The sequence below is a fragment of the Desulfonatronovibrio magnus genome, assembly GCF_000934755.1.
GTDB lineage: Bacteria > Desulfobacterota > Desulfovibrionia > Desulfovibrionales > Desulfonatronovibrionaceae > Desulfonatronovibrio > Desulfonatronovibrio magnus.
The window spans coordinates 92489-150159 of record NZ_KN882178.1 but is presented as its reverse complement, the minus strand read 5'-3'; the positions used below and the strand labels follow the sequence as shown (position 1 = coordinate 150159).

Below are 57671 nucleotides of genomic sequence, written 5' to 3'. Positions count from 1 at the left end.
GGGTACTCCAGCCATCGCCAGGTGGATAGAAATTCCCTGGCAATGGTAAAGTTCTGCCGAAGCCAATGGCAATCAACAAAGACATGGCCCAGCCACCTGACCAGGCACGATACTCCAGAGGCTGCTTGTAAAACCAGGAAAGCATGCGCATCCCAATTTCCCGAGCTGCCAGCAGAGTACTTGTGCCTGCAAGAAAGGCGACTGCGATAAGAACTGTTGGTACAGAAGAGCTGCCGGAAAGAATAATTCCGCCACCTAAGGAGAACGCCAGTACCCCAAGAAAAGTGTTCAGGAAAACAGCGCAAAATCTTCTTATCCAAGGGCGAACCCTTTCATTCTGGCCCCTGAAAACCCAGAGAAAATGGCCGGGATCGACAGCAAAGCCGGTTCTAATCCAGAGCCAAATCATATCGACTGGATTCCAGCGCTTCAGCTGTTGCCATAGTGAAAGGCGCCGATAATCCGCACCAAAAAAAACATTTGCAGACCCTGAATTGTATCCTTCCACATCTGTGACAATATCATCGCATTTTTGAGCTCGTAGCTGGGCTGTACTGGCTTTGACTAATTTCCCGGCTAACCCTCGTCTGCGATAGTCTGGATGAGTCATTAACCAGGCAATAAAACCAGTTCTGCGACCACTTGGCAAATCGATTATGCGTAACAGAGAGACTGCCGCGAGGTTTCCATTGATGGTGACAACCTTGCCGCCAGCCTCGCCTGGGACGACGAATCTGGACTGGGAAACGGGAAAAGAAATCCTGGCAAGGGCAGTTATGGCTCCATAATCCTCATTCCTCAGATCCCTGAGCTCTTCAGTTTCCGAGTTGCTTATTTCAATTTCTGTCATTACCAGTCCTCAATGAGCCCAACTTTTAAACTCAACCTCATGCAATAAAGAGCAGCTGAACTGCCGTCCGGTAGTACGTATTGGGGTAGCCGATTTGAGCTTTGAGCTGTTGTTTTCTGTGCTCACCGATTTGATCCCAATGCTTGTCAATCAAAGCCCCTTCAAACGAATGCAGATTGTCCCAACTTACAAATATGGGACTGTTCTTTTATAGCCTGCAAGATGCAGGCTTCACTTATCAAGGCAGTTACTCACAGGTTCGGTTCCACCCCCCGTGTGAGGAGAATTATCTTTACAATGCTGCCTGAAGAAAACTCATCAACAGACTTTATTGCTCTATCCTGAATGAAAACTATAAAAAATCTAATTAAATAAAAACTTTTAGAGTTTGATAAACAACAGTTGAAAATGCAAAGGCAAAAACTGTATTAAAAACCATTGCAAAACATGCCCACTTCCAGGAACCAGACTCTCTTGCAATGGCCACAACCGCTACAAAGCAAGGAGCATATAGTAGAACAAAAATAATAAGACTGATCGCCCGCTTGGCATCCCAGTCGGGATCCTGTTCAATTCGTCCTGCAAGGGATGATGGATCATCTTCATCCACTGCTCCAAGGGAATATGCCGTGCCCAAAGTGGAAATTATAACTTCTTTCGCTGCAAAGCCGCCTACAAGAGATATATTGATTCTCCAGTCAAAACCAGCCCACTTTGTTACTGGTTCTAAAAATGTCCCGATTCGTCCAGCGTAAGAATATGCCAACTGTTCTTCAGCGAGGGAAAATTCTACCTGTTCTTCAAAGGAAATTTCATGACCTGCTCCTGGTCCAATATAAAGATCGTCTTCAAACCCTTGATCAATGCTTTCCACTTTCATGGAGAGGGATTCATAGTATGCAAGACGCTCTTCAGGTAATTGCGGAAAAGTCATGGCTGCCCATATAATTATCGAAATGGCCAGAATGATGGTTCCGGCTTTTTTGATATACTGCCAGGTACGCTCCCAGGTATGAATTAGAAGACCGCGCATGGTTGGAAGTCTGTAGGGTGGAAGCTCCATGACAAAGGGTGTGGCAGGCCCCCTGATTATAGTTGAACGTAAAAGCTTGGATACAAGAAGAGCAGAGGCCCAGGCCAGAACTGTTATAAGAAACAAGGCAAGAGCCTGGTTAGCAGGGAAGAATATTGCAGCAAGAAGCAGAAAAACTGGAAGCTTTGCTCCGCAAGTCATGAAAGGAGCAGTAAGTATGGTAGCTAATTTTTCTCTGGGGCTTCTCAGGGTTCTGGCGGCCATGATCCCCGGTACAGCGCAACCCCCTGCAATCCCGCCTGAAACAATAAACGGCATGATGGAGCAACCATGCAGGCCAAAATATCTGAAAACACGATCAAGCATATAAGCCACTCTGGCCATATACCCTGAATCTTCCAGAAAGGCTATGCAAAAAAAGATAATCATTAACAGGGGAACAAAACTAAGTACAGCACCTACTCCATCAATTATGCCAGATGCAATAAGCGATTGAAGAAGTCCATCAGGCATGACAGCCCTTACATTATTTCCAAGCCACCCAAAAAAGTCCTCAATGAGTCCAAGGGGGACGTCCCCCACTAGAAAGGTCAGAGTATAGACCATATATAATACAAAGACCATAAATAAAGGCCCTAAAAGCCTGTGCGTGAGAAATTTGTCCATGTGATCTGACATTTCTATTCGCTGACGCTGCTCATCTCTGGAAACTACATCTTTGAGAAGTGAAGAAATAAAGCCATACCTGTAGTCAGCAATTACTGCTTCAGGATATGTTTTCAGAGTCTTTAGACAATGATCAGCTACATCATGCACTGCCTGCTCAATTTTTTCAGAAATATCCTTAGATTTTTTTCTTCCTTCTGCCAGTATCTCCTCATCCATCTCCAAATACTTAAGGGCTATCCATCTTGCAGGATAAGTATCAGTCAGAAAAGAACTGCTCTCAATAATGGCAGTCATTTCTTCAATGACAGGGTCAAGGTCAGGCCCATAAGATATCTTGAGAGGGGATTTAAAGGCTTCAGTCTGCTCACTCATCTCAATAATGGTATCAATAAGTTCCTGTTTTCCCTTCCCCTGACGAGCCACTGTTTCCACAACCCTGCAATCCATTCTCTGTTCAAGAAGCTCTGTGTTGAGGGTTATGCCTTTTTTTCTGACTTCATCCATCATGTTCAAGGCCAGAATAAGTGGTGCACCAAGCTCCAGAATCTGAACAGCCAGATACAGATTACGCTCTAGAGAGGAAGCATTAACCACATCCACCACAAGATCAGGTCCTTCCTGTATCATATAGTTTCTGGCCACCAGCTCTTCCTGAGAATAGGCTGTCAGGGAATATGTACCAGGCAGGTCCACAAAATGCAGCATATGACCACTGGTTTCCACAAAACCTTCTTTTTTTTCTACTGTAATACCCGGGTAATTACCAACATGCTGCCTTGAACCGGTAAGGATATTAAAAAGAGTAGTCTTTCCTGCGTTGGGATTGCCAGACAGGGCAATAGTAATTGTTTTCTTAGTACTATCCATTTTCAATCTCTACAAATATATGGTCTGCTTCATTGTTTCTAAGGGTTAAGGTAAAGTCTCTCAGGCGCAGGGCTACCGGGTCATTAAGAGGTGCGCGCCCCACCACTTGGACTTCAACCCCAGGAACAAGCCCCATATCCCTGATTCTCCTCCCCATTTCACCATAACTGCCAACAGACCTGATAATGCCTTTCTGATTAACTGCCATTTTACGCAGACAAATATGTCGACTCATTTATATTCTCCAAATATTTCATTAAAAGTAACTGTTCACCACATTTGGTATGTGACTATGCAAATGCACTGGATTCAGGCTTTCGCCGGAATGACGGAAAAGGGTATCGGCCTGCTTTAACCGTCACCCCCGGACCAGATCCGGGGCCCAGATCTTCTTATTTGATCTTGCTGAATAGTTGCATTAGTTTTTTATTGGCAAAATACCTAACAAAGTTCACCCCAAGTACCAGAAATGAGCAACTACTTTGACCTCTGACAAAGGATAAGCACTTTCCATAACTACGTGCAGGTTCAGAAAGAAATATTAACATAGTGGAGTTGTCAAGCTTTCTTTTGCCAGACTTCAAAGTCATGTATTTATATGCCTTTGAATTTATTGTCATGGCTCGACGAGACTAGACTACATTAAAGGAAGATCATACAAAAATAACAGAGTTGCTTAATCACTGGCTTGATGTTATGGTTTGCATTAATTTGAAACCAGTAACAAAGAAGTAGAAAAATTGAAAAAACTATCCTGACCACAATATGTCTGGCCATGCTGGCCGGACTATTCATGTCCGGTTTGCATAGCAGCGAGGTCAGTGCCGGGGATGGCCAGGCAATTATGGAAACCAGATGCACAACCTGTCATGGAGCAGGAAGGATTGAAAGAGCCGGACACGATCTGGACGGCTGGAAAAGTACTGTTGACAGGATGATAGGTAAGGGTAATTTCGGACCGGAATTGAGCGATGCTGAGCGCGAGGCCCTGCTGAATTATCTCATCACACTGTAACCTTAACAAAAACCGGGGCCTGGGCATTATATTCAAGGCCCCGGTTTTTTATCATCCAGCCCCACCCTGGGAATTAACATGCAAAAAAACGAACCAGATTACTCCTGATGGCAGGTTAGACACTGCTCACGATTGTCAGTAAAGTAAGCATGGTCATGCTCACCATAAATGTTCCCGCCTGAATGATAGAAGTGGTGCTGCAGCTCTTTGTTGACACGCATGCTTTGAGTATCTTCATGACAAGAATAGCAGACTGATGACAAAGGTGCAGCAACACCTGCACCGGCCAGAAACATATCCCTGGCATTGTCTGCGATTAACCCCAATCTTTTGAAGTCCTTTCCAACAGGATTATGCGAGTCATTGACATGACAGGCGGTACAGTCAAGAATTGTATTGGGGTATGACACATAAGAGTAACCTCCAATAAAGTGCCCGTCTACAGTATGATCTCGCCTTCGATCAAAGCTTTTTCTTTTTTCTCCTGTTCCGTGAATTCCATGGATCATATACATAAAGTCAACGCTTCCCTGAACTGCGCTGGCATCTCTGCTCATGGAACCGGCATTGTGACAGGAAACACAGGAGGAGATATCCTGGTCTGCATAGGTCCCATGGCGGCCCATGGTTGCATGGCAGCTCAGGCAGCTTTCAGCATCTACAATCAGGCGGCGGTCATCAAGGAAACTGTTTGGTCCCTGCCCCAGGGAAATTCTCTTGAGCCTGCTGTTCAGCTGTATTTCCTCTGGTCCAAATTCAATTATTACGAATCCGCTCCTTCCTGAAAAGGCTGTTTCCGGCAATGGTGAATCAAAAGTGGTTACTGCTGTTGTCTGATCATCGCCTGGAACAGTATTGTCAATATGTGCTATTTCATGGAAAGGATCTCCTATGGCACCTGTACTCCTGGGTCCGACTCCCTGGTTGGTCCAATCTTCTCCATACCCCCAGCCTATTCCAAGACGTACCGCCTCTCCTTCTTCAAAAAGTTCCTTATCTTCTTTAAAAAGAAAAGATCCCTGTTTACCAGAAAAGAGATCCAGGTACTGATCACCTTCGCGCACCCGCCAGGTGACCACCGGCCTTTGACCTGCCACAGCGTTTTCAACCCTGGTCACTTCCATAACATGACTGCGGGCAAGGGCAAGCCTTTCCAGCTGCTCAGTCACATTATGATAATGGTCCGGTGTATGTTTGAAAGGCCTTTGCTCCCCATGACAGCTGGCACAATTATGTCCACAGTCATACGTTGCAGATATAAATTCATAGTCAGGATCACCTGGTTCAGCCTGCCAGAACACCATACCGCCCTCTCCATGGCAGGTTGAACAACCCTGGGGGTCGGGATTCTGTCTTTGCCAGGAGTAAACCTCTTCTCCTGAATAAACATGACACGAAGTACAATTGGCCACTCCTGGGCTGTTAGGATAAGGTCTTGCCTGACTGGGCCTTGGAGTCCTGCCAAAAGTCCAGTCCGGAAACCTGACCTGCTGATAAAAATAGGCATCAGCAGCATAACCTTCAATTCCAGCGTGGATCTTATGGACCATTGTTCTCAGGTCCAGGCTGGGCCAGCCATCCACTTCAGCATAGGCATTCCTGGAGTCCCAGGTATATGCGTTATGACAATTGGCGCAGACAGTTGGATCATGCCTGAGTTCACTGTGCACCCTGTTGGTTGGGAAGCGCATATCATCACCATGGCATCTATTGCAGGAACCCATGGCAACAGCTTCACCAGCAGTATGTTTTCTTTCATTGCTGTCCAGAATTCTTACTTCATTATTGCCGTCAAAATAAAAATCAGCCACGGCATTGAACCTGAGATAACCTTCCTGCCCTCTGTTTCTTTCAGTTACTCCAATGCGGTAGATTCCACTTTCCCAGGCTCCATTTCTGTTTATCTGGTCAATAATGTCAGCTGCAAATTGATGGTATTGAAAATCTTCAGGATCGCCATAGCTTGCCGGGTTATGATCGCTGCTGCGGCGCCATTTTACTCCATCACTGAAACTGATGGGCGTCAGCTCGCCTGAAAGGTTTCCAAAATCACCCGGCCCTGACTTGAACCATGTTGAAAAGCGCATGCCTCCGCTGACCGGCTCACCACCAGTCAATGCCGTACCGTTTTCCAGCCTCAGATTGGCCCCCCGGATAACTTTGGCTCCGTCTCCATACCTGGGATCGCCTTGAGGACCACGCTCTCTGGTCCTTTGCAGCATGCTCATCCATGTATTTTCATCTTCCAGCCATTTGGCCATGGTTAATTCCACATGGGCTGTGTCGTGCTCATATCCCGGAATTACAAAGGTGACCTTGATTTCTGCATTGTTGTTAATGTAAATATCTGTGATTGTGGCATTAACAGCCTCAGGGGTGTCAATGACGTGCCCTTCGCTGAAAAGTATCCTTGGCCCGTCAGGAAGAATGGGAGCTATCCAGTATCCTGAAGGATCATACTTGGCCCTTGCGCCGGCATCCCTGTTTTGGACCATGATCAACAGATTAAGGACAAAAAGCCCCACAATCAGGAGAAATATATGTTTACAGCTTATTTTCATTGAACTGCCTCCCGTGCCTTTTTATTGGTAATTTCATCAGGACTAAACCGTTAACATCGGTCATGATCCACCTTTGGGTACTGAGTCTTTCAGTTTTGGATCCAGTTCTTCATCCCACCATTTTTTGTGCTCCATCTTCACATATGTCTCGCTGACCTTGCCGCTGATCATGCCTGGCAAGGCCCAGTAAACCAGGGTGAAATACACATGGCCCAGGGTTGTAATTACAATAATGAATACTGCGATATTGTGAAGCACACCCATGAAATTGAATACTGGCGGCCCCATATATCCTACTCCCAGCCACATGGACAGCCCGGATATAGCCAGCGCAATATAAAGAATTCCCATCAGAATATGATGGACTTTATGCCCGGCATTGAGTTTTCCCTGAGGTGGTATGCCTCCGGTATGGCCCAGGATGTACCTGGGCATGGCCAGGTGGAATCCGATATCGCTTTTTTCAAATTTTAGGGTATCACTGATGAACTCTCTAAACCCTTTGGGATCAATGATTATATAGATAAAAGGGGTCAAAAGAAAAATTACAGCAAAAATTCTGTGCAAAGTACCGGCCAGGCCGCTCTCAGCCCATTGGGATAACCAGGGAGTAGTATAGAGAACGCCTGTACACAGGAGTCCGAAAAAGGCAAAGGTATGAAGCCAGTGAACAAATCTGCGTCTCTTATTAAATCTTTGGATTGTGATTTCCGTGCTGTTATTTGACATCATTTTCCTCCTGCTCGCTCTGCTTGAGTCTGGCCAGCTCTTTAAGATGGTTGCGGCGGGCAAAAAAATAAGTCACTCCAAGAACACCTGTGGCCATAAGGGAGAGAAGCAGAGTAGTCGGGCGGACAATATCCTTCCAGAATGCAAGTGAAGTATCTACCACAGCGGCTGCGGTTGGGCCGGGCAGATTATATTTGTCAGGGCTGCCAGCCAGTATCCAGATGAGGTTAAGATCTTCTTCCCCGTAAAGCTGGGCATCAGGCAGGGCATAGTTCGATTTAATCTGGACCAGACGCTCTTTGGCCATGTCCAGTATGCCTTCCCTGAAATTGAAGTGCAGGGCGTCTTCTGGGCATGCCTGGGCACAGGCCCCACAACTTGTGCACCTGTTTACCCATACGTTACGCAGGTTAAAATAGGCTGTTCTGGACATTTTGGGGTGTTTAAAGGGACAGGCATCAACACAATATCCACAAGCAGCACATTTTTGAGGATCATAGCTTACCAGACCGTTACCCCTGAGAAAAGTTGCCCCTGTGGGACAGGCTCTGACGCAGGCAGGCCTGATGCACTGCATACAGGAGTTGCGCCTGGTGATATGCACTGGAAGTTCAGCAGCATTCTGGCTCATATAGATGACGCTTGCATGCTCTGGAAGGCCATTGACCCTTTTGCAGGCCTTTTCGCAAACCCCGCAATTTATACACTTAATGCTGTCATAAAGAAAAGCGGACTGCCGTGATGAGGCAGCTCCTGAATCTGCCAAAGTGGGCCGATATAGTAATAAAGCCCCTGATGCTGCAGCCCTTTTCAGGAATCTGCGACGCCTCATTTTTTCTGCCTGCATTCAACACCTCCCACTTAATTTGTTGGACACTAAAACATTTTAGTTAAACTCTATGGGGATAATTTCAACATTGCAAGCAGTATTTTCATTTTTTTCAAAGATTGCTACATATGTTTATAAGAGTGATCAAAGCCAATGCACAGCACCACGTCAACATCCACTGCCATGTTTCGCAGTGACTGATCAACGACTTTCGGATAAACAACTGTCACCAAAAGATGACTATCGGGCTAAAAAATCTTTGTGCTTGGGAGAAAAAGCGGTAATCACATGAGCAAGGCAATATATACAGCAAGCCTTTTATTATGAGATCAAAGATTCGACTGCAAAAACCTTTTTTTGCAGTCGCAGGAGTCAGGAGACAGGGGTCAGCCTCCGGCCCATAGGGGCCTACGCCCCGGAGGGGAGACAGTAAAAACAAAGAGTTATAAAGATACTTTTTGCTGAGTCGCCTCATTTCCTGACTTTTTGCAGGGAAATCATCAAATAGGTAGGAATTATTTTAAGTTTCAAAAAAAATGACTTTCGTGAGAGTTTCGAGTACAGTTCGTCTTAGCCACTTTTCTTGTATAGTGCATAGATATAAGGACGGGGGGCACCGAAGGGGTTGATGTATGTATAGTATTCATGTTTTAGAAGTTCAAACTCTGGTCCCATTCTTTTGGTCATTTCTTGGATGGAATAGCAATGGATATCTAGTCCCGCACACTTCCTAGCACCTTTAGTTGAAAACTGTGCCAACAATGCATAGCCTCCGGACCTGACTATTGCCTTCAGGTTGGCAAAGTATCCTTGAATATCTGCCTCTTCAAGCAGGAAATGAAGAACAGCACGGTCTATCCATATGTCAGCATTAGGGCAATTTTCAGGAAGTGGCTTAGAAATATCGTGCTGCAACCATATTAATTTTTTGCTTGGACCTGTTCGACCTCTGAGTCTTGCCAGGGCTTCGTCACTTATGTCGTTTACAATGATCTGCTGGTTTCTGAGCATAAGCTCGTCAACCAGCATTGATGTTCCAGCTCCTACAATGAATACCCGGGCAGACTGGGCAAGTGTAATTGAGTTGAGAAACTTCAAGGTCTGTGAAACATCTTTTTCATACCAACCCAATTCTGACTCAATTGTGGTACAGAATATCTTGTTCCAATGTTTATTTGTTGTAGTCATGTTTTATCTATGGCAATGATAACGATAGGATACTTTGATGACCTGAAAAACTGATTGGGGTGGGCTTATTCCATGAAGGTCGGGGCATACTCAACTCCATAATGATTAAAAAATGACTCTGCTGGAGAAAACAACTATGTTTTGATGTCTGATCGTTTTTTTTGGATAAAATACTCTGTCGCTGAAAGCAACAATTACTCGAATGAGGACATATTTTTTTGGAGCGGGAAAAATGACACGGCAGGGTCAAGACTACTAGCATTCACTTACTGAAGTCCAAAACTGCCTGAATTGTCAAGCCTTCTTTTGCCAGTCTTCAGAAATCATGGGCCAGGAAGGTGGTCAGGAATAGTTTTTTCATTTCGAATCCCCTTGTGGTGAAGTCAGTGTAAAAGTGTTGAACTGCCAAGTGTTCCTAAAGGCCAAAGATCCAAAGCTACATCACTGTCCGGCGCGGACCGGCCACACGGGTAGGGTGTCGGTCTTGCTGGAAGTGATCATGAAGCTGGTGTACATGGGCACTCCCCAAGCGACGTCCGCGTTGGTCGTACTGGACCAGTAGAAGGACGACTGGATCCCGGTAAAGGGATGTCCGCCTTGCATTGCAGAGGATAAAGACAGGAGCTCATCCATGCTCGGCAGCCGCCAGCCGCCAATACCGGAGATGCTGAAAGAACTGCATCTGGACATGGCGTCATGCCAATTCAATTTGCCGAACGGGTTGGCATCCTTGGTCCACATTAGGTTGGTCACTGTATCCGTCACCGTCCCGTCCCCATTGTCAACGAATCTCTGGGCCTGGGCTTCGCCGGACATGATCAGTCCGGTCAGGCAGAGCATGCATGCCAAAGCCGCTGTTGTGAAAAGCTTTATTTACATTTTTCTCATGAAGTTCCTCCATGGTTGAGTGTTGATATTTCTCAATTATTAAGCACTATCTATGCCATACAATAAAACCTTTAAATATCAGCATATTACCAACATTGCCAACAGAACTGACTTTTAAGTTTGCGCCAACAAGGTTGGCAGCAGTTGGCATTTTAGCTTGTGGTCCAGGGTGTTGAATTGCGAAACAGGCCAGAGTTCTGCCCTTAGTTGGACATACCCTGCTTTGTGGGGAAGTTACAAGAAATATATTTTGACTGGAGTGAGGATGATGGCAGCGCCAGGGACGGATATTGTGCCTGCCCCGAAGCATGGCCGCTGGCTCAGCAGCTCTGGGAGACAGGGAGCCTAAGTGACCGAAGCAATCTGTATGGTAAAACCATAATGCTGTGAATTTATTGCTAATTTGGTTTTAGTTACTTAGAAGCTCTTCACCTGGGCGGACCAGGACCGAACCTGTGAGTAACTTTACGAGTCTGTCACTTTTCTGGAAATTGGGACAGTCCCCGCGAGGTACTATAAAAAAGATTGATGCTGCATTGGTTCCTGGAAGAAATTTGCTTTGATGAAAAAATCTACACAGCGAGGGACAGTCCCCCTCCGGGCTGTAAGCCTCCGGGCAGGAAGCTGTGCCAAGTGCAAAGTTCCCATCTTTGACGGAATTTTTCAGGCAAATGTGCATCAATCATAAGCAAAAATCGTAAAAATATGAGAATTGTAACCGTCTGATTTTGTTAGCAAAACGATTCTAGTTACTTGTAAGCGCCAGGGCGGCTCTCCTTTTTCCGTCTACGCAATATTTTCTTTTCCATTTATCACGAGAAAAATTGTGAAGATATCTTTCTCAAACATACCAATGCCCATATCCTGGAAGCAGATTCAGACGAATGAACCAGCCTTTCGCCCAGTAATGAAGTTATCTTCACCTTGATGATTGAACCTATTGCATTGAATGTCATACTAAAGGCAGATAGCGCTCTGTATACATAATATGCGTTATTGGTATCAATTCCCGGCCGGGATATGCAAGGTCACCGGCCGGGTGGATTCTGCTTTTTATTGAACTTAAATTTGATTGGTTTCAGCCGTGTTTACCTTTTCTTTAAGGTCCACATCCTGGACAATGGCCAGTTCCTCTGAGGAAAAGACCTTGTTTACATCTATGATAATGATAAACCGATCATCCTGCTTGCCCATACCCTGAATAAACTCAATGTTGATTTTTGTGCCAATTTTGGGAGGAGGCTCAATATTCTTTTCTTCGATCTCAAAGACCTCCTGAACCGAATCTGCTAAGGCGCCCATAATGGTTGATTCGCCTTCAAACTGAACTTCTGTAATAATAATGCATGTGTTTACTGTCCGTTCGGTCTTTGGAAGTCCGAACTTAAGCCTTAAATCCGCCACTGGAACCGCCCTTCCCCGCAAATTGATGATGCCCAAAAGAAACTCTGGTGTTCTGGGCACTCTCGTAATCGGAGTATAGTCCAGAATTTCCCAGACATTGGCAATATCAATGGCATAAAGCTCTTTTGCCAGGGTAAAGGTCAGATATTGATTGGCAGCTATTGCCTTTTTTTGTTTTTCAGCCATGATGACTCCTATCTCTGAATTGAATTAAGGTCTGAATGATTTCTGCAAAGCTTTTTTACATGATTTCAAGGGCCATGGGCTGTTTATAGAGCCCATGACCCTATCGTCAGAATCAGAACTTTTCAAAATCCTTATCAAGATCGTCAGAACCCATATTCAGGGCAAAACGGCCTTCCTTTTTACCTTTTTCATTATAAAGGGCCTTTTTGGGAGCTGCCTGCTTTGAGCCTTGATTCTTTACAGTAACCTTACGCATTCTGGGGCCGCTGAAACCGGCATCATCACCCACCCTGAAAAAGGCCATGGTTGCCTGGAGCTGCTCAGCCTGACTGGACAGTTCTTCTGCAGTGGAGGACATTTCCTCAGCAGCAGAAGCGTTCTGTTGAATAACCTGATCCAGCTGCTGGATGGCCTGGTTGATCTGCTCAACACCAGAATTCTGCTCCCGGCTGGCCGCAGCTATCTCCTGGACCAGTTCAGCTGTTTTCTGAATATCAGGAACTATCTTCCTGAGCATGTCTCCAGCTTTTTCAGCAACTTCAACACTTGATCCCGAAAGATCAATAATTTCAGCGGCAGCGGTCTGGCTTCTTTCTGCCAGTTTTCTCACTTCTGACGCAACAACTGCAAAGCCCTTGCCTGCCTCTCCTGCCCGGGCAGCTTCAATGGCTGCATTCAGGGCCAGGAGATTGGTCTGTCTGGCAATTTCTTCAATTATTGAGATTTTGTCAGCTATCTGCTTCATGGCATCAACAGCCTGAAAAACTACCTTGCCGCCTTCTTCTGCATCTCTGGATGCCTGAATGGCAATCTTTTCAGTCTGAGCAGCGTTGTCTGTATTCTGCTTGATATTGGCTGCCATCTGCTCCATGCTTGAGGATACTTCCTCCACGGAAGCAGCCTGTTCAGTAGCGCCCTGAGACATTTCCTCTGATGATGCTGACAGTTCTTCGCTACCCGCTGCTACATTTTCAGAGGCTGACTTGACCTCCACAACAACATCTTTGAGCTTGTCGCGCATGCGTTGCATGGATGAGGCCAGGATACCAATTTCATCCTTCTGGACTACATCTAATTGAGCAGTCAGGTTTCCGTCAGACATATCCTTGGAGAAATTAACACCCTTGGCTACCGGGGTAGTTATGGCTCTGGTCAGGATTACACCAAGCATTAAGGCCAGGACCACACCTATGGCCATGCCAGCCATGGCAATAACCTGGGCCTGAGCTGCATCAGTCTGGGCTTCTTCCACAGCAGCAGCTGCTCCGGTAACATTTATTTCCAGAACCTGGCTAAGAAAACGTAAAGCTTCAGCCTGACGTTCCCTTACTTCAACCATGGCCATTTCTGTCATATTGTCAAATAAGTTTTCAGCCTCCTGAGCTACAGCGAGAAGTTCATAAAATCTGGCAAAAGTCTGGTCGGCCATGGGCAGAGTTACATCCTCCAGAACCTGATTTGCTGAATCGATATTGTCGGCCTGTACATAGCTTCTAATTTCGGCAATGGAGTGGTGAAAAGGATCATGAGAAGCAGGCATCTGACGCAGGATTTCAAGAAGCCTTGGGTTTTCAGTGCGGAAAGTAGCCAGCCACCTGCCAAAATTGCACGCAGTGGGATCGGTTCCGCCTTCAAAGCGTTCGCCTCTCGTTATCAAGCCGTATACATCACCCATAAGGGCGTAGTGATCAGCTCTAAACTGTTCAAAGTTGGCTCTCAGCTGAGCAGGATTGTCAATGCCGGTTCGCATGAGCTGCCTGGATCTCTCGATAAACTCGTCATTGACCCTTCTCCATTCATCAATAGCTGCGACTGTCTGGCGCCACAGCGCTCTTTCTTCAGAAGTGGCAGGTAAAGCCTCAAATTGTTCTCTGAGCGCAGCTATATCACTTCTAAGTCTGTTCAGGATGCCCTGCTGTCTTTCCATCTCAGCCTGACCAAGCCCGGGAATAAGAAGAGTCCTTTGTGCCACTCGCAGGGACTCATAGTCTTTTTCAATTTCCATAAGCACCTGGACACTTGGCAGGTTTACAGTGCCAACGTACTCAATATGTCCTGACAGACTGTTGGCGCCTCTCCAGCCAAAAAAACCCACAATAAGCACGATAAGGGCGACAATAACAAATCCGCCCAGCAACTTGACGCCTAACTTGATGTTTTTCATCTGTTTTCCTCCTCCTGCTGCATTTTGAAAATAAAAAACTGCTATTGCCTTAAAAAAACTTAGTAATAGTTTAGCCCTTTTCTAAGGAAAGCAGGGGACAGGCACCCCAGCCCTTGTTTTTTGTTGATGTAAAACACAGACTTAATAAAACAAGGGCTGGGTGAGCCAGTCCCCGTGCCACATGCAAATGGCTAAACTGTTACAAAACTTAAATGGTCGATCTAAATTTACTCACTTAAAAGCGATTTTACATTACTGATCAAGATATCAGCGCTGAATGGTTTATTGATAATTGTACTGAGTCCCATTTGAGTAAGCTTTTTGATAGTTTCTCTTTCACCGTAGCCGGTTATGATTAACAACTTTGCTTTAGCTTTTTGTTCTATAAGATTTTTAAGAAGTTCAAGACCATCCATTTCAGGCATTCTTAAATCCGTAATTATAAGGTCAACAGGGCATTCCTGTTTTTCTAAAACAGCTAACTTTTCCAGAGCCTCAATCCCGTTTCCAGCTTCAACAGTCGTGAATCCATGCCCCTTGAGAATAAGGCTCATGGAAAAACGGAAATCAGGCTCGTCATCCACAAGAAGAATGGTTTTGTTGATCATGCACTTTGTTCAGCACTTACTGTGCCAGGCACATTGAGAACTAAAGTTCAGATGCGGGAAGGCTATTACGGAATATGGTTATGAGATATTTAATTAAGTACTAACTAAATTTGGTTCCAAAAATTGCCTGTCAACAAAAGTTGACAGGGGAAGGCTTAATAGTACCCTGAATTCTTTTAGTAGCGATGGTTGCAATCAAAATTGACAGTTTTTGATAAGTGTCAACAAAGCTTGACGCTCAGTAATTGCTTGTAATGATTTGAGGATTCCTGTCGGATTTAACTTAGATGTGTGAGGTGCACTTTGAAATATCTGCTCGCAAGATCTAAAAAATAAAATTTCGGTTTATTTTCTGGGGGTTATTCAGAAGAAACATAGAGTATAATGGGAGCGTGCTAAGAAAAGGGTCACTGGATATACGAAAAGGGAAATCCCATATAGATTAAAAAGAGGTCAGCCTATGGTCTTAGCTAAACCACTTGAAACCAAAAGAATCCAAAAAAATTGGACCTGTATATAGTGTATAGACAAGGTAAGACTGCGAGCATTTACTTGCAGAAGTCCAAAGCTGCCAGGATTATCAATTTTTATTCCGGCAGTCTCCAAAATAATTGAACGGGACTATGCCTACACATGGACGTTGTCAGGATCCCAATGCCCATTATTACTGGTGGCAAAACTGGCGCAAAGCGAAGGGGTATGACGCAAAGGGGAGTATGACGCAGAGGGGAGTATGACATTTATGCAAGGCGAGCCCCGTTATGTAAATTGCTATCTGGTACAGCCAGAACTACTGCTCCATCATCTCTGTGAAACCCGGTAACCAAACACTCCGACTGGACTGGGAAACGGGAAAAGAAATCCTGGCAAGGGCAGTTATGGCTCCATAATCCTCATCCCTCAGATCCCTGAGCTCTTCAGTTTCCGGGTTGCTTATTTCAACTTCTGTCATTTGACTCTTTCAGCGAGGATATAGAGGGCGTTAAAAATTCCTCCGAGCATAATGCCTATACCAACACTAAATATAACCAGCGCGGGAAGAGAGACAACCGTACTCAAGGCGCCGACACAAATTCCGAGGCCAAATATTGATACAAACGCATGCTTCTGAATCGTGGTCTTTTGAGACATCTCTCCACTCCTTATTCCGTTGCTAAATTTAGGATAAAAGTTACTCTTAGGTGTTGCTATCAAGTTATTACATAATCTTCATGTATCATACCAACCGACAAAGCAAACATAATAGCGATAAAAAACAAGGCAAGCTTTTTAAACATGGCTGACTCCATTACTAAAAGGTTCAGGTTCATTGGCACAGAGGGATGCATGAATTCATTTGCATCGTCATGCCATCCTGAGCAATGACATTAATGGATTTAAAGACAAACAGTGATTGCAAGTTTTGACAAAGCGGCCTACCCTGATAGGGTAAATCTTCGAGGTAAATCTTCGAACGGGCGGTTCAAATTTTCTTTGCCTTAATCTTCTCTTTGCCTTACATAAGTCTTCGAACACCCAGTTCAAAAAAAGAATATCACACCGCTTTAATACGCAAGAGGAAATCTCGATGACAACCATTGAAAAAATTACTCAACAGCTTGAACAAATGCCTCAAGGAATGCTGCTGGAGGTAGAGCAGGCTATTGTTCGCATTAAGAATCGCACTCTTGATACAACTTACAGACCATCTCTTCTTGAGGATCTTGCGGCTTTGTCTGAATCTGATGATCTTCCCAGTGATTTAGCCCTTCACCTTGATCATTATCACTACGGGACACCGAAAAAATGAACAGAGTGACTTTCCTGGATACAGGCTTTCTGCTGGCTCTGATCAGGAAGAGCGACCAGTACCATCTCGCAGCTGTTAACGGTGCAAGAATTTATCCGGAACCATATCTTACCACTGAACTGGCTTTAATGGAGCTGGCATCCGCACTTGCCAGGCCACCCCACCGTAAGGCTGCAACAGCCGTCATCCAGCGGATTTTGTGCGACAAAAATACAGAAGTAGTTCCCTGGCATACCCTGACGTTTCGGGAAGTTCTAACTTTTTACCAGGAAAGAGTGGATAAATCCTGGGGAGTTGTTGACTGTTTTTCATTTTTGATCATGCAACAGCACCAAATTGTTACTGCTCTGACATTTGACATCCATTTCAAACAAGCTGGATTTCATGTGCCATTAATCGCAACATAAGGGACATTATGTTGCCAGTTTGGTTATGTTGCCAGTATCCCGCAATACCCAGCCCCACCCCGCCTGTTTTTTTCTTTAGGTTTTGAGTTTTAACGTACCCCGCATACCCCGCCCTTTTCAAGCAGGCATCAGAACATTATAATCAGTCCCGAACATTGAGTCCGGTTTTTTTCTTAAACCCCCCTGACTTTTTCTATTCATTTTTCTTCTTTGCAAGCCTACCACCTTGGTGAACAACTGTTCATGGAGGTTGTATGGCCAAGAAACGCTGTAAATTCTGCCGGTGTCTTTTCATCCTCACTACCCGTTTTGACGGGTTGACTGTGAGTTCGTTGTATAAGCTGGTAAGAAAATATGGACTGGAAGCACTGGGTAAGCAGATTAGCCCACATTGGTTTCGGCACACCTATGCGACTCATATCAGGGCAAGAAATGTTGACGTTAAGGCTGTGTCCATGCTTCTTGGGCATAATTCTATCCAGACCACAATGAACTATGACCACAGCTTTCAGTTGCAGCAGGGAAATTATGGTGATATTTTGGTTGAAGAATACGACAGCCTGTGAGCTGACTCAGGGCTAATCTTTCTACAAAAGAATTCGATAATCAACTTTCAAGACTTCAGCTAAACGCTTAGCCCTATCTTTGCCTATTGCCAGCTTTCCATTCTCCATTTTGGAAATATGCCCCTGGGGGATACCGGTCATCTTTGAAAGTTCATTTTGAGTCAACCCTTCTTTACTCCGAACTTTACGCAACACCATGCTGTAATCGGGTTCATTTTCAAATTCCGGGAAAAGCTCTCGCCAGTGAATAGAGTCACTGGAGTCAGCATATCCGTGTTTTTTGATCTCTCGAAGGACATCATCCTTTTTGTGCTTAGGCCCAATGATACGAAGCTCAATATCTTCAGTATGGTGCGTTTTCGTGAGTACCTGCATAAGTCACCTCGACAAGGTTTATTTCTTCTTCTCTTTCTTCCCAAACAGCCACATACGTTGGCTTGCCGCCTTTTAGGTGACAATGGTGTTTATTTTTGCCAAGCTTAGAATAGTTTGGCCAATTGCCTCTTACTAGACCAGATTTTTCCATTTCTATCATTAGAGCAAAAAGATTCTTCTTGGCTATTTTTTGGAAGTTGTCTTGCCTTCTTGATAGCTTTCTTTTTAACTCGAACAATCCAGGTCATAACTGTAAATATACTACCAGGTAGCATAAAGTCAAGATGTCAATATGTACATATCCTCACTTCTGAATTTAGACTTTGGCAAAAAATTATTTTGAGAAAGAAAATCGAAAACCAAAACTCAAAAAGTAACATTCTCTCTTTTTTACTTAAGCCTGCTAATTCTTGCTCACCTTTGGCAAAAAAAAGTTACACTATGGTTACACAAACAAAAAAGGGTTACAGCAATTAAGCTGTAACCCCTTGATTTTATTGGTGCGCCCGGCAGGATTCGAACCTGCGACCTACTGATTCGTAGTCAGGCACTCTATCCGACTGAGCTACGGGCGCATAAGGGTTTATTTATAAACATTTACTATTTAATCGTCAAGATTTTATTTTCTATCTATTTTGCAAAAACATAACAATCTGAAATTGCTACTTACTCGCCTCAGGCTTCATAAAAGCTCCTCACCCGGGCGGACCGGGACCGAACGTGTGAGTAACATACACCACTCGTTCCCAGGCTCCAGCCTGGGGACGTCTTGTTCTTGCGGCTCCAGCCGCTTCTTTGAAATGTGGCTTAAGCCACAAAAAAAGAGGTAATAGCCTTAGCACGAGATTGCTTCGCTTCGCTCGCAACAAGGATTGCCGCGCTCGAAGACTCGCTCGCAATGACACCTGAGCTGTCAGGGATGTAGTTGCTGAAAACCTGTCACCCACGAGGGAACCTAAGCGACCGAAGCAATCTTTATGGTAAAAGCATAATGCTTTGAATTTATTACTAATTTGTTTTTAGTTACTTAGAAGAAGAATGTAGTTGAAAGTGAAGATTACAATAAACAGGTAAAGAAGCCCCTTATTTTTTTTCATTCTCTTCAATAAACTCAAGATCAGGGTATTCTATTTCCTGATCAAGCCCTGAGTCGTGGTGTTGTTCAGATTTGCCGGGAACAACAATATCCCCTTTTACTTCTTCTGTCTGTTGAAAATTGTATTCAACCTGTGCTTTGTCATTATCAGGCTGTTTTGTGTCAGGCAGAGCAGAATCCTTGAGAACATCAAATTCTTCATCAAATACAGGGTCTTCCTGTAATGAATGAAAATCAAAATTCTCAGGCCTGGCAACACCTTCCATATTTTCCTGGTCTGAATCATGTCCGGTATCAGAATCTATCCAGCTGCCCTGCCCTTCCTTGATCCATTCCAGGCCAAGCTGTTTTTTCTCGCTGGTCCAGTCTCGACCGCATTTGGGGCAGGAGGCATAATAATCAAATGAAGTATACTTACATTTTGGGCAATACAATCTATTTACCGTTTTTCCCTTTTTTCATTTTTTGCATTTCTTCTTCCCGCAACGCCCTGCGCAAAACTTTTCCCACTATGGTCTTGGGCAATTCATCTCGAAACTCAACCTGTTTAGGAACCTTGAAACCTGCAAGTTTTTCACGACAAAAAGAAATAATATCTGCCTTGGTGACGTTTTCTCCATCTTTTGGTACAATGAACGCTTTGATTAGTTCTCCGCGGGTTTCATTGGGAATACCCACAGCAACTGCTTCCTTGACCCTGGGATGTTCATGCAGGACCTCATCAATCTCTCGAGGGTATACATTGTAACCTCCAGTAATGATCAAGTCTTTTTTGCGATCAACAATATAGAAATAACCCTCTTCATCCATATAGGCAATGTCACCGGTGTACAACCAGTTATTTCTGACAGCACCAGCGGTTTCATCAGGCCTGTTCCAATATCCTTTCATGACCTGCGGCCCCTTGATGACCAGCTCACCAATTTTGCCCGGTGGCAGCTTTACAGTTCCCAGTTCCATGTCAACGATGGCCGCATCAGTATCAGGAAAAGGCATCCCGATGGAGCCAGGTTTTCTTTTTCCCCTTAAAGGATTGAGATGAGTGATGGGTGAAGCTTCAGTCAGCCCGTAACCTTCAATTATTTCCGCTCCTGTCATCTTTTTGAATTTTTCGATTATTTCCACAGGAATAGGGGCTGAACCGGATACGCAGTAATTGATGGAAGACAAGTCAAACTTATTAATGTCTTTTTGTTGTAAAAGAGCCATAAAGACAGCGGGTGCGCAGGGAAAAATTGTGGGCTGGACCTTTTGAATGGCCTTTAGCACCTCTCTGGGTACAAAACGGGGATAAGGCGCAAGAGTCGCACCTATTGCTGTGGCAAAATTCACGCATACAGTAAGCCCGTATATATGAAAGTAGGGAAGAAGACCCAGCACGGTGTTTTCAGGGCCCACATCATGGAGTATGGCTACAGCCTGCTTGACATTACATGACAGGTTGTAATGCGTAAGCATGACACCCTTGGAAACGCCTGTGGTTCCGCCGGTATACTGAAGAGCTGCCAGATCATTGTGAGGATCAGGATTATACTTGATATAAACCTCGCCCTTGCGGACCAGTTTTTTCCACGGGATAAACCTGTTATTGTCGTACGGTATATCAGGCACCTTTTTTTCACGGTGCATTTTGATCTTATACAGAAAAGTAAGAGGAAAACGCAGGCAGTCGGGTATCCTGGTAATAAAAACTTTCTGAAGGGGAAGCCGGGGCAACAGAGTTGATATTTTAGGCCACAAAAGATCTAAGGTTATGAGAAATTTTGCCTGAGAATCAGTAAAGTGATGGACCATTTCCTTTTCCATGTATAAAGGATTGGTCATGACAACAGCGCCCCCGGCCTTGAGAACACCCCAGTACGCAATAATTGTCTGGGGCAGGTTGGGAAGCATAATGGCGACCCTGTCACCTGGGTTCATACCATAGCTGCGCAAATTGGCTGCAACTGTTTCGGACAGCTCTTTAAGTTTTTTGTAGCTTATTTTCCAGTTGTTGAATACTATAGCCTTTCTATTGGGGTACCGGGCCGCGATTCTGTCCATGTACTCATAAACAGGAACCTCTTCATAATCTTGCTTAGGATTTACAGCTGGATCATAATTTTCTAACCATGGTCTTGGGGTGTTGTTTTCGAGCATAGATAACCTTTTTAATGTTAAGCCTTCACAGGGGGTTCTTGCAAAATATCAGACCATATACTCTATAATGCAGGCTGTGCCCGCAACCCAGTTATCAGGAGTCAGAGGTCAGATTTCAGTTAATTGTTATCAAGGTGGGTAGTGAATTCAGGCTTTTGTTCTTCAACAATTAACAGAAAACGGATAACTTTCAACTCTCAAGTTTCTAAATAATTGCCTGAAAAGCCGCATGTTCTGCCATTAACGAATCATTTCGAACCAGTGCTCTTTCATGATAAAACAAGATACGGCGCTGAAAATATTGATACAATATAAGCCATCATTTATCAACTCCAAAGCATTACAAGTTTTTCAAAAGGCAGAACAGGAAACACTTTACAAATACGCCATGAGTATTATGATACTAACTCTTTGCCAATGGTGCTGAATCACGAATATATCTTTCATGATGCCAGGCTCAAGCTTGAATTCAGCCCCTTTTTTTTCGGAAAAAAGACCGAACTGCTTCAGGCCTTTTTTACTGATATGACTTACTGACAGGCCCGGAGCCCGGAGCTGAGCTTCAAGACAAACAAATCATTTCCACATTAAGGAGATGACTCACGGAGGTTAAAAATGCGAAAATATTTTTCTGGTTTAATTGTATTTATGGTAGTACTCACCTGGTCCTGCCTGAGTTGGGCATCCCTGCCCCAGTTTGCTGATCTTGCTGAAAAATCAGGAAAGGCAGTAGTTAACATCAGCACTGTAAAAATGGTTGAGCAGCCGGACATGAGACAGTTTTTCAGGGGATTCCCTGACAGGCAACATCCTTTTGAAGAGTTTTTTGATCAGTTTGAACGTTTTTTTGGAGGCCCGAGACAGGAACAAAGGCCGAGAGAACAGCGCTCCCTTGGATCAGGCTTTATTATTTCCAAGGATGGTTTTATTGTGACCAACAATCATGTTATTGAAAATGCCGATCAAATTAAAGCCACATTTCAAATCGGCAGCAGTGAACGATCTTTTGACGCTGAAGTTATAGGAACTGATCCGGAAACAGACCTTGCCCTGCTTAAAATTGAAGCAGATATTGACCTGCCTGTACTAAGTTTCGGAGATTCAGACCAAACCAGAGTTGGAGAATGGGTACTGGCCATTGGCAATCCTTTTGGTTTAAATCACACTGTCACTGCTGGAATTATCAGCGCCAAGGGTAGAATTATTGGAGCTGGACCATATGATAATTTCATCCAGACTGACGCGTCCATCAATCCGGGCAACAGCGGTGGTCCGCTAATCAACTTAGACGGCGAAGTAGTAGGCATAAACACAGCCATTGTAGCCTCAGGTCAGGGCATTGGCTTTGCTATTCCCAGCACCATGGCTGAAGATATAATTGAACAGCTTAAAACAGGTGAAAGCGTCAGACGGGGATGGCTCGGCGTAACCATTCAAAACATGGATGATAATACAGCCAAGGCTCTGGGACTGGATGATTCCAGAGGTGCGCTTGTGGCCGGAGTCACCAGAAATGATCCTGCGGATAAGGCTGGAATTGAAGCAGGAGATGTAATTTTATACATAAACGATCAACCTGTGGACAGTTCTTCAGATTTGACCAGAACAATCGGTGGAATTGCACCAGGTTCCGAGGCCAGCATAACCATCTGGAGAAATGGTGAAAAAAAGGATGTGATGGTTACCCTTGGTCAAAGAGATCTGCAGAGAATTGCCAGAGGAACTGCACCTGAACAGGAATTCAGTGAAGCTGAACTGGGCTTTACCTTGAGAAAACCAACAGATCAGGAAGCATCAGCACTTGGCTTTGACAGTCCAAGAGGGCTTATTGTAACAGAGGTTGAACAGGGCTCTCCTGCTCATCGCGCCGATATTGTAGGCGGAGACCTGATCCTTCAGGCCAATGGTCAGGCTGTAAACTCCAGAGATGAGTTTCACAAGATCCTTGAAGATGACGCACGCCCCAAACAAGTGCTTATGCTTCTTATTAACCGTCAGGGCAATAATATGTTCAGGACAATACCCATTAACTGATTTTATTACTAACGCGGGTTATACCCGCAACCCAGTTATCTGTTATCAGTTATTTGTTATTTGTTATTTGTTATCAGGGTAAGACAGTGAATTCAGCCTTTTGTTCTTCAACAATTTACAATAAACTATTAGCTTCTAAGTAACTGGAATCATATTGGCAATAAAATCAGGGCATTATGGTTTTACCGTACAGATTGTTTTGGTCGCTTAGGCTCCCTCGTGGGTGACAGGTTTTGAGCAACTATATTCCTGACAGCTCAGGTGTCATTGCGAGCGAGTCTTCGAGCGCGGCAATCTCTAACGCGCTAAGGCTGTTTTTCTTGTTCCCAGGCTCCAGCCTGGGAACACCTGTTTTTTTGTGACTCAAGCCACTTTTTGAAGAAGCGGCTGGAGCCGCAAGAACTAAACGTCCCCAGGCTGGAGGCTGGGAACGAGGGTTATAAGTTACTCGTAGGTTCGGTCCCGGTCCGCCCGGGTGGAGAGCTATTAACTATTTTCAATTTACAATTAACTATTAACTGATAACAATTTCTTGTTTTTTCTACAGGATTGAAACGGTAAGTTACTAAAGCAGGGGACCGGCACTCCGAGATCCACTTGAGCACATTTTTGCAAAAGTGAATCATATTTTGGGACAAGAATAGTCCCGAAAGACCGGTCCCCTTGCCACATGAATAGAAGTAATCATTTACCAATGCGTAAATTTTTCCAGTCAAGACCACTTCAGCAAAGGACTACCGCCCATGAGCAATCAGTTCCACCTGAAATCCGGATGCAAAATAAACTTAAATCTCAAAATTCTTGATGCTCGACCTGATGGTTACCATGATATTGATTCAATTTTTTATCCCCTGGAACATCCTGCAGATCACATTGATGTTATAGTCACCCGCAACAACAGCCTGAGCATGAAGTGCTGTCCACCTGAACTGGAAAACAATCAAAATATAGTTTTCAGAGCCTATGAAAAATTCGCCCTGGCCACAGGATTCAGGCCTGGCATGAAAGTCTATTTGCAAAAACAGGTTCCAGTAGGTGCCGGGCTTGGTGGAGGCAGCGCCAATGCTGCGGTTATGCTTAAACTGCTCAATCGCCTTGCTAAGGGTCGTCGCTTATCAAGAGCCAGACTTACTGACCTGGCTTCTGAAATAGGAGGAGATGTTCCTTTTTTTCTGGCCAATGTGCCTGCCCAGGTTACAGGAATGGGGGAAAGATTGTCCCCTGTCAAGGTTGACTTGACCGGCTTGAAAATGCTTTTAATCTGTCCCGGAATCCATATTGATACCGGTTGGGCTTATGGGCAATGGGACTTGTTGAAGAAAAATATTTCTGATGATCAAACTATTGGCTTGACAAGCAGGCCTTCAAAAGATAAAGGTTCCCCTCTTGAGGAACAGCTGGTCTTAAGCAACAATTTTGAGAGCGTGATATTCAGATTTTATCCTGAACTGGCCAAAATTAAAACAATGATGCTGAAAAATGGTGCCTCAGCCTGCGTAATGAGCGGTTCAGGCTCCAGCCTTCTGGCTCTGTTCCGGCACCAAGATCAAGTTTTTGAGTCATGTACTGAACTTAAGACTCAATCAATACCATTTTATTTTTATAACTTTTAATTTTTTTCTATGCTGGGGCGTAGCCAAGCGGTAAGGCAACGGGTTTTGGTCCCGTCATTCGAGGGTTCGAATCCTTCCGCCCCAGCCAAAAAATCGAGGTTTTATTCCATGCCCGGGCACGGAGAACTGAAAATTATCACAGGCAATGCCAATCCCCAGTTAGCCAGGGGAATCTGCGAACACCTCGGTATGACTGTCAGCCCAACTCTTGTCTGTACCTTCAGTGACGGTGAAAGCCGGATAGAAATAGGCGATAATGTTCGCGGCGACGATGTTTTTGTTGTTCAACCAACCTGCGCCCCGGTAAACCATAACCTCATGGAACTGTTTCTCATGCTGGATGCTCTCAAAAGAGCCAGTGTAGGAAGAGTTACAGCAGTTGTCCCTTATTATGGGTATGCCCGCCAGGATAGAAAGGTTGTACCGAGAGTGCCCATCAGCGCCAAGATGGTTGCTGATTTTATAAATATTTCCGGAGTCAACAGACTGCTGACCATTGACCTGCACTCAGGCCAAATCCAGGGATTTTTTAATATCCCGGTGGACAATCTTTTTGCAGCAGAAGTTCTACTAACCTACCTTCAACAATTCGGTGACCAGGCTGTAGTTGTTTCTCCGGATGCCGGCGGAACTGAACGGGCAAGAGCTTACGCCAAGCGCATTGGAGCAGATCTGGCAATTATCGATAAAAGACGTGACACCCCGAATAAATCTCAGGCTATGCGCGTTATTGGAGATGTTCAGGGGAAAGTAGCAGTAGTGCTGGATGATATGATTGATACCGGTGGAACAATGGTTGAAGCAGCCAAAGTTCTTTCAGAAAAAGGAGCCAACCGGGTAGTAGCGTGCGCAACCCATCCAGTTCTGTCCGGACCTGCTGTGGAAAGAATGGAAAAGTCGAGCTTTGCGGAAATTGTGGTAACCGACACCATACCTCTGTCTGAAAGAGCACGTGCCTGCTCCAAATTTAAAGTCATTTCAGTTGCAAGTCTGCTGGCCAAGGCCATTCACAACATTCATACTGAGTCCTCAGTAAGTGTACTATTTTCCCATTAAGAGTTATTTTGTAATATCTTGAGAGTTAAAAGTTATCAGTTAATTGTTATTAGTTGAAGAAAAATAATTATGATTTAAAATGGTTAGGTTATGAGGACGTCTGGACACCCGAAGTTTTAAAAAGGGCAATAAATGCAATGTGTTGCGTGGGGACTTTTGACTGTCCAGGTAAACTAACTTAAATAAAATAAAGAATATTGTAACAGTTTAGCAATTTTTATTGAACGAATGGTACAGGCACTGTTTTGCATGCCAATAGCTTAACTGTAACAGAACATTTCACTGTGCAGTAAAATAATTTCAAGGAGAAAAGGATGTCCCAGCTTGTCAACTTACAAGTACAAACACGAGAAAAAAGAGGCAAAGAAGCAGCGAAAAAGCTTCGTGCCAATGACTATATCCCAGCTGTTTTTTACAGCCCTGAAGGAGAAAATATTTCTTTGCAGGTACGAGTGGGTACTTTTCATAAAGTCTGGCTTAAGGCTGGAACCACTTCCGTTGTAGAGCTGGAGTTTTTACAAAATAATGAAACTGTAAAAAAGCCGGCCCTGATCTGGTCAGTTGACAAGCACCCTTACAAGACCGTCTACATGCATATTGACTTTTACGGAGTCGACCTGACCAAGGAAGTTACTGTTTCTGTACCTGTAGAAGTCACAGGGAAACCCAAAGGTGCTGAAGATGGAGGGGTACTGGAAATATATCGGCAAACACTGGATGTAACCTGTCTGCCCATCAATATGCCCAATCAGGTGGTAATTGACGTTACCAAACTGACCATAGGCGATAATATCAATATGGAAGATGTTAAGCTGCCTTCAGGAACCAGGGTGGATTTCGAAGAAAATTTTGCAGTTGTCGGCCTTGTTCCTCCTTACCAGGAAAAGACTGAAGACGAGGAAACTGAGGAAGGAGCCGAGCAGGAAGAAGGCGCAACAGAAGAGTCATCTGCAGATGAATAGTTATGCCTGCTGTGTCAGCTGTTTTTTTTGATAATATTTCTCTTATGCTTTGAAATCTGATCCTCAAGCAGATTGTATGTGCTTCCCATTGCATTACAAGTCATTTGCATAATATATTGTTTCAGTAAAGCCCCTGAAAAGGGGCTTTAATTTTGTAGAAACCAACAAATTTAATATTTGCTTAATATCTGCATGAACATCACAGGGCTAATATGTGGCCTGGGCAACCCAGGCAGGCGTCACCAGGCAACACGGCACAACGCAGGCTTTATGGTCATTGATCACATCATTCAGTCAAGCTTAGATATTTCTGAAGAAACAGTCAAACTCAGAATAGATACATGTTCCTTAATAATCTGGGAGTGGATGAATCTGAATGATTCGTCCATGTGGCTTTTGCTGAAGCCACTGACTTATATGAACAGAAGCGGTCTTGCTGTAGCCAAAACTTTAGCCAACTCTAATATAGACATACATAATCTTTTAATTATCCATGATGAAGTTGACTTAAACCTGGGACAGATACGATTAAAGTTTGGGGGCGGTCTTGCCGGTCATAATGGTTTACGTTCAATTGCCGGCGAATTAGGCACAAGAGACTTTGCCAGGCTTAGATTCGGAGTTGGTCGTCCGGATGATGGAAATGATCTTGCAAGGTATGTACTCAACAACTTTCGTCCGGATGAGCAACAGTTAAGAGATGACATAATTACCAGGTCGGCCCGGATTGTCAGAGTTTTCAGACAGGAAGGACTGCAGAAAGCAAGAGATTTTTTGTCTGCCAATCCCTGAATTATCTCGAGACTCAAAAGCGTCTCGCCAGGGCGGACGGGGACAGAACCTGGGAGTAACTGTCTTTAGAGTGGAGCCTGCATCCTGCAGGCTATTCAAGTCCAGGCGACTGGAAGCCGCCTCCACATTGAAGAACAGTCCCGTATTTGGACATTGGGACAGTCCCCGCGAGGTACTATAAAAAAGATTGATACTGCATTGGTTCCTGGAAGAAATTTGCTTTAATGAAAAAATTTACACAGCGAGGGACAGTCCCCCTCCGGGCTGTAAGCCTCCGGGCAGGAAGCTGTGCCAGGCGCAAAGCTCCCATCTTTGACGGAACTTTTCTGGCAAATGTGCATCAATAATGAGCAAAAATCGTAAAAAAACTTGAAACAGCCTTAGCACGTTAGAGATTGCCGCGCTCAAAGACTCGCTCGCAATGACACCTGAACTGTTAGGGATGTAGTTGCTGAAAAACTGTCACCCGCGAGGGATCCAGAACGACCGAAGCAATCTGTATGGTAAAATCATAATGCTCTGAATTTATTACTAATTTGGCTTTAGTTACTTTTAAGGATAGAAAAGGTAATTACTAATCTTTTACAAATTTTTACTATTCTTTTGGAATATCCGAAAATTTACTCGGATATTTCATGGACTATTTAATTCATTTAAGATATATATCAATCTGAACGCATAAGTAGTTTATCTTTTGCGCTTCACTGTGAATTTAAATAACTTTTTACGGACAGCATCCGGTTAACTTTAGAAGGGCGATACGAGCACGGAAAATATCCCTGCTAATATCAAGTTTATTGTTCAGACCTTATCAGGAAAACATGGAGCTGAAAGGATAAGTTGAAGGTTTTAATTATTTTTTACAATCTCGGGTTCTTGGAGGTATGAAAGTGTTCTCAGTGGACGAATTAGTGGTATATCCGGCCCAGGGTGTAGGAAAGGTTGAAAAGATTGAAGAGCAGGATGTGGGAGGTGTGAAAACCAAGCTCTACATCGTTAGAATCCTCAGCAATAATGTCACCTTGATGGTTCCGGTCAGCAATGCTGAAAACGTAGGTCTTCGCCCTGTCAGTGATGAAAAGATGGGGCTGAATATACTAAACTATCTTGAAGATCGATCTGATTTCACTGGCTATTCCGGACAGAACTGGAATCGTAGATACAGAGAATACTCAGACAAACTCAAGAGTCATAATTTGTATGATGTAGCCTATGTCCTTAAAGAGCTTTTTCTCATCAGCAAGGATAAAGAACTTTCTTTTGGAGAACGAAGGCTTTTAGAGCAGGCCATGGGGCTCATTACCATGGAACTGTCATACGCATTATCAGTAGATCAGAGCCAGGCCAAATCCAAAGTGGAAGAACTTTTTGCTGATGTTATGATTCAGGAAGAGGAACAGGAAACTCAGGAAGAAAATGCTGAAGAACCGAAAAAATCAAAACAGTAACACATAAAACTCTTGCCAAAGAGTCAGAACGGACATATATTGCCTTTCGTCAGGGCAAATGCCATGTCAGGGATCAGAAGTCTTTCCCGTATGTCCCGATAATCCATCCAAATCAGGATTTCCAGATATCCTTCAAAGTATCTAAAGTGTTCATTATTTTTATATAAGTTTACCCCCGGTTTTAACCAAAACAGGGGGCAGGCTCCCAGCACGTTTTTTTTCTGCAAATAGAATCATTATTGAAAATAAGCGCATGGATAAATAAATCCATGCCGTAATTAGCGGGTAAAAACTCTTACATTGTCAAAACTGTTCACTAAACTGAACAACCAGCTCTGTATTACCTGTAATTAACCTGCTTGCCCCTAATTGGGGACACTTCCAAACCTGTGACTGTCCTCATTTTGTTTTTCAGGAACTCGAAATACACCCCTTCAAATTATTGTCAATGACCTATTTTTTTAATCTCAACTTATTGTTCAGGAGAACTTTTTGATGAACTTGTCCGACCTTAAAACCAAATCAATGCACGAACTTATGAAGCTGGCAACTGAATTTGAAATTGAAAACCCCAGTGGACTCAGAAAGCAGGAGCTGATATTTGCTCTGCTTCAGGCCTGTGCCTCTCAAAACGGTCAGGTTTCAGGCGAGGGAGTTCTTGAAATTCTACCGGACGGTTTCGGGTTCTTAAGATCCCCTACTTACAGCTTCATGCCTGGTCCTGATGATATATATGTCTCACCTTCCCAGATCAGAAAGTTCGGGCTTAGAACCGGCGACGTTGTCTCAGGACAGATTCGTCCTCCCAAAGAAGGTGAACGGTACTTCGCCCTGCTGAGAGTAAATGAAGTCGGATATGGCAACCCTGCTGAGTCCAAAAGCCTGGTCCTTTTTGATAACCTGACCCCTATCTATCCTAATGAAAGATATCGGATGGAGAACGGTGCAGAAAAGTATTCCACAAGAATTATTGACCTGCTTACACCCATCGGAAAAGGTCAGCGAGGACTGATAGTTGCCCCTCCACGGACAGGAAAAACCATTCTTCTGCAAAATATTGCCAATTCCATTAACGCCAACCATCCTGATGTTTTCATGCTGGTACTGCTCATAGACGAACGCCCTGAAGAAGTAACCGACATGGAAAGGACTGTGAATGCTGAAGTGGTCAGCTCAACTTTTGATGAACCGCCTCAGAGACATGTTCAGGTGGCGGACATGGTACTGGAAAAAGCGAAACGACTGGTGGAGAGAAAAAAGGATGTTGTGGTTTTATTAGACAGCATAACGAGACTGGGTCGGGCATACAACACAGTCACTCCATCTTCGGGAAGAGTTTTGTCAGGCGGACTTGATTCCAACGCTCTGCAAAGACCAAAACGCTTTTTTGGCGCAGCGCGCAACATTGAGGAAGGAGGCAGCTTGACCATCCTGGCTACTGCCCTTATTGATACAGGATCAAGAATGGACGAGGTAATTTTCGAAGAGTTCAAGGGGACAGGAAATATGGAAATCTACCTTGACCGTCATCTTGCTGATAAGAGAGTTTATCCAGCCATTGACATGAATCGATCAGGAACACGTAAGGAAGATCTGCTCCTTGCACCGGAAACCTTGAACAAGGTTTGGATATTGCGTAAAGTGCTTGCCCCCATGAACTCCATAGACAGTATGGAATTTCTCCTGGATAAAATGAAAGGCACCAAGAACAACAAAGATTTTTTAGATATGATGAATAAATAGTCATTGATCAGATGACATTTTTTCTTTCATTATAGCTGTCTTTGTTAAGCTGTAGTTGCATGACACATAGAATTAGACTTGTTTTTTTTATCTGCCTGACTTTTTTTATGTCAGTCCCTGCCCCCAATGCTCAGGCAAGACTGTTCGGGGAGTTCAGCATATCAGATGAGGCTGAACTGGGAAAAAAGGTCCATCGACTTATCAGAACACGTTTTGACATTATCGATGATCCGGAAATTACTGATTATATTCGAGAAATAGGACAGAATCTATATAAAAACGCTCCTCCTCAGCCATTCCCCCTGCAGGTAGAAGTAATCAATCATAACGCCGTCAATGCTTTTGCCACTGTGGCTGGCTATATGGCTATCTTTTCAGGCCTTATCCTGCATATGGACTCCGAAGACCAGCTTGCCTCCATCATGGCCCATGAACTGGCCCACATCACTCAAAGACATGTTGCCCGCAATATAGAGCGTTCCAAGGTTATAAGCGTTGGTTCCCTCCTTGGTTTAGTTGCCGGCGCCCTGTTGGGCTCGGATGCCGGCGGTGCCATAGCTGTTGGTTCCATAGCAGGAGCTCAGAGCGCGGTACTGAAGTATTCACGTGAAGATGAACGAGAGGCTGACCAGGTCGGCCTTGGATACCTCATTGCAGCTGGATACAACCCTCAGGCCATGACTTCGGCTATGCAGAAAATGCGGCGGATGCAGTGGTTTTCAGGAGGTGAAATCCCTTCCTACCTGAGCACCCACCCGGGTATGGATGAGCGTGTCAATTATTTAAGCGATCGTATTGAGAGAATGGACAAAAATTTGCTGGCAAGAGAAGTAGACAATTCATCTTTTTTACGCGTTCAGACTCTCGTAAGAGCCAGGTATGCTGAACCTTCCAGTGCTCTGGCGTATTTTAGAGAGGAAAAAAATCAGACATGCCTGACTTATCTCGGCCAGGGCATTGCCAACGCTCGCATAAACAGAGTGTCTGAAGCAAGAAAGAACTTTGAAGAGCTTATCAGTTGTGATGATAGTGATCCGCTTTTTCTTCGGGAAGCAGGTATTTTTTACTTCCAGTTTGGAGATATTGACAAATCCGGCCGGCTTTTACAAAAAGCCATCATGCTCCGCCCTCAGGAAAGCATGGCTCTTATCTATTACGGCCGAATACTCTCAGAACAGGGTCACTTTGACACAGCAGCGAGCTATCTTCAACGCGCCTTAAGGATTGTTCCTGAAGAACCTGGAGCGCACGAACATCTGGCCAGAATTTTCGGCCGCAGCGGAAACAACTTTATGGCCCACATTCACATGTCTTACGCCCATATTTACAATAACAACAAGCGGCAGGCATCATTTCACCGGGAAAAAGCCAGGGAACTGGCTGTTGATTCTGAAAAAAAAGCAGTCTTAATCAGTCTTGAAGAAGCCTTCAGGGACCAGTCACAATTCTGGAAGTAAATCTTTTATCAGTGACTTACCGCTTGAATAAACGGCTGGAGCCTGGGAACGAGGGGTAAAGGGGTAACCTGTTGCACATTTTTAAGCTGAACATATCAATTTTATGATAATTTTTTACATGGACAATCAGATAATTTTCAGTTATCAACCTCGTTTTTGTCTGTGCAATAAACTTACATGACATTTTGTTTTATTTTTCTGGAAACCGGGCCTGTCCCCTGCTTTCCTTAGAAAAGGGCTAAACTATTACAATACTTCCAACCACTGAACTCATTATAGGAGGAACTATGTTTTTTGAAAATTTGATTTTTGCCATGGCCCAGAGTGGTGATCCCCAGGCCGGCAACCCATTCACAGCGTTCATTCCCCTGATTCTGATGTTTGCTATTTTTTATTTTCTGCTTATCAGGCCACAACAGAAAAAAGCCAAAGAGCATCGCCAGGTACTGGCCAACCTTAAAAGAGGTGATAATGTTCTTACCAATGGTGGATTATATGGACGTGTTACAGATATCCAGAATGACGTTCTGACAATAGAAATTGGCGACAAACTGCAAGTCAAGACCAACAGAGCCTATATTGCCGGTCTGGCTGACCCAAGTCAGGATTCTGTTCAAAGGGCGCAATAATTATTCTAACCGTGTCATTGATGCACCCTTCTAACAGCCCACTGTACCCAATGCCCAACTCAAACCTTTAATCAGCCTCAGGACTATAATAATGAAAGGCAATCTGCGCTGGAAAATACCAGTAATTTTACTGGTTCTGATTATCAGTCTGCTCTATTTTTTACCTTCTTTTTCCGGAATAAAAAATTCTTCTCTCGGTGACATACTCCCGGACCGCCAGGTCAATCTTGGACTGGATCTTAGAGGTGGAATTCACCTGACCCTCGGGGTTGAAGTTGAAAGAGCTCTGGAAAGATCTCTTTCCCAGATTGGACAGGACATAAGAGATGAAGCCCGGCTCCAGGATATTCTGGTCCTTCGTCCCAGAGTTAGTGATGATCACAGACTCGAGTTCAGCTTGTTGCGACAGGAGCAGCAAAGAGACCTGGAGCGCATGATCAGTCAGCAATACAATAATTTGCGAATTGTATCCAGACATTCTGATGATGATGGCCGTATTCGTTATGTTCTTGATTTTACTGCTGAATACAAAGAGATCTTGAACGATATGACCCTTGACCAGGCAGTTAAGACTATTCGCAATAGAATTGATCAGTTCGGAGTGGCTGAACCTGATATCAGAAGACAACAGGATGAACGCATTCAAGTACAATTGCCCGGTATAGACGACCCCCAGCGAGCAATTTCCATTATAGGTCAAACTGCGCATCTTGAGTTCAAACTTGTAGATGAAGATGCAGATGTACAGCGGGCTGTTGAAGGTGTTGTGCCTCCAGGCAGCAGACTCTACTATCAGCAGACAACTATGCCTGATGGCTCTACACGTGAAGAACCGGTAGTTTTAAGAGCTGAAACAGCAATGACTGGAGAGTACATCACCAACGCACACACTGCTTTTGATCAGTACAATCAGCCGTATGTAGCCATAGCCTTTGATAACAGGGGTTCACGTATTTTTGAAAGAATTACAGGTGAGAATGTTCGTCAGCGACTTGCAATTGTACTGGACGGCAATGTTTATTCCACCCCGGTCATACAGGAAAGAATTTCTGGTGGAAGGGCCAGTATTACCGGCAGGTTTACAGTGGATGAAGCTCACGACCTTGCGGTAGTCCTTAGAGCCGGCTCTCTGCCAGCGCCTGTCTTTGTAATGGAGGAAAGAACAGTGGGCCCGTCCCTTGGCCAGGAATCCATAGAACGAGGGGTCAGGTCAGCAGTCATTGGTGGAGCACTTGTTCTTATATTCATGGTCTTTTATTTTGGATTTGCCGGAGTAGTTGCCAACACAGTACTTGCCTTCAATATCATCCTGATTATAGCTGGACTGGCCGGATTCGGTGCCACCCTGACTCTTCCCGGCATAGCTGGAATTATTCTGACCATAGGCATAGCAGTTGATGCCAATGTACTTATCTTTGAGCGTATAAGAGAAGAACTTCGGCGGGGACTGTCTCCCCGGGCAGCGGTTGAAGAAGGATACAATCGGGCTACTTTGACAATCCTTGATGCCAATGTCACTACTATCATTGCAGCTGTTGTTCTTTACCAGTTTGGAACCGGCCCCATAAGAGGATTTGCAGTCACCCTGACCCTGGGAATTTTAGCATCAATGTTCACTGCTATTTTTGTATCCAGAGTTCTTTTTGATATCTGGATATCTAAACGCAAACCCGGAACAGCATTCAACATCTAATCAGTCCAAATACAGGCAGGAAAAAAATGGGTTTTCAAATCATCAAACCTGACACAAAAATAGATTTTATCGGCAAAAGAAATTATGCTTTTGCTCTATCTGCGGCATTGATACTCATAGGTCTCATATCTCTTGGACTCAAGGGCGGCCCCAAACTGGGCATTGATTTTGCCGGAGGGATAATTATTCAGACCAGCTTTGAGCAGGAAGTTGACCTTGCTGAACTTACTTCCGTATTAGAGGAAACAGAGTTACCATCCCTGGTAGTTCAACGGTTTGGAGATCGCGGGGACAATGAATATTTGTTTCGAACTTCAGCTGAAAACATTACTCCTTATGACGCCCGTGAAAAGGTAGATGCTGTCCTGATGGAGTATTTTCAGGACCATGGATACGAGATTCAACGTTTAGAAATGGTGGGGCCACGAGTTGGGGCAGATCTGCGTGAAAGCGCTCTGGAAGCCCTGTTCTTTGCTGTGCTGTTTATTGCAATCTACATCTCGGGTCGTTTTGAACACAAGTGGTTTGTGGCTGCTTTTATGGCGGCCGGGCTTGCTGGCGGTGTCTATCTGCTAAAGCTCATTTCCATCCCGCTGGCTTTTCTTATTTTCGCGGCCATGCTCATAACCCTTTGTCTTTGCTGGTATCTAAGGCTCAACTTTGCTCTGGGAGCAGTTATAGCCCTGATTCATGACATGCTTATAGTCATTGGCATATTCTCACTGCTTAACAAGGATTTTGACCTGAGCATAGTAGCGGCCTTACTGACTATAATTGGTTATTCCCTAAATGATACCATCATTGTTTTTGACCGCATCAGGGAAAATCTGCGCAACAAGATTTCCACCTCTCTGTCAGAAACCATCAACGTCAGTATCAACCAGACCCTGTCGAGAACCATTGTTACTTCAGGTACAACTCTTGTAGTTGTTCTTGCCCTGCTTATACTCGGAGGCGGTATCATACATGACTTTGCCTTTGCATTGACTGTAGGAGTTCTGGTGGGCACCTATTCTTCTATCTATGTAGCAAGTCCCATTCTGCTGAGTTTCAGACCCGTTATTGAAGAGGAAGATGAAGAGGAAGAAGGTCACGAGATGTCCGCAAAAACTACTAAAAGAAAGCATAGCCACGCTTAGAGAAAGGTAAAAAGGAGACTTCCAGCCGCCTGTTTTATCTTATCTGCAGGATGCAGTCTCCAATTATCAAGGCAGTTACCTCGCAAATTCGGTCCAGAAACTGCCCCTCTAATATGCTTACAGGTAACTAAAATCATATTGGCAATAAAAACAAGATATTATGGCTTTACCTTACAGATTGCTTCGGTCGCTTAGACTCCACAGGCTTTGCGCAAGTACATCCCTGACAGCTCAGGTGTCATTGCGAGCGAGTCTTCGAGCGCGGCAATCTCATACGCGCTAAGGCTATTTCAAGTTACTCACATGTTCGGTCCCGGGTATGCCCGGGTGAGGAGCTCACAAGCAATAAAAAAGGCTTCAAGATAAACTCTTGAAGCCTTTTTTCGTCGTGTTTCAGCAGCTTAAAAACTGCCATCCCGTTCCGCCTTAGAACATATCCTCTTCCGTCTCTTCTATTGTCTTATCAATACTCTGGCGCAGTTCGGCAGGCAAGCCCATGATATCAACATTCATGAATCCACGCACTATGGTTGATGTAGCCTGATCCTCATCTAATCCCCGGGCCATAAGGTATTCAATTTCTTCCTGAGCGATCTTGCCCACTGCAGCCTCGTGAGAAAGTTCCACTCCAGCAATAGTCCCCTTGAGCTCAGGAATGGCATGGATGACTCCATCTGTCAGAATCAGACCTTTACATTCAAGATGTCCCTTGGCTGGGATGGCATTGCCTTCGATAATTCCGGGTGCAATGATAGTTCCTCCAGTGGTGATGGTCCTGGAAATGATTTCACCTTTGGTCTCTGGAGCATTCAGTACGATTTTATTTCCTGAATTGATGTATGAGCCTTCTGGCGCTACAAGTATGGAATTGAATCTGGCCACTGCTCCTCGGCCATTAAGGTAAACTGCAGGGTAGGACTGTACGGATTTTACCTTTTTCAACAATATATAATTGCTTGCAAAAACACCTCCTTCCTCCACAATTGCCACTGTCCGGGGACGAACCATTACCTCCTCACCCCAGTTATGTACCATGGTAAAAGTCAGCTTGCCCCCTTTTTTTATGTAAACTTCAGAAATTCCAAGGTGCAAAGCTGAATTCACATCTGTAGAAGTGGTGCATCCGGTAATAATGTGCAGTTCTGAATCTTCTTCAATTACCATTATATTATGAACATTCTGTCCAACATTTTCTCCCTTGATAAACAGACAAGACTGAACAGGCTCTTTGATTTTTGCTCCTTTGGCTGTTCTGATAAAGTATCCGCCATGAATTTTTTCAGCAGCAGCCCGCGTGAACTCATCCTTATTTTTATCTACAGCCTGCCAGTAATACTCAGGCAACCCGTCATACTTATCTAAAGCGTCACGTGTGTCTAAGATTTCAACACCTTCACTGCAGGAACTGCAATGAACCTTGGAGTGATTTACATGAAGATAGCTTCCGCTGCGCCGGGAATCATCAGCATCAACACCAGCCATTCGCAATCTGGCCTTATCCTCATCACTTAACAGTCGCAAATCATCCAAAGCAGGCATATCTCCCTGATCAAAGCTGAACTTGCTCAGATCAACTTTAGGTTCAGCATCTATACTGTTTAATTTAGACATCTGACACACTCCTTGTATCCGAATTTACTAATATGATCCAGGATATCCCTGGGTCTGGACTCGCAGCAAAGCACTCCGTTATATAGTACCTGCCCCCGGTCAGCGTTGATATAGTCAAGTATGTACCCGGTATGGGTAATAATCAGACCTGATGTTTTGTATTTTGATTGCAACTGCTTCAGGGATGCACTGTTATCAGGTTCCTGCGGTCCATCAAGGATGGACCTGGCAACATTGCCGATGAGAGACATGTTTTCCAGATCAACCCCTGACTCTGGCTCATCAAAAAGCACTAAGCTGGGATTCTGGGCCATCAATTGCAGTAATTCTGAACGTTTGATTTCCCCTCCGGAAAAACCTGAATTAATATCCCTGTCCAAAAAGTTAGACATATTAACTTTTTCAGCCAGGGCATCCACATCCACCTTTTTATCGCCAGCGCAAAGGCCCACCATATGCCTGGTCTTGAGTCCGTGAATTGTTGGAGGACGTTGAAAAGACATGCCAATTCCCATTCTGGCTCTTTCATAGGTGGTGGCGCTGGTAATATCTTCTCCCTTGAAAAAAATACTGCCCTTAGTCACTTCATATCCAGAAAAGCCCATCAGAGTCATTAAGAGAGATGTCTTGCCAGATCCATTGGGACCAAACAAAATAAATGTTTCTCCCTGCTCTATTTCTAAGTTGAGCCCTCGCAAGACCTCATTGTCGCCCACATTGACGTGAAGGTCCTCAATTTTCAACATAGCAGTCTCCATTGGTTGATTGTGAATAAATAATAACTTGAGATTTAAAAACATAGGTTTCTGTTTAGCGCTTTGCATGTGGCACGGCTTCCTGCCCGGAGGCATACAGCCCGGAGGGGGACTGGCTCTTCCGGGACCCACTTGTCCCAAAAATGAGTCATTTTGAGTACAAACTGATGATCAAGTGGGTCCCGGAGTGCCTGTCCCCTGGTTTCCTTAAAAGCTCTTCACCTGGGCGGACCAGGACCGAACCTGTGAGTAACTTTACGAATCTGTCACTTTTCTGAAAATTGGGACAGTCCCCGCGAGGTACTTTAAAAAAGATTGATGCTGCATTGGTTCCTGTAAGAAATTTGCTTTGATGAAAAAATATTCACAGCGAGGGACAGTCCCTGTGCCAGGCGCAAAGTTTCCATCTTTGACGGAACTTTTCTGGCAAATGTGCATCAATCATAAGCAAAAATCGTGAAAATGTGAAAAACATAACCGTCTGATTTTATTAGCAAAACGATTCCAGTTACTTGTAAGCGCTGAACAGATATATATAGAAATACTGGAAACAATTACATGCTTTGTAATACCAGTTTACTCTAAAATAAAGTTCTTTTTTCTGCGCACCATTTCGTAACAATGATAGCACCTTTTTTTATTCTTGAAAAGAGGAAGCAGAACCATGCCAACCACAAACCCACCGGCATGCGCCCACCAGGCCACGCCTGAGCCTGCTCCGGACACATCCGACCACAACGCGGAAACAATTTGAATCATGAACCAGACTCCCAGAAAAATCACTGCGGGAATCTCGATTATGTAGGGTATAAAAATTATCGGGAAAACAGTGATGACCCGGGAATGAGGGTATAATAGCAAATAGGCCCCCATAACCCCTGCTATGGCTCCGGAAGCACCCACCACAGGTACTGGAGAGTCAAAGTTAAAAAGGATATGTGTTGTAAGTGCTCCTGCTCCACATAAAACATAAAACAGCAAAAACCTCACAGGCCCCATGACATCTTCGATATTGTCTGCAAAGATCCACATCATCCAGCTGTTGAGCAGAAAATGTAAAAAACCGCCATGGATAAACATATGAGTGACTAATGTATAATAGCCTGCGTCAGGATACCCAGCCATCATTGCCAGTTCAGGGTGAGTCAGTCTGGCAGGAACTACACCGTATAAATGAAAGAACCGGGCAAGATGAATTGTGTCTAAACCCAGGGTATAAATGAATACCAGAGCATTGACACTTATCAGTGCCCAGACCGTATAGGGCCTGAACACATTGGGGATGCTGTCCTTAAGTGGGATCATTCAAATATTCCGGTGGGTTGCGCAAATTTGCTTTCATCACATATTCAAAGCTGTGTTTAATCTTTATGATATTATGTCTTCTTAAGTACTGCAACACTCTGGTCAAGGCTTTTGCCTTACAAATCAAAGACTGTTTATCAAGCGAATTATCAATAACAAGCTGACAGGATTTGATTTTTCTAAGCTGTGGCCACTGGGCTTTATTTAAAAAAAGAAAATTTTCCGCAGTTATTTTTCTTACACTGCAAACCCGTTGCAGACGTGTTTCATCAGGACAGAAAACTCCAACTGTGATAATTGAAGGATCATCCATTCCAGCCTCAAAAAAAAGAGGTACTTCGGCCAGAGCCATCCTGCAATCTTTGTGATTTTGCCAGAATTCATCCAGTTTATGTTTCACTAATGGATGAATAAGGTGATTCAGCTCATCCAGCATGAATCTGTCATTCAAGATTGCCTTGCTCAATTTTTTCTTATTAACAGGCCCATGAGGGTAGTCAATAAAACGACTTCCAAAACGCTGCTGAATCAAATGCCAGCCATCCTGACCAGGTTCATAAAGCTCGGCTACACATTCATCCGCGCTGAAAACCGGGACACCATGTTTATTAAACAAAGCACTAACAGAACTTTTGCCCGAACCCAGGCTTCCGGTCAATACAACTTTTTGCACCCTGCTTTCCAGATTCAAACAGACCCTGGTAAAATCCTTTGAAGGAAGCTGACAAAATACTTTTCTGCTTTCATCTGAAGGATGTGGGAAGTCAATTCTACCGGAGTGCAGCAACTGCCTTTTCACAAGCTTGTCTTTGAAGATTCTGGTTTGGGAAAAGCCGGGTTTTGATGCTGAATAAAGCAAATCCCCAATAACAGGGTGGCCGACATGCGCCAGATGTACTCTGATCTGATGAGTTCTTCCGGTAAATATCCGGATCAAAAGCAACGACCATTGTAAACCCTTGCCTCTATATAAAGTATAATATCGTGTTCTGGCCTGACGTCCCTGCCGCGAAGACACTGCCATCTTTGTTTTGCTTTTTGGATCACGACACATGGGCTTATTTATCTCGCCAGTTGGGTTCTCTAAACATCCCTGGACCATGACCAGATACCACTTACCAACTATGCGATCATGAAAGGCATTGGACAGGTATTGCCGGGCCGCATCATTCAGGGCAACCAGCATAAGGCCACTGGTATCTTTATCCAGGCGATGCACAATACCCGGTCGCTCATTATCTGACAAATTCTGCAGGCAGGGATATTTTTCCAGAAGATAGTGAACAATGGTGGGGTCATTTTCTGAAGGAGCAGGATGCACACTTATTCCAGACCTTTTGTTGAGCAGAACAAGACTTTCATCCTCATAAACTATACTCAAGTGACCTTTAAGGGGGGTAAGGGTTTTATCCTGCTTCTCATAGTGTATGATCACATTTTTTCCTGCCGCAATCTTGTGAGAGGGCTTGGACACCGGCAGACCATCAACCTCAACCAGGCCTTGCCTGATCAGGTTCTGGACAGTTGATCTGGTAAGCCCTGCTGAAAAAATATGTTCGTAAACAAACCTGTCCAACCTCTGGCCTGCCTGATCTGCACCTGCAACAAAACTATAACTATTCACAATTTTTTACGGTAATCCCTGATAATATCAAGAATTTGCCGACCATACTTATCCATGGTTTTAGCACCTATCCCGCTTATGTCCCGCAAAGCAGCGGGCTTATCCGGCATGCGCGTAGCAACCTGAATCAAGGTTTTCTGATGCATTACCTGATATGGGGCAATATTTTGTTCTCTGGCTGTCTCGGTGCGCCAGGACTTTAAAATTTCAAAAAGCTCTGGATGAGATATATCCGAGTGGCTATACTGAGGTCGCGTTTTTTCAGGCTTCTTGCGGGTTATCAGACCTTCTTCAGACAGAGAACGCATGTATGCAAGAGATGAAAAACCCTGCTCACAAGTTTTAAGGCCGGCGATTTTGACTGAAACCTCACGAACAAGTTCATCAAGAACAGAGTCAATTCTCTTGGATAGCTCCCGGTTGTCTGTTTCTACAACAAGTTTCTCAAGGGGCTGGATAAGATCTTCCTGAAATCTGCCCTGAAACCAGGCTGACCCCTTATTAATGCGATCCAAAAGATGAGTATCCTCTTCAGGCAGATTATTTTTCGCAAAAAGCCCGTCCAGTTCATGCTGAAAGTTTCCACTTACCCTGAATATCTCTCCTGTGCTGGCTCTCCATCCCTGAAGATCTTCAATTCCTGCCATGGTAATTACAGATGCGTTTTCCCTGAGCAATTTTATTAGAAAGCTAATCTGGCGGGCAATTCTGGAAAAATCAAAACAGCCCTTAATCTGTTTTTGCTGAAAAGCTGTTCTGGCAACATTAAGCCTCTCAGTACTGGGAGGATTTTGAGCAATACTTTGGCTGAAATTTATGACAGTATAATCAGTTTTCAGGCTGGAAGCATTTATGGGGGTGCTGAGAACCATTCCATTTAGAGTTTTGCACCTGCTCAGAGCAACATAAACCTGGCCATGAGCAAAAGCAGCGCCTGCATCAATAATGGCCCGTTCAAATGTCAGTCCCTGACTCTTATGAATTGTAATGGCCCAGGCCAGCTTCAGGGGATATTGTTCAAACTCTCCTGTAAGTCGTCTTTCAATCTCATTGTTTGCGTTGTTAACCTCATACTTGATGTTTTCCCAGGTCATTTTCTTGACCTGAATTTCGTGACTATCTCCAGGACAGGTCACCCTGATTTCCTCTTCACTTATGTCAGTAACAATGCCGATGCGTCCGTTGAAAAATAGCTTATCCGGTCCGGGATCATTGCGGGTAAACATGACCTGTGCCCCTTTTTTCAAGGCAAGGACCTCAGGGACAGGAAATATGAATTCAGGAAAGTCACCCTCAACTCTGGCCTCAAAAAAATACTCCTTGCCCGGCAGGTTATCGAGCCTGGCCTGGTTGAGCTGATCCGCACCCCGGTTGTGAGTGGTTAAGGTAATGTAACCCTGATCTTCATTTATATCAAAATCATGGATATAGCGTTGATTAAGAATTTCAATGGCAGAGGAATCCAGACAATTGTCCCTGACTTTGTTGAGCACCTGGATAAAAACAGGATCAGACTGACGGTAAATGTTCTTCAGTTCAATACATACCATCTCAGTCAGGGCCAGAGCCTTGCTGCTGAAAAAGTACTGTGTTTCATAATAATCTGATACAAGATCCCATTCATCACGCTTAATCACCGGCGGCAATTGATGCAGATCTCCGATCATCAGAAGCTGCACGCCTCCGAATGGCTGACTGCTGCGACGATGGAAACGCAAGGACGCATCTACTGCATCCAGAAGATCTGACCTGACCATGCTTATTTCATCAATGATGAGCAGATCCAGATTTTTGATTATAGCCCGTTTTTGCTTGCTCATACGATGCATGCGCTGCGTGTCCTGAACAGACTCAGAGCTTCCGGGAATATAGGGGCCAAATGGAAGTTGAAAAAGTGAGTGCAGGGTAACTCCACCTGCATTAAGGGCAGCAACTCCAGTGGGAGCAGTAACCACGAGACGTTTGGGTGTTTTTTTCTGAAGATTGTGCAAAAAAGTTGTTTTGCCTGTTCCAGCCTTGCCGGTAAGAAAAAGGTTGCAATCAGTATAATGAACAAAATCTTCGGCAAGCTTTAATTCGCGATTTTCATGTTGCATGTACTTTAACCTCTGAAAAATACTCCATTCATGAGGGCTAAACCAGGGGCGTAGCAGAGCTAAATCGACAATGAACTCTCAACTCGCAGTCTGCGGAAAAAGAAGATCAAGATACCTTTCTGCTGTTGGCTGTGGTTCATGATTAGCCAGCCCAGGTCGCTCATTGGCTTCAATAATAACATAATCCGGTCCTTTAACGTCTGGAACAAGAAAATCCAGCCCCACAACCGGAATATTAATGGCCCTGGCAGCTTTTTGTGCAGCATCCACAAGCTCAGGATGCAAATCTGCAGTTACATCGTGGATGGTTCCCCCGGTATGCAGGTTGGCTGTTTTGCGCACTACCATTTTTTCCTCGGCTGGAAGCACTGCATCCAGGTCATATCCTGACTGGCATACACAGCGTTTTGTTTCAGAATCTAAGGGAATCCTGCTTTCCCCTCCTGTGGAAGCAGACCTGCGCCTGCTTTGTTTCTGAATGAGCTGCTTTATGGTATGCCTTCCAGTACCCACAATTTCTGCTGGACGACGCACTGCTGCTGCCACAACCTTAAAGTCAATAACAATGATGCGCAGGTCCTGACCCTGTACATAGTTTTCAATAAGCACTATATTTGAATACTTGTAAGCTTGTTTGCAGGCCTTCATCAATTCCTGACCCTCACGAATATCCACGGAAATTCCAACACCCTGCTCACCCCTGGCCGGTTTGACTACAACCGAGCCATGACGAGCCAGAAACTCCAGTTCCTTATCCTGGTCACCAGCCGCCATCTGTTCTGGAACCTTTAGACCTGCCTGATGCAGTATTCTCCTGGTCAAGGATTTATCATCACACCTGCAAAGGGCAATGGCCGTAGTCAACTCGCTTAAGGCCTCCCAACAGACGATAGAACGCCCCCCCAGAGTCAGCTCAAAATGTCCAGTCTCTTCATCCAGAATATTTACACTGATGCCTCTGCGCTTGGCCTCCTTAATGACTATCATGGCGTAAGGGTTAAGTTTGGCGCATTCTGGCGAACTGGTGAAAAGTGGCTCATTGATGGGATTTTTACGCTTAATGCAAAATACAGGAACTCTTTGAAAACCTATTTTTTCATACAGGGAAATAGCCTGTTTGTTGTTATGCATCACTGACAGATCTAAATATGACCTGCCCTTGGCCATGAAATTTTCCGCCAGGTGTCTCACCAGGCCCTCTCCAACACCAGGATGAGGCGCCTGGGGGTCAACTGCGAGACACCACAGGCTGGATCCGTTTTCCGGATCATTGAATACTGCCTTGTGGTCTACTCCGGTCACAGTGCCGATTATCTGTTTCTGCTCAGCATCTTCAGCAATAAGAATCACTAACTTTCTGGAATTACGGTTTTCCCACAAAAACTCGTCATCCGATTTTACCATCCCCCAGGTAGAGTAGATTTTATTTATTTGCTTGCAGTCATTGCGAAAGCTGATCCTGCGAATTACGAATCTTTTGGGCAATGCCTTACCTGTAAGATAGTTATCCAGCCATAACCTGTAGGTATGGGAAGGATCCATGAATAGATCCTGGGGAGCCAGAGATAATACCACATGAGGATCTCTGAGATAAAAGGCAATGTCCCTGCGCCCCGGACCTTCACTCAGTAAAATATCCACCAGCTTTTGCTGATTTTTAAATGTCTGGCCAAAGAGTAAACGCCCCCAACCACAGTCAAGGACTACATCTTCTTCCATTTTTATCTGGGGAGTAAGATTCTTACTCTCCCAGCTTCTAAGTGAAGGTACATTGCTCCTGTCAAAACGATGATCTTTTTTGTATTTTGTTGCCATAACCAATCTCTAAAGCTTTTAAATAAAGTTTTGCAGCCAAAGTTCCAACAAGGCAACCTGCCACAATCTGGAGGAACCCAAGGGGGTAATATTGTCAGCAGGACTATCCAGTAAACCATCAATATAATCCTGCTGGAAAATCTTTCTGTTTTTTGACCTGGGATCAGACAGGACCTCCTTGACAAAAGCAAGATATTCTCCCTGGATGTATTTAAGAGCAGGTACAGGAAAGTATCCTTTGGGCCTGTCAATCACATCTGCTGGGATCACTTTCCTGGAAGCTTCCTTCAAAACATATTTGCCTCCGTTTCCAACCTTATATTCAGGAGGAATGCGTGCGGCCAGCTCCACCACTTCATGGTCCAGAAAAGGCACTCTTGCTTCAAGGCCCCAGGCCATGGTCATATTATCAACTCTTTTCACAGGATCATCAACAAGCATGACCAGGGAATCAAGTCGCATTGCCTTGTCTATGGGTCTATCAGCACCAGGCTTTGCAAAATGCTCCCGCACGAACTGGCTGCTGAAGTCTTCAGAAACAAGCTCCGGGTTTACAGCCACAGCAAACCCGGCATGATCACTGTCGAAAAACACCCGTGAGTAATCAGCCAGAGCATTCCGGCTTTCCATCAATGGAGGATACCAATGATAACCTCCGAATATTTCATCTGCTCCCTGCCCGCTTTGTACTACCTTGACATGTTTGGAAACTTCTCTCGACAACAGGTAAAAACCAATATTATCGTGACTGACCATGGGCTCGGACATGGCTTTTACACAGTCTCTTATGGTGCTGAGAGTTTCTTCCGAGCCAATCCTGATCTGATGATGATCAGTGCTGAAGTGTCTTGCTATGACATCAGAATATTTGAACTCATCACCATCCTCTCCGCCAACACTTTCAAAACCTATGGAAAATGTCTTCAGATCACTGACTCCGGCTTCTGCCAGCAAACCTACCACCAGGCTTGAGTCAATTCCGCCGGATAAAAGAACCCCCACCGGCACATCAGCCACCATTCTGCGGTCAACCGCCTTTCGCATGGCACCCATGAGCAGTTCCTGCCATTCTTCAAAAGATCTGCCCTGATCTTCCGGCAACTGAGGATAATCCGGGGACCAGTAGTTGATCTCCTTAGACGTTCCATCAGGGTCAATCATCATCAATGTCGCAGGACTGAGCTTGCGAATACTTTTCAGCATTGTGTAAGGTGCCGGTACAACCGCATGAAAAGACATATAATGGTGCAGGGCAACTGGATCAATCTCCCTGCTCACACGACCTGTTGCCAGAATGGCCGGAAGTGACGAGGCAAAAATGAGCCCGCCATCAACGCGGGCATAATAGAATGGTTTAATACCCAGCCTGTCCCTGCCGAAAATGACTTTACCTGAATCACGCTCAACAATGGCAAAGGCAAACATGCCGGCAAACCTGTCCACACACTCAGGCCCCCAACAGTGATAGGCCTTGAGAAGAACTTCTGTATCACCATTAGAAAAGAACCTGTATCCATGCCCAACCAACTCTTCTCTTATTTCTTGGTAATTGTATATCATTCCATTGAAAACACAGGAGTAACCCAGCTCAGAATCAACCATGGGCTGCCCTGACTTTTCACTTAAATCGACTATTTTCAATCTTCTATGCCCGAAACAGTGCCTGTCCCGCAGAATTAGACCTGATCCATCAGGACCTCTGGGAACCATTGTTTCGGACATCTTGTAAACACTGTCAGGATTGATCTGCTGACCATCAAACCTGATTTCACCGCAAATACCACACATAAATATATCCTCCTTTTATGCTTGGGGGATTAATAAAATGCTAACGCAGGATACTCCCGCAACCCAAGTAGCAAGAAAAGAATGCTGAACCATAACTGGGACAGTCCCCGGTAACAGGAGTCAGTGGTCAGGGGTCAGGGGTCAGAGATCCCAATGCCGGGCGACCATCCCCGATTTTATCTGAAATTTTTCTTGTTTTTTATTACAGTAATTTATGGGTAAGTCACTAATATCATTATTTTGTATCAAAAAGCTGCAGTGATAGAAAAATATTGATCACACTTTGATGATCAGGGGAATGACAATGGGATCCCTGTCCAGTATTTTACGAAAAAACCTGCGCAGGGTTGATCTGGCCTTTTCTTCAAGCTTTTTGCTTGCTCCCGGCGGTATATCCTCAAAAACATCCAGAACCAGACATTTGGCGTCCTCCAGGACATGATCATAATGCTGCTCAAAAATAAATCCTCTGGAAAGAATCCTGGGACCAATGAGCAAATCCCCTGTTTCTTCACTTATGACCATGACAACTATAACCAGGCCTTCACCCCCAAGGATATGGCGCTCCTTGAGCACTGTATAACCTACATCACCAACGCCTTTGCCATCTACCAGAATGGACTGTACTGGAATGCTCTCTTCAAACTTCAGCCCCCTGGCACTGAAGGTAAGAGGATTGCCATTCTCAAGAACAATACTTCTTTCAGGAGCAACCCCGCATTCCTGGGCAAGCTTGGCGTGCTTGAAAAGGTGTCTGTACTCTCCATGAACTGGAACAAAAAACCTGGGCGAGACAGCTTTGAGCATGGCCTTGAGCTCTTCACGATGAGCATGTCCGGAAGCATGAATAGCTCTAACCTTCTCATAAATCACTTCCGCTCCAAGGCGGTAAAGATTGTTAATCACCTTGGTGATGGCCTTGGTATTTCCGGGAATAATCCTGGAAGACATTAAAACCAGGTCTCCTTTTTTAACCTTAAGCTGTTTATGTTCACCCAGGGCCAGTCTGGTCAATGCAGATAGCGGCTCTCCCTGTGAACCAGTAAGCAGCATCACAATTTCCGAGTCTTTGTACAGAGAAATATCTTCAAGGGGACAGTACGTATCATCATCCACGCGCAAAAAGCCTTCTTCCATGGCCATTTCAATATTTCTGGCCAGACTTCTTCCACTTATGGTTACCTTTCTCCCAAATTCTTTTGCAAGATCAAAAAACTCCTGCATCCTTTGGATATGACTGGAAAAAAGTGTTACCAGAATTCTGCCCTGGGCTTCTTCAAAAAAAACCCGCAAGGAAGACATAATTTCCCTTTCAGTAAGTGCATAACCATCTCGCTCAACATTAGTAGAGTCTGACATGAGAAGCAGAACACCGGGTTCGGAAAACCTGGCAAAAGCATCCATATCAGTAAAATGTCCATCAAGAGGTTCCTGATCAATCTTGAAGTCACCCGAGTGCACTATCCTGCCTGCAGGGGTTTCAATACCCAGACCAAAACCTTCGATGACGGAATGACAAACAGGGAAAAAGTTAAATGTAAAGTCACCAATCTTAAGCCTTTGATTATCAGTGACTACATTCATCTCAATATAGTCTATGAGATTAAATTCGGTGAGTTTGTTTGTGACCAGCTGCAACGTGAAACGTGAGCCGAAGATAGGAGCATCAACGTAGGGCATGAGCCAGGGCAGGGCTCCGATATGATCCTCATGCCCGTGGGTGAGAACAATACCTTTAAGTTTGTGTTTATTCTTTATTACATAGTCAAATCTTGGAATCACTACATCTACACCCAGCAACGAGTCTTCAGGAAACATCAGACCACAGTCAATCATGACCATGGAGTCATTTGTTTCCAGAAGAATGCAGTTTTTTCCAATCTGTCCCAGGCCGCCGAGAGGGGTCAGCCTGACAAAATTTTCGTCTAAATCCATATACATCTCCTGAATTAAGCAGAAGATGCCCAGAACCCGGTATGCCTGACCGAAAACGTATCTCCGGCAGTCAGAAAAAACCAGGCTTCATCCATAAAAACAATCAGTTTTCTATTAAAGGCCCAGAATAGCTAACAGGCATGAAGCGGCGATCAAGGCGCATCTTCCAATATTATTATATATCCCGCAGATTTATCCTCATGATAAATCTTTTTTTTCTCATATCAGACCAGTCAGTCCAGCGATGCATTGATCCTGAACTTTACCATCAGCATGAAGACTGGTTTTTCCGACATCCACCCAATATAAACACAGTGGACGCCGGATTGCCTGTCCCCTGCCTTATCAAAGAAATGGCCGGGGCGTGGCTATACGCAGGCCCCGGCCAAAGCCAAACTATCCTTCTTCAGCTGACTTGTTTTCAGCTATAACTTTTTCCGCTATAGGAGCTGGACATTCCTCGTAATGATCGAACTCCATGGTGAAAGTTCCCTGTCCGCCCGTCATGGATCTTAAATCCTGAGCATATTCTAATACCTCAGACATGGGAACGTGGGCCCGCACTTCAGTAATTCCCTTATCAGAATCAGAACCCAGCACCTTACCTCGCTTGCTGGACAAATCCCCTATCACATCGCCCATATATTCGTCAGGAACAAATACCTGGACCATGACTATGGGCTCCAGAAGAACAGGCTTGCACTGCTCAACAGCCTTTTTAAAGGCCATGGAGCCAGCCACCTTAAAGGCCATTTCAGAAGAATCAACACTGTGATAAGAGCCGTCATAAAGAGTTATCTTAAAGTCCACTACTGGATAACCGGCTATTACTCCCTTGGCGGCAGTCTCCTGGATGCCCTTGTCCACAGCTGGTATATACTGTCTCGGAATGGATCCCCCTACTATGGCGTCTTCAAATTCATAGCCCTCACCGCGTGATCTTGGCTCAAGCCTTATCCAGCAATCTCCGAACTGTCCCCGTCCTCCAGTCTGTTTTTTATAGCGCCCCTGCACTTCTGCTTTTCCTTTGATGGTCTCACGATAGGGGATCTTGGGTGTTTTAAGGACAATGTTTGCCTTATATCTTCTCCTGGCCTTTTCCACAGCTGTTTCTATATGCAGTTGTCCCATGCCGGACAAAAGCATATCCCCAGTTTCTTCATTTCTGGCCAGAGTTAAATTGACGTCTTCATCCAGCAGTCTCTGGACAGCAGAAAAGACCTTGTCTTCTTCCCCTTTTTCTGCTGCTGCAAGAGCGTAAGACAGAATGCATGGAGGAAGATCTTCCTTTTGCAGGATAAATTTATCACCATCCTTGCACAAGGTATCCCCGGTTTCGGTCTTTTTAAGCTTGGGCGCAGCTATTATTGCTCCAGGACCCAGTTCATCCTTGACAGCATTCTGTTTTTTGCCTTCTAAGTAGAGCAGTTGGCCCAGTTTTTCTTTTTCATCCTTCAAAGGATTAAAAACAGTCATATCAGGTGCAATTTTGCCTGACATAACCCTCATCACGCTTAAATGACCGGCAAAAGGATCCGTAATTGTCTTAAACACAAAGGAAGAAAGATTTTCATCAGGATGAGATTTTCTCGTGCTGCCATCTGTTCCCTCCCATTCAGGACGCTCCAATGGAGACGGCAGAAGCTGCTGGATCGCATCGAGCAGCTTGGTGCCACCTTTATTTTCAAGTGCCGCACCAACAGATATGGGGCAAATCTCCCCTGAAAGAACTCCTGCCTTAAGCCCTTGATACATTTCCTCAGAAGTAAGGCTTCCCTCTTCGAGATATTTTTCCATCAGCACTTCATCACTTTCGGCAATATTTTCAATGGCGGCCTCTCTCAACTCCTCAACAGTATCCGCCATATCATCAGGTATGTCTCCCGGAGTCAATTTGCCGTCTTCAGCAAAAAAATACGCCTTGTTGTCCAGAACATCAACCAGACCTTTGAATGCGGATTCGGCTCCCACAGGCAGATAAAGGGGCACAGGCTTTACACCTAAAATATTGATCAGACTCTGATAGGCCATATCAAAATCAGCTCTTTCCCTGTCCATTTTATTGATGAAAAAAATTGCGGGCAGGCCGGCTTTTCTGGTTTCTGACCATATTTTTTTGGTCAGAGGTTTTGCACCGTCAATGGCATCCACCACAAAAACAACTCCATCCACAGCCTTCAAAAGATAGCTGATGTCACCTATAAAGTTGTTGTCACCAGGAATATCAACAATGAAATGTTGATTTTTCTCAAAGGAAAAAGTTGAGAATCCAGGCTGAACACTGCCTCTTCTTTTGATTTCCTCAGGCTCAAAATCAAGACTGGTTGTTCCTTCTTCTATTTTGCCCAGCCTTTGGATGGCTTTGCAGTTGTACTGAATCATTTCAGCCACGGAAGTTTTGCCTGCTCCTCCATGTCCAACCAAGGCATAGGTTCTTTGCTTTTCCAACTTATCCAGCATTAATTTAGCCCCCTTTTGAGATTATATATGTTAAATGATTCGCAATAGCTCTGAAATCTGTGCGCTACTTTTCTGGTTTCAGCTTATATTAAGTGTAGCTGCAGTGGTAATTTCCTCACTGAATTATACCTTTACGCGCTGAATATTTTCTATTGAAAGATGAATCAAGAGATGTCAAGTTGTGCTTCAGTCCATTTCATTTTTTAAAATGAGTTGCAACTGACAGTTTGGCTTAACTTTCAAGACTCATGACACAACTATGATCTCCAACATAAATATTGAGTTAATTCCTCCGGATCTCATCTACCACGGTGATCCATGTATTCTGTGGCCTGAAGAACCTGACCACCGATTCATTCAAAATTTGAAATCCATCGGCCAGATCCAGCCCGCAGTAGTGGTCAGGGAAAATGAAAAACTGCAGCTTGTGGCCGGCTACAAACGCTGCAAGGCATTTTTGAAACTCCAGAAAAAAATTGCCTGCTCAATTTTGCCTGCACTTGATCCCCCGTTAAAAGGCCTTGTCTACCTGTCTTCCAATATTGGCCGGACCTTAAGCGAAGCCTCAATATTATCTGCTCTGCGCTATTTTTCGTCCATAGATGCACTATCTGATGCGGTCTGGACAAACCTTGATATTACACCCGGCTCCAAATCTCAAGGATTATGGCTCAACTGGATCAAACTTTCCAGAAAATGGGATATACTCTTGGCAAAACGCAGCATAACACTGGAGTGTGCTCCCCTGCTGATCAAGCTTCCCAGCCTTGACCTTGATGCTGTTTATCCATTTTTTTCTGACCTGGGCTGGTCCAGAAACAACAGCCTGAAATTTTTAACCTGGCTCTTAGAGCGCTCTGTAATGGATAACTGCAGTGTGCGGGATCAAATATTTAAATCTGGCCTGAACAGACATCTTGAAACCAGTTTGTCACCTGCAGATAAAATCAAATCCATTATGCGGGATCTTTTCAGAGTCAGGTATCCTCTGCTGGCAAATCTCAAACAGGAAACCGACAAAAGATTGCACCAAGCCAGTGTCAACACCTTGTGGAAGATAGAGCACAAAGACGAGTTTGAATCCCGGGATATTGTAGTAAATGCAACTGTTTCCAACATAAAAAAACTTGAACTGGCCCTGGTTCAACTGCAGAAAATTACCCAGTCAGATTTTATGAAAGACTGGCCGGTGGCTGATACTGCTGAACAGAAAAATGCCTCGGAAAAGTAACTCTCACCCGGCAGGGTATGCGTAAAGTGATTTTAGACTCCTTTAATTCCCTCAATCACATGAGCCTGCCAGACCAGGTCTTTGTAGATGCCGAGGTAGCTTCCACCCCTTTAACCACAAGGGTACTGGACAAACTGCCTGATGTGCCTGTCAAGTTTCTGAATGATAATCAGGAAATAATTTCTGAGAACATTTCCGCAGACAGAACTATTCTATATCTAAAAAATTACAGAGGAAAATTTCTACGACCCTGCCCGGCCACTAAAATTTATCGATGCTGTGCATATCAGATTATCCATATTGGCGAGAACTGTCCTCTTAATTGCTCCTATTGCATTTTGCAGGCTTACTTTCAGGACAGAATACTGAAAGTGTGGGCCAATCAGGACCATCTTTGGTCTGAACTGGATCAGGCCTTCAGCCGGCCTAAGCAACGTTTCAGGGTTGGCACCGGGGAATTTACCGACTCCCTGGCCTTAGAGCATTTGACAGAATACTCAGCTGATTTGATCAGGTTTATTAATGATTATCCCAATGTTCGACTTGAACTGAAATCCAAGGTCATTAACCTGTCCTGGATGGACCAGGCCCACATGCCTGAAAAAATCCTGCCGGCATGGTCTGTCAACAGTCCTGACATAATTGCTGCGGAAGAAAAAGGCGCCTCATCCCTGGAGGAACGTCTAATTGCGGCCCGCACATGCGCTGACCAGGGTTTCCGTGTATGCCTTCATTTTGACCCGATTATTCATTATCCTGGCTGGGAAAGGGGCTACGCCCGCACAATTGAAATGATCTTTGATCATTTGCAGGCAAAGCAAATTGCTTATGTAAGCCTTGGATCTTTCAGGTTCATGCCCTGGCTCAAAAAAATCATTGCCGTCAACCATCCCAGTTCCAGCTATATATATAATGAATACATAACTGGAATGGATGGCAAAACAAGGCTTCTGCTGCCCCTTAGAATTGCCCAGTTCCGATTTATTGCCCAGGGACTGAAGCAGGGCGGAATGTCAGACCAGATATATTTCTGCATGGAATCAGACAATGTCTGGAAAAGTGTTTTAGGATATACCCCGGATCGTTACGGCGGACTTGGCAGACACCTGATGAAGCTCAGCTTCCAGTAACATTAACCCTCAGCAAATACCAATTTTTATTTGACTTACAATGCGTTAACAGATAGATTATCAAGTTTAGCTGATGAGCGAGAGTGGCGGAATTGGCAGACGCACTGGACTTAGGATCCAGCGGTTTTATCCGTGGGGGTTCGACTCCCCCCTCTCGCACCAGATCTGCCTTCCAGCCCGGAAGTCCTTTCAAACATGCAACAACTCAGGCCCTGCCTGCAAAACAACTAAACACGAAATAAATTTCAAGGGAGGATCCAATTTTATGGATTACACTGTGCATGATATTTCCCCTGTTCAAAAGGAAGTCAAGATAAAAGTCCCTGCCGAAGAGGTCAATGCGTCCATTACAGCTACAACAGCATTAATGCGTAATGAAGTTGATATTAAGGGTTTTAGAAAAGGCAAAGTTCCCTCCTCAGTCATTGAAAGCAGATTCAAAAAAAAGATTTATGGTGAAGCAGCCCAGGAACTTATTAACCTGCACATCAATCAGATTATGTCTGAGATCAAAGTACAACCTTTGTCACGTATTGATCTGAATGCGGATGAAATGGTCCGCGATGAGGATTTTGAATATTCCATCAGTTTTGAGGTGGCTCCGGAATTTGATCTTCCCGAATACAAGGGTTTAACCATAGAAGAAGAAGATATTGATTTCAACCAGGATCAGGTTGACAAGGTTATTGACCGTATCAGAAACAACCTGGCAGAACTGGAACTTGTTGAGGAAGACCGTAACCCTGAAGATGGAGAGGTAGTGGTTATTGATTTTCAGGCTTCCCAAGGTGGAGTTCCTGTAGAGGGAGTTAAAGCGGAAAACTTTCAGCTAACTCTTGGTGAAGGCAATGCCCTTGAATCCTTCGAAGAAATCGTCAAGGGACTTACTCCCGGCCAGACTGGAGAAAAAGAAGTAACTCTACCTGATGACTTCCTGAACCCTGTACTGGCAGGGCAGACAGTAGATATGAAAGTCACATTAAAGTCCATAAAGCTTAAAAAACTGCCGGAACTTGACGATGAACTTGCCCGGAAAGCAGGTGGCTTTGAAAGTTTCGATCAACTCAAAAAGGTAATTGAAGATTCCTATAAGCTTTCCCAGAAAAACCTCAAGAAAAGCGATGCCTTAAAAAAAGCCGTTGATAAACTCAAGGACTCAGTACAGTTTGAGCTTCCCCCATCCATGGTTTCCAATACCATAGAAAACAAAATTGCCGAACTTAAGGACAAACTGGAAAGACAGGGCAAAAACTTCGAATCTTTGGGAAAAACCAGGGAAGACCTTGAAAAAGAGTTCCAGCAGGACGCTGAAGACCTCATCAAATCCCAATTATTTCTCCTTGCCATTGCCAAGGCAGAAGAGATCACTGTCAACGAACAGGAAGTTGACGAATTTATTCGAGGTCAGGCCCGGTCCAAAAATCTCGACTTTCAACAACTCAAGTCATACTACGAAAGCAACAACCTGATGTTTGCCATCAGGGACAGCTTGATAGCTGACAAAGCCAGCGAACATATATATAAAAATGCTGAAGTGAAGATTATTCCACCTTCAATGCAGGCATCAAGTGATGAAAAGGCTGATGCATAATCAAGCGCAAAATTCTAAACGGGCTTTTATCTGCATAATAAGCAGGCTGAAGACTCAATGCTTAAGGACTGAATAAACTCGCAGCATGGCGAATAGTTACAAGTATTTAAAGCTTGAAAGAGCAATGATGCCCAAGATCATCATTCTTAAGTCTTCAGCCTTCAACCTTCAGCCTTCAGTCTGAAAAAATTGGGTTGTGGGCACAGCCCGCATTAGCTGTTCAGGTGTGCTAAAAAAATACTTGAAATCATACGGTTTCATACTTCAACTATTAACAATCAACAAATAACTTTTAACTCTCCAGTTTATATGAGGAGTCTTGAATGAGTTATAATATTCCCATGGTCATTGAAAGCACTGGACGGGGAGAAAGGGCATACGATATATACTCCCGCTTGCTCAAAGATCGGATTATCCTTCTGGGAACCCCTATTGATGATCATATCGCCAACCTTATCTGCGCCCAGCTTCTATTTCTGGAATCCGAAAATCCGGAAAAAGAAATCAATTTCTATATTAATTCTCCAGGTGGTTCGGTAACCGCAGGAATGGCAATCTATGATACCATGCAATATATCTCTGCCCCGGTTGCCACATTATGTCTGGGTCAGGCCGCCAGCATGGGAGCTCTTCTGCTGACAGCCGGGCAGAAAGGCATGAGATATTCTCTGCCACATAGCAGAATTCTTATCCACCAGCCCATGGGAGGCTTCAAAGGTCAGGCCACTGACATTGACATTCAGGCCAAAGAAATTATCAGGCTGAAGGCTACTTTGAATGAAATTCTTGCCAGGCATACAGGTGCCAAGCTCTCCAAAATTGAACATGATACCGACCGTGATTACTTTATGAGCGCCGAAGAGGCAGTTAAGTACGGTCTTATTGACAGCGTGCTCAGTTCAAGATCTGAAATTGAAAACCTTGACTAAAACCTGCCTGTTCTGGTTTGATTTGGCACGCAACCTGTTCTATTATAGTTTAAACCTTGGGAGATGGCATGACTTCCTGCCCGGAGGCATACAGCCCGGAGAGGAAATGGCTCTTCCGGGACCCGCCTGCTTTATGAATCAAACTGTTAACTGTTTTGAAAAATACAATAAGTTACTGATTTTAAAAAATGTTTGGGGTAAATGATGGCTAACAAAAAAAAGAAGCCTTATGTTTATGATCTTTGTTGTTCTTTCTGTGCCAAAAGCCAGGATGAGGTGGATCGCCTCATAGCTGGTCCGGATGTATACATCTGTAATGAATGCGTGGCTTTATGCGATGAAATTATTGAACAGGATCATGTGGAAGAAGAGCATGAGGGAGATGTACTGCTGCCGCCTTCTGAAATAAAAAATGCTCTGGACGATTATGTAATTGGACAGGAAGAATCAAAAAAGATTCTTGCTGTTGCTGTTTATAATCACTACAAGAGAGTTCGTTACAAGCGTAAAAAGGATGATGTTGAGCTGGACAAAAGTAATATTTTACTCATTGGTCCCACCGGTTCAGGCAAAACCCTTCTGGCCCAGACCCTGGCCAGAATACTGAAAGTGCCTTTTGCCATAGCCGATGCCACAACCCTTACAGAGGCGGGATATGTGGGCGAGGATGTGGAAAACATTCTGGTTCAGCTTGTCCAGAACGCTGATTATGATCTGGAAGCAGCTTCCAAGGGCATCATCTATGTGGATGAAATTGACAAGATATCTCGCAAGTCTGACAGCCCCTCCATTACCCGTGATGTTTCAGGAGAAGGTGTTCAACAGGCACTTCTGAAAATCATTGAAGGCACTGAAGCAAATATACCCCCCAAGGGCGGACGCAAGCACCCTCAGCAGGAATTTATCCGATTGGACACCTCCAATATCCTTTTTATTGCCGGTGGTGCTTTTATTGGTCTTGAAAGCATTGTCCGTCAACGAGTTCAAAAAAGCAGCATGGGATTTGGTGCTGATCTTATCAACAAAAAGAAGGAATCTTCCCAGTCACTTATCAGAATGGCGCACCCGGCAGACCTCATCAAGTTTGGTCTCATACCTGAGTTTGTTGGCAGAATCCCTGTTGTTTCCTCTTTGCATGAGCTTACAGAAGAAGATCTGGTGCGTATTTTAAGCGAACCTAAAAACGCTCTTGTGCGTCAGTACCAGAAAATGCTGGAACTGGATCATATCAAGCTTAATTTTACTCACAATGCTCTTAAGGCCATAGCCAAGAAGGCTATAGAAAGAAAAACCGGAGCAAGAGGGTTGAGAAACGTTCTGGAGTCTATCATGCTGGAAGTGATGTACAAGCTGCCATCTCTGACTGGAGTTAAGGAATGCCTCATAAATAAGTCAGTAGTGGAAAATGGTATAGAACCCCTGCTCATCTTTGAGCAGGAAGCCAAAACCGCTTGAATCTCCCTTTCCAAACC

The 57671-nt window shown here is 44.4% G+C and carries 47 protein-coding genes and 3 tRNA genes (1 of these 50 cut by a window edge); 22 read left to right on the top strand and 28 right to left on the bottom strand.

Annotated elements, in window-relative coordinates; all coding sequences use genetic code 11:
* The 4 genes from LZ23_RS17580 to LZ23_RS17570 all read right to left on the bottom strand — a co-directional run.
* Nucleotides 1-850: the 5' portion of a GNAT family N-acetyltransferase gene (locus LZ23_RS17580; protein ID WP_045216307.1), read on the bottom strand. It extends 281 nt beyond the left edge of the window; the window shows 850 of its 1131 coding nt (coding positions 1-850); its start codon is at nt 848-850; its stop codon lies off the left edge, out of view.
* A gap of 37 nt (nt 851-887) precedes the next feature.
* Nucleotides 888-1046 carry a TfoX/Sxy family DNA transformation protein gene (locus tag LZ23_RS25610; RefSeq protein ID WP_084591128.1) on the bottom strand — a complete coding sequence of 53 codons (159 nt, stop codon included), beginning with the start codon at nt 1044-1046 and terminating at the stop codon, nt 888-890.
* Between the two features lie 171 nt (nt 1047-1217).
* Complete coding sequence (gene feoB / locus LZ23_RS17575) at nt 1218-3419, bottom strand: ferrous iron transport protein B (protein WP_045216305.1); 2202 nt, start codon at nt 3417-3419, stop codon at nt 1218-1220.
* A complete protein-coding gene (locus tag LZ23_RS17570; RefSeq protein ID WP_045216304.1) occupies nt 3412-3654 on the bottom strand; it encodes a FeoA family protein in 243 nt (80 codons plus the stop codon). Before LZ23_RS17570 ends, feoB begins: the two co-directional genes overlap by 8 nt.
* 558 nt (nt 3655-4212) lie before the next feature.
* Between LZ23_RS17570 and LZ23_RS17565 the strand changes: the two genes are divergently transcribed.
* Nucleotides 4213-4434 (top strand): c-type cytochrome, encoded by a 222-nt coding sequence (locus tag LZ23_RS17565; RefSeq protein ID WP_045216303.1) that lies wholly within the window; start codon nt 4213-4215, stop codon nt 4432-4434.
* A gap of 98 nt (nt 4435-4532) precedes the next feature.
* Here the strand turns inward: LZ23_RS17565 and LZ23_RS17560 are convergent, their stop codons facing one another.
* The 10 genes from LZ23_RS17560 to LZ23_RS17515 form a co-directional block, all read right to left on the bottom strand.
* Nucleotides 4533-6995, bottom strand: coding sequence for a multiheme c-type cytochrome (locus LZ23_RS17560; RefSeq protein ID WP_045216302.1), 2463 nt, complete (start codon nt 6993-6995; stop codon nt 4533-4535).
* 60 nt (nt 6996-7055) lie between these two features.
* Nucleotides 7056-7727: a formate dehydrogenase subunit gamma gene (locus LZ23_RS17555; RefSeq protein ID WP_084591127.1), complete on the bottom strand. Its 672-nt coding sequence runs from the start codon at nt 7725-7727 to the stop codon at nt 7056-7058.
* Nucleotides 7714-8571: a 4Fe-4S dicluster domain-containing protein gene (locus tag LZ23_RS17550; protein ID WP_045216295.1), complete on the bottom strand. Its 858-nt coding sequence runs from the start codon at nt 8569-8571 to the stop codon at nt 7714-7716. The genes LZ23_RS17555 and LZ23_RS17550 overlap by 14 nt, the downstream gene beginning before the upstream one ends.
* Nucleotides 8572-9123: 552 nt before the next feature.
* Nucleotides 9124-9741 (bottom strand): methyltransferase domain-containing protein, encoded by a 618-nt coding sequence (locus LZ23_RS17545; protein WP_045216294.1) that lies wholly within the window; start codon nt 9739-9741, stop codon nt 9124-9126.
* A gap of 441 nt (nt 9742-10182) precedes the next feature.
* Nucleotides 10183-10557: an Lcl C-terminal domain-containing protein gene (locus tag LZ23_RS22910; RefSeq protein ID WP_052507486.1), complete on the bottom strand. Its 375-nt coding sequence runs from the start codon at nt 10555-10557 to the stop codon at nt 10183-10185.
* Between the two features lie 1134 nt (nt 10558-11691).
* Nucleotides 11692-12219, bottom strand: a complete 528-nt coding sequence (locus tag LZ23_RS17530; protein WP_045216291.1) for a chemotaxis protein CheW — start codon at nt 12217-12219, stop codon at nt 11692-11694.
* Nucleotides 12220-12331: 112 nt separating this feature from the next.
* A complete protein-coding gene (locus LZ23_RS17525) occupies nt 12332-14383 on the bottom strand; it encodes a methyl-accepting chemotaxis protein (protein WP_045216289.1) in 2052 nt (683 codons plus the stop codon).
* A 227-nt stretch (nt 14384-14610) separates the two neighbouring features.
* A complete protein-coding gene (locus LZ23_RS17520) occupies nt 14611-14991 on the bottom strand; it encodes a response regulator (protein WP_045216288.1) in 381 nt (126 codons plus the stop codon).
* Nucleotides 14992-15781: 790 nt separating this feature from the next.
* Complete coding sequence (locus LZ23_RS24270; protein ID WP_157493310.1) at nt 15782-15943, bottom strand: hypothetical protein; 162 nt, start codon at nt 15941-15943, stop codon at nt 15782-15784.
* Nucleotides 15940-16122: a hypothetical protein gene (locus LZ23_RS17515; protein ID WP_045216287.1), complete on the bottom strand. Its 183-nt coding sequence runs from the start codon at nt 16120-16122 to the stop codon at nt 15940-15942. Before LZ23_RS17515 ends, LZ23_RS24270 begins: the two co-directional genes overlap by 4 nt.
* A gap of 436 nt (nt 16123-16558) precedes the next feature.
* On the opposite strand from LZ23_RS17515, the gene LZ23_RS17510 reads away from it, so the two are divergent.
* From LZ23_RS17510 to LZ23_RS17500, 3 genes are all read left to right on the top strand, one after another.
* On the top strand, nt 16559-16780 hold the full coding sequence (locus LZ23_RS17510) for a hypothetical protein (RefSeq protein WP_045216286.1): 222 nt from the start codon (nt 16559-16561) through the stop codon (nt 16778-16780).
* A complete protein-coding gene (locus LZ23_RS17505; RefSeq protein ID WP_045216285.1) occupies nt 16777-17187 on the top strand; it encodes a type II toxin-antitoxin system VapC family toxin in 411 nt (136 codons plus the stop codon). The genes LZ23_RS17510 and LZ23_RS17505 overlap by 4 nt, the downstream gene beginning before the upstream one ends.
* A gap of 254 nt (nt 17188-17441) precedes the next feature.
* Nucleotides 17442-17753: a tyrosine-type recombinase/integrase gene (locus tag LZ23_RS17500; RefSeq protein ID WP_045216283.1), complete on the top strand. Its 312-nt coding sequence runs from the start codon at nt 17442-17444 to the stop codon at nt 17751-17753.
* Between the two features lie 21 nt (nt 17754-17774).
* On the opposite strand, the gene LZ23_RS17495 is transcribed toward LZ23_RS17500, so the two are convergent.
* The 5 genes from LZ23_RS17495 to LZ23_RS17475 all read right to left on the bottom strand — a co-directional run bounded on the left by LZ23_RS17495 (nt 17775) and on the right by LZ23_RS17475 (nt 21363).
* Nucleotides 17775-18128: a helix-turn-helix domain-containing protein gene (locus LZ23_RS17495; RefSeq protein WP_045216279.1), complete on the bottom strand. Its 354-nt coding sequence runs from the start codon at nt 18126-18128 to the stop codon at nt 17775-17777.
* Complete coding sequence (locus LZ23_RS17490) at nt 18097-18288, bottom strand: hypothetical protein (RefSeq protein ID WP_332308295.1); 192 nt, start codon at nt 18286-18288, stop codon at nt 18097-18099. The genes LZ23_RS17495 and LZ23_RS17490 overlap by 32 nt, the downstream gene beginning before the upstream one ends.
* A 338-nt stretch (nt 18289-18626) precedes the next feature.
* A tRNA-Arg gene (locus LZ23_RS17485) sits at nt 18627-18703 on the bottom strand.
* Nucleotides 18704-19211: 508 nt separating this feature from the next.
* Nucleotides 19212-19658 carry a hypothetical protein gene (locus LZ23_RS17480; RefSeq protein ID WP_045216276.1) on the bottom strand — a complete coding sequence of 149 codons (447 nt, stop codon included), beginning with the start codon at nt 19656-19658 and terminating at the stop codon, nt 19212-19214.
* Nucleotide 19659: 1 nt separating this feature from the next.
* A complete protein-coding gene (locus LZ23_RS17475; RefSeq protein ID WP_045216274.1) occupies nt 19660-21363 on the bottom strand; it encodes a long-chain-fatty-acid--CoA ligase in 1704 nt (567 codons plus the stop codon).
* Nucleotides 21364-21978: 615 nt separating this feature from the next.
* Here LZ23_RS17475 and LZ23_RS17470 point away from each other — a divergent pair.
* From LZ23_RS17470 to secF, 12 genes are all read left to right on the top strand, one after another.
* Nucleotides 21979-23397: a DegQ family serine endoprotease gene (locus LZ23_RS17470; protein WP_045216273.1), complete on the top strand. Its 1419-nt coding sequence runs from the start codon at nt 21979-21981 to the stop codon at nt 23395-23397.
* 743 nt (nt 23398-24140) lie between these two features.
* On the top strand, nt 24141-25010 hold the full coding sequence (gene ispE / locus LZ23_RS17465) for a 4-(cytidine 5'-diphospho)-2-C-methyl-D-erythritol kinase (RefSeq protein ID WP_045216271.1): 870 nt from the start codon (nt 24141-24143) through the stop codon (nt 25008-25010).
* Nucleotides 25011-25023: 13 nt separating this feature from the next.
* Nucleotides 25024-25098 (top strand) — tRNA-Gln (locus tag LZ23_RS17460).
* 20 nt (nt 25099-25118) lie between these two features.
* Entirely contained in the window at nt 25119-26066 is a 948-nt protein-coding gene (locus LZ23_RS17455; protein ID WP_045216269.1) for a ribose-phosphate diphosphokinase, read from the top strand.
* A 314-nt stretch (nt 26067-26380) separates the two neighbouring features.
* Entirely contained in the window at nt 26381-27028 is a 648-nt protein-coding gene (locus LZ23_RS17450) for a 50S ribosomal protein L25 (RefSeq protein WP_045216267.1), read from the top strand.
* A 192-nt stretch (nt 27029-27220) separates the two neighbouring features.
* A complete protein-coding gene (pth, locus tag LZ23_RS17445) occupies nt 27221-27820 on the top strand; it encodes an aminoacyl-tRNA hydrolase (RefSeq protein WP_045216337.1) in 600 nt (199 codons plus the stop codon).
* A gap of 890 nt (nt 27821-28710) precedes the next feature.
* Entirely contained in the window at nt 28711-29268 is a 558-nt protein-coding gene (locus LZ23_RS17440; protein WP_045216336.1) for a CarD family transcriptional regulator, read from the top strand.
* Nucleotides 29269-29763: 495 nt separating this feature from the next.
* Nucleotides 29764-31011 (top strand): transcription termination factor Rho, encoded by a 1248-nt coding sequence (rho, locus tag LZ23_RS17430; protein ID WP_045216263.1) that lies wholly within the window; start codon nt 29764-29766, stop codon nt 31009-31011.
* Nucleotides 31012-31070: 59 nt separating this feature from the next.
* Nucleotides 31071-32468: a beta-barrel assembly-enhancing protease gene (locus tag LZ23_RS17425; RefSeq protein WP_045216261.1), complete on the top strand. Its 1398-nt coding sequence runs from the start codon at nt 31071-31073 to the stop codon at nt 32466-32468.
* Nucleotides 32469-32755: 287 nt separating this feature from the next.
* Complete coding sequence (gene yajC / locus LZ23_RS17420; protein WP_045216260.1) at nt 32756-33097, top strand: preprotein translocase subunit YajC; 342 nt, start codon at nt 32756-32758, stop codon at nt 33095-33097.
* Nucleotides 33098-33188: 91 nt separating this feature from the next.
* Nucleotides 33189-34790 carry a protein translocase subunit SecD gene (gene secD / locus LZ23_RS17415; protein WP_045216259.1) on the top strand — a complete coding sequence of 534 codons (1602 nt, stop codon included), beginning with the start codon at nt 33189-33191 and terminating at the stop codon, nt 34788-34790.
* A gap of 26 nt (nt 34791-34816) precedes the next feature.
* Complete coding sequence (gene secF, locus LZ23_RS17410; protein WP_045216257.1) at nt 34817-35929, top strand: protein translocase subunit SecF; 1113 nt, start codon at nt 34817-34819, stop codon at nt 35927-35929.
* 426 nt (nt 35930-36355) lie between these two features.
* Here secF and LZ23_RS17405 read toward each other — a convergent pair whose 3' ends face one another.
* The 9 genes from LZ23_RS17405 to fusA all read right to left on the bottom strand — a co-directional run bounded on the left by LZ23_RS17405 (nt 36356) and on the right by fusA (nt 51318).
* The gene (locus LZ23_RS17405) at nt 36356-37540 is read right to left on the bottom strand and encodes a SufB/SufD family protein (protein WP_084591125.1); all 1185 of its coding nucleotides are present in this window, start codon (nt 37538-37540) and stop codon (nt 36356-36358) included.
* Entirely contained in the window at nt 37528-38286 is a 759-nt protein-coding gene (locus LZ23_RS17400; RefSeq protein WP_045216253.1) for an ABC transporter ATP-binding protein, read from the bottom strand. The genes LZ23_RS17405 and LZ23_RS17400 overlap by 13 nt, the downstream gene beginning before the upstream one ends.
* 585 nt (nt 38287-38871) lie before the next feature.
* The gene (locus LZ23_RS17395) at nt 38872-39600 is read right to left on the bottom strand and encodes a rhomboid family intramembrane serine protease (RefSeq protein ID WP_045216251.1); all 729 of its coding nucleotides are present in this window, start codon (nt 39598-39600) and stop codon (nt 38872-38874) included.
* Entirely contained in the window at nt 39587-41224 is a 1638-nt protein-coding gene (gene coaE / locus LZ23_RS17390; protein ID WP_052507484.1) for a dephospho-CoA kinase, read from the bottom strand. Before coaE ends, LZ23_RS17395 begins: the two co-directional genes overlap by 14 nt.
* Nucleotides 41221-43320, bottom strand: a complete 2100-nt coding sequence (locus LZ23_RS17385) for an HRDC domain-containing protein (RefSeq protein ID WP_045216332.1) — start codon at nt 43318-43320, stop codon at nt 41221-41223. The genes coaE and LZ23_RS17385 overlap by 4 nt, the downstream gene beginning before the upstream one ends.
* 78 nt (nt 43321-43398) lie before the next feature.
* A complete protein-coding gene (gene ngg, locus LZ23_RS17380) occupies nt 43399-45135 on the bottom strand; it encodes an N-acetylglutaminylglutamine synthetase (RefSeq protein WP_045216248.1) in 1737 nt (578 codons plus the stop codon).
* Nucleotides 45136-45153: 18 nt separating this feature from the next.
* Nucleotides 45154-46923: an N-acetylglutaminylglutamine amidotransferase gene (locus LZ23_RS17375; RefSeq protein WP_045216247.1), complete on the bottom strand. Its 1770-nt coding sequence runs from the start codon at nt 46921-46923 to the stop codon at nt 45154-45156.
* Nucleotides 46924-47199: 276 nt separating this feature from the next.
* Nucleotides 47200-48858 (bottom strand): ribonuclease J, encoded by a 1659-nt coding sequence (locus LZ23_RS17370; protein ID WP_045216246.1) that lies wholly within the window; start codon nt 48856-48858, stop codon nt 47200-47202.
* A gap of 396 nt (nt 48859-49254) precedes the next feature.
* On the bottom strand, nt 49255-51318 hold the full coding sequence (gene fusA / locus LZ23_RS17360; protein ID WP_045216243.1) for an elongation factor G: 2064 nt from the start codon (nt 51316-51318) through the stop codon (nt 49255-49257).
* A gap of 259 nt (nt 51319-51577) precedes the next feature.
* Between fusA and LZ23_RS17355 the strand changes: the two genes are divergently transcribed.
* From LZ23_RS17355 to clpX, 6 genes are all read left to right on the top strand, one after another.
* Nucleotides 51578-52549, top strand: coding sequence for a ParB N-terminal domain-containing protein (locus LZ23_RS17355; RefSeq protein WP_045216241.1), 972 nt, complete (start codon nt 51578-51580; stop codon nt 52547-52549).
* Nucleotides 52550-52566: 17 nt separating this feature from the next.
* The gene (locus LZ23_RS17350) at nt 52567-53679 is read left to right on the top strand and encodes an SPL family radical SAM protein (RefSeq protein WP_157493308.1); all 1113 of its coding nucleotides are present in this window, start codon (nt 52567-52569) and stop codon (nt 53677-53679) included.
* 77 nt (nt 53680-53756) lie between these two features.
* Nucleotides 53757-53841 (top strand) — tRNA-Leu (locus LZ23_RS17345).
* Nucleotides 53842-53944: 103 nt separating this feature from the next.
* Entirely contained in the window at nt 53945-55270 is a 1326-nt protein-coding gene (gene tig, locus LZ23_RS17340) for a trigger factor (protein WP_045216329.1), read from the top strand.
* A 323-nt stretch (nt 55271-55593) separates the two neighbouring features.
* A complete protein-coding gene (gene clpP, locus LZ23_RS17335; protein WP_045216240.1) occupies nt 55594-56199 on the top strand; it encodes an ATP-dependent Clp endopeptidase proteolytic subunit ClpP in 606 nt (201 codons plus the stop codon).
* Between the two features lie 204 nt (nt 56200-56403).
* Entirely contained in the window at nt 56404-57654 is a 1251-nt protein-coding gene (gene clpX, locus LZ23_RS17325) for an ATP-dependent Clp protease ATP-binding subunit ClpX (RefSeq protein ID WP_045216237.1), read from the top strand.
* Nucleotides 57655-57671 lie beyond the last annotated feature (17 nt).

Coding starts and splice junctions, on each gene's coding strand:
- feoB (WP_045216305.1), bottom strand. CDS start 3,419: ATGGATAGTACTAAGAAAACAATTACTATTGCCCTGTCTGGCAATCCC.
- LZ23_RS17570 (WP_045216304.1), bottom strand. CDS start 3,654: ATGAGTCGACATATTTGTCTGCGTAAAATGGCAGTTAATCAGAAAGGC.
- LZ23_RS17565 (WP_045216303.1), top strand. CDS start 4,213: ATGTCCGGTTTGCATAGCAGCGAGGTCAGTGCCGGGGATGGCCAGGCA.
- LZ23_RS17560 (WP_045216302.1), bottom strand. CDS start 6,995: ATGAAAATAAGCTGTAAACATATATTTCTCCTGATTGTGGGGCTTTTT.
- LZ23_RS17555 (WP_084591127.1), bottom strand. CDS start 7,727: ATGATGTCAAATAACAGCACGGAAATCACAATCCAAAGATTTAATAAG.
- LZ23_RS17550 (WP_045216295.1), bottom strand. CDS start 8,571: ATGCAGGCAGAAAAAATGAGGCGTCGCAGATTCCTGAAAAGGGCTGCA.
- LZ23_RS17545 (WP_045216294.1), bottom strand. CDS start 9,741: ATGACTACAACAAATAAACATTGGAACAAGATATTCTGTACCACAATT.
- LZ23_RS22910 (WP_052507486.1), bottom strand. CDS start 10,557: ATGTCCGGCGAAGCCCAGGCCCAGAGATTCGTTGACAATGGGGACGGG.
- LZ23_RS17530 (WP_045216291.1), bottom strand. CDS start 12,219: ATGGCTGAAAAACAAAAAAAGGCAATAGCTGCCAATCAATATCTGACC.
- LZ23_RS17525 (WP_045216289.1), bottom strand. CDS start 14,383: ATGAAAAACATCAAGTTAGGCGTCAAGTTGCTGGGCGGATTTGTTATT.
- LZ23_RS17520 (WP_045216288.1), bottom strand. CDS start 14,991: ATGATCAACAAAACCATTCTTCTTGTGGATGACGAGCCTGATTTCCGT.
- LZ23_RS24270 (WP_157493310.1), bottom strand. CDS start 15,943: ATGACAGAAGTTGAAATAAGCAACCCGGAAACTGAAGAGCTCAGGGAT.
- LZ23_RS17515 (WP_045216287.1), bottom strand. CDS start 16,122: ATGTCTCAAAAGACCACGATTCAGAAGCATGCGTTTGTATCAATATTT.
- LZ23_RS17510 (WP_045216286.1), top strand. CDS start 16,559: ATGACAACCATTGAAAAAATTACTCAACAGCTTGAACAAATGCCTCAA.
- LZ23_RS17505 (WP_045216285.1), top strand. CDS start 16,777: ATGAACAGAGTGACTTTCCTGGATACAGGCTTTCTGCTGGCTCTGATC.
- LZ23_RS17500 (WP_045216283.1), top strand. CDS start 17,442: ATGGCCAAGAAACGCTGTAAATTCTGCCGGTGTCTTTTCATCCTCACT.
- LZ23_RS17495 (WP_045216279.1), bottom strand. CDS start 18,128: ATGCAGGTACTCACGAAAACGCACCATACTGAAGATATTGAGCTTCGT.
- LZ23_RS17490 (WP_332308295.1), bottom strand. CDS start 18,288: ATGATAGAAATGGAAAAATCTGGTCTAGTAAGAGGCAATTGGCCAAAC.
- LZ23_RS17475 (WP_045216274.1), bottom strand. CDS start 21,363: ATGCTCGAAAACAACACCCCAAGACCATGGTTAGAAAATTATGATCCA.
- LZ23_RS17470 (WP_045216273.1), top strand. CDS start 21,979: ATGCGAAAATATTTTTCTGGTTTAATTGTATTTATGGTAGTACTCACC.
- ispE (WP_045216271.1), top strand. CDS start 24,141: ATGAGCAATCAGTTCCACCTGAAATCCGGATGCAAAATAAACTTAAAT.
- LZ23_RS17455 (WP_045216269.1), top strand. CDS start 25,119: ATGCCCGGGCACGGAGAACTGAAAATTATCACAGGCAATGCCAATCCC.
- LZ23_RS17450 (WP_045216267.1), top strand. CDS start 26,381: ATGTCCCAGCTTGTCAACTTACAAGTACAAACACGAGAAAAAAGAGGC.
- pth (WP_045216337.1), top strand. CDS start 27,221: ATGAACATCACAGGGCTAATATGTGGCCTGGGCAACCCAGGCAGGCGT.
- rho (WP_045216263.1), top strand. CDS start 29,764: ATGAACTTGTCCGACCTTAAAACCAAATCAATGCACGAACTTATGAAG.
- LZ23_RS17425 (WP_045216261.1), top strand. CDS start 31,071: ATGACACATAGAATTAGACTTGTTTTTTTTATCTGCCTGACTTTTTTT.
- yajC (WP_045216260.1), top strand. CDS start 32,756: ATGTTTTTTGAAAATTTGATTTTTGCCATGGCCCAGAGTGGTGATCCC.
- secD (WP_045216259.1), top strand. CDS start 33,189: ATGAAAGGCAATCTGCGCTGGAAAATACCAGTAATTTTACTGGTTCTG.
- secF (WP_045216257.1), top strand. CDS start 34,817: ATGGGTTTTCAAATCATCAAACCTGACACAAAAATAGATTTTATCGGC.
- LZ23_RS17405 (WP_084591125.1), bottom strand. CDS start 37,540: ATGTCTAAATTAAACAGTATAGATGCTGAACCTAAAGTTGATCTGAGC.
- LZ23_RS17400 (WP_045216253.1), bottom strand. CDS start 38,286: ATGTTGAAAATTGAGGACCTTCACGTCAATGTGGGCGACAATGAGGTC.
- LZ23_RS17395 (WP_045216251.1), bottom strand. CDS start 39,600: ATGATCCCACTTAAGGACAGCATCCCCAATGTGTTCAGGCCCTATACG.
- LZ23_RS17385 (WP_045216332.1), bottom strand. CDS start 43,320: ATGCAACATGAAAATCGCGAATTAAAGCTTGCCGAAGATTTTGTTCAT.
- ngg (WP_045216248.1), bottom strand. CDS start 45,135: ATGGCAACAAAATACAAAAAAGATCATCGTTTTGACAGGAGCAATGTA.
- LZ23_RS17375 (WP_045216247.1), bottom strand. CDS start 46,923: ATGTGTGGTATTTGCGGTGAAATCAGGTTTGATGGTCAGCAGATCAAT.
- LZ23_RS17370 (WP_045216246.1), bottom strand. CDS start 48,858: ATGGATTTAGACGAAAATTTTGTCAGGCTGACCCCTCTCGGCGGCCTG.
- fusA (WP_045216243.1), bottom strand. CDS start 51,318: ATGCTGGATAAGTTGGAAAAGCAAAGAACCTATGCCTTGGTTGGACAT.
- LZ23_RS17355 (WP_045216241.1), top strand. CDS start 51,578: ATGATCTCCAACATAAATATTGAGTTAATTCCTCCGGATCTCATCTAC.
- LZ23_RS17350 (WP_157493308.1), top strand. CDS start 52,567: ATGCGTAAAGTGATTTTAGACTCCTTTAATTCCCTCAATCACATGAGC.
- tig (WP_045216329.1), top strand. CDS start 53,945: ATGGATTACACTGTGCATGATATTTCCCCTGTTCAAAAGGAAGTCAAG.
- clpP (WP_045216240.1), top strand. CDS start 55,594: ATGAGTTATAATATTCCCATGGTCATTGAAAGCACTGGACGGGGAGAA.
- clpX (WP_045216237.1), top strand. CDS start 56,404: ATGGCTAACAAAAAAAAGAAGCCTTATGTTTATGATCTTTGTTGTTCT.